The sequence below is a fragment of the Enterococcus pallens ATCC BAA-351 genome, from assembly GCF_000407485.1.
Taxonomy (GTDB): Bacteria; Bacillota; Bacilli; order Lactobacillales; family Enterococcaceae; genus Enterococcus_A; species Enterococcus_A pallens.
Genome location: NZ_ASWD01000001.1, coordinates 690,712 through 748,382, shown reverse-complemented (window position 1 = coordinate 748,382; position 57,671 = coordinate 690,712). Strand labels below are relative to the sequence as shown.

Sequence of the window (57,671 nt, the reverse complement as noted above, 5' to 3'; positions counted from 1 at the left end):
CACAGATTCGATAATGTTTTTCAAGTATTCTTCTTTATAATCTTTTTGCTTGATGGAATGAGGGATCGTTTGAGGAGCCTCAGGAGCTGCCGTCAAACTTTCAATAAAGTCACTATAGCCGTTGAAGCCCAACTTTTTGGCAAAACGAAAAATAGTGGTGGAGGAGACATAGCATCTTAAGGCCAGCTCGCGAATACTGTAAGCTTTTACCTCGTCAAAATTTTTCAGGATATAATCAAAGATCCGCTTTTCTGAATCATTCAGTTGGGGAAAATGCTGATTAGCGGCGGTATAAAAATCTTTAGTTGCTGTCATACGATCACCTGCTTTCTATCTTATTATAGCGTAGTTGTTTTTAAGGCGAAACCGCCTACAACAATAAACTGGAGGGGTAACAAATGAAATTATCACATACTAAAACATATCCGATTAAACATTTTCTAGATAACTATGATTTATCCAAAGAAGAGATTCAAGATATCCTGTCGACGATTATTCAATTGAAAGAGGCTGCGCATCAAAACGCTGTTCCTCAATTATTAAAGGGAGCTACCTTAGCGATGATTTTTGAAGAGCCCTCCACGCGTACCCGGGTTTCTTTTGAAACGGCGATGGCTGAATTAGGCGGCCATGCACTCTATTTAAAACCAGGAGAAATTCATTTCGGTTCTCACGAAGCTATTAAGGATACCGCTAAAGTTTTATCCAGCATGTGCGATGGCATTATGCTGCGGACTGAAGATCATGAGCTGGTATTGACCTTGGCAGAATATGCGTCAGTTCCAGTGTTTAATGCGATGACCTACTACATTCATCCAACTCAAGGATTGGCAGATGTGCTGACGATGATGGAGCATTTGCCAAAGGGAAAATCATTGAAAGAGATTGAAATTGTTTTTGTGGGTGATTCTGGTGAAAATGGCATTATGGCAATGGAGCATGCTCATTTGGCTGCATCGCTGGGCCTACGCTACACAATTGCTTCACCCAAGCAATATTCCATTAGTGATGCTGAAATCAAAAAAGTTGAGGAAAAAATGCAAAAAACTGGCGGCAGCTTAACGGTAACAGAAAATGTAGAAGAGGCGGTAAAAAAGGCCGATTTCATAATTCCTGATGTTTGGTATTATTATGGGTACGAGGATGAAAAAGAGGAGCGGACAGCAGCTTTTTATCCGCGTTATCAGTTAAACATGGAGATGCTGGAGATGGCGCCAGATCATTGCAAAGCCATGCATTGCCTGCCAGCCAACCGTGAAGTGGAAATTACTAGTGAAGTTTTAGACCATCCAACCCGTTCGCTAGTCTTCCAGGAGGCAGAAAATCGGCTGCATGTGCAGCGGGGCTTGCTGGCTTGGTATTTGTATCCACGAATGAAACGGGCAGATGATCAGACTAAGGCTTATTATGAAGGGAAAATGCGAGCCTTTTTAGATCAAAGACTCAACTAAAAGGAGTGAGTGAACGATGGAAGAAGTAAAAAAACTAGGGTTCATTGACATTGTTTCGCTGTCCTTTGCGGCAGTATTTTCACTGGAGCTGATCGCTTCTCAAGCCTCAATGGGACCTTCCTTAATTTTTTGTTTTATTGTCTTAGGTGCCACCTTCTTTTTATCCCATGGGTTAATCTGTGCCGAATTAGGCTCAACTTATCCGGATCAAGGTGGGATTTATGTTTGGATCAAACGAGCCTATGGGGATCGTTGGGCTGCCCGTACTACTTGGTGGTATTGGGTGAATGTGGCGGGCTTTATCCCTTCGACGCTGGTCGTAATGGGCTCAGTCTTACAGATGCTGTTTTTCCCGGATCTCTCGGTTTGGGGGATGGTCATCTTTTGTATTATTTGTACATGGTTCGTAGTGGGCTTTAACTGCATCGACTTGCAGGATGCTAAATGGCTGACTATGCTGAGCACGATTTGTAAGCTGTTGGCTTGCTTGGCTTTGATAGTAGGAGCTGTGATGACACTTACTACTAAAGGCTCGCAAACCGAATTTTCTCTGAGTACAATTATCCCAACGTTTGATTTAAGCTTTTTTGCCTTAGTTCCGGTCTACGTTTATGCCTTAACCGGCTATGATTTGATCAGCTGCTCGGCAGGGGAAATGGAAAACCCTAGCAAAAATGTGCCTAAGGCTGTGTTCTCCAGTGGGATTTGTACGATTGTTTTGTATATCATTGCAGCTGTAGCAATGCTGATTATATTACCATTTGAAAGTATTGATCCTGACTCTGGTTTATTCATTGCCTTTGGCGAAGTTTTTGGACGCGGAGTGGTGACAGTGGTAGGAGTGATTTCCTTTATTGCTTTTCTAGGCTATATTTTCAGCTGGGCCTTAGGCGGTAACAAAGCGGCTTTAGAGGCTGGGCTGGAAGGCGAGCTGCCGAAGATTTTTGCCAAAACCAATAAGGTCCATGCACCGATTGGTTCGGCCATTTTACTAGGCTTGTCTTCAACTGCTTTGCTGGTGTTTTATGGACTAATCTCTTCAAGTAACGCGAATTTGTTTTGGACACTGCTGTCCTTTACGTCGATTATTTTCTTCCTGCCGTATATTATTCTTTCTTTCGCCTTCATTACTTTGCGCAAGAAAGACCCAACTATTGAACGACCATTCCGGATTCCCGGGGGTGACGGTGTTGGTAAGCTAGTGGCAGCTGTTCAATTTATCTTCTTTGCCTTCAGTACGATCTTCTTCTTTCTGCCGCCTGAAGGAGAAAATCCGGTATCCTATGTTTTATTCTTAGTTGCGGGTGTCGGCTTGGCAGTAGGGGTAGGTGAATGGCTGATTGATAAATCTATCAAAGAGCGAACAGCCAGAGAATTAGAAACAGAATAGGCTTGACTGAGACTGCTGACGATGGGTTGGCAGTCTTTTTTTGTCGCTTTTTAGACAACTTCCTATATACTGTTTGAAAAAAGGAGCGATGCAATTATGCTGGATAAAATAGAACAAACGAGGCTCAACCGTTGGGGGTTAATAGCCACACCATTTTTATTGGCATTTGGGTTTATTGGCCGAACCAGTGACTGGCCGCTTAGCTGGATTTGGCTGCTGCTTTTTTCTTCACTGGCACTGCTTACTCAATTTGGTTCGGATGCCTATAAACTATTTCTCAAGCCACTGGGAAAAGGCAAGCTGAGATACATCTTACTATTTGTGGTGCTGAGCTTTGTTGTTTCAACTATTGCTGCAAGGCTAGGTAATGTATTGCTTAATAATCACGCGGTAGAAAATCCCATCGCCCAATCGCTCCATAGTAATACCTTGCTGCAAAATATCTATTTCTTTCTGACTACCTGGATTTCATTAGCTGGTGAGGAATTGACAACTGCCGCAGTAGCCTTTCCTTTGTATCATTATTTAGTTAAGCAGATTGGTGGAAAACAAGCCTTTCTTTTCAGTTCTATTTTAAGTGCATTGTTTTTCGGCTCGCTACATTTAACCACCTATTCCTGGAACTGGTATCAAAGTTTAGTAGTCATCGGACTGACTCGGATTCCATTTAATTATGCATGGAAGAAAACGGATAGTCTTCGTGGCGGAATTATCGCCCATACTGTTTATGATTACTTGATTTTTTTCTTTGTACTACTTGCAGGCGGGCACTAAGCTTGATTGCCGCAGCAGTTATTCTCCTTTATACTTTTAGTAATCAATAAAAGGAGGCCTTTGTTTGACAAACTTATGTTTACTACTGGTAATACGCTCTTCTCATAGATAAAAAATAAGGAGAGTGGCAAAAATGAACATGGACATTCGTAAAACAACTGAAGAGGACCGTAAGATTATTTTTCAAGTAGAAGATTTAGCCTTTGATGATCCAGAGGTGCCAGTGTTAGCTGATGAATTATTAGAAGATCCCACAGCGCATCCGCTAATATCATTATTAGCTTTCGATGGTGAGCAGGCAGTAGGGCATATTTTGTTCACTAATGGATGGCTGGAAGGCTTTGAAGAGTTGTCAGTTTCAATCTTAGCTCCTTTAGCCGTTATTCCCAGTCATCAAAAGCAGGGAATTGGCGGCCAATTGATTCGGGCTGGTTTGGAATTGTTGAAGCAGCAAGAGGTTGATCTGGTTTTTGTCTTAGGGCATATTGACTATTATCCTCGTCATGGATTTGCTCCAGCGTTGCCGCAAGGTTTTATCCCACCGTATCCTACTAAACAAGGGTTAGAGGATGCGTGGATGGTTCAAGCCATCAGCGATATTCGTTTGGCTGACTATGCCGGACAGGTTCACGTTTCAAAGGTAATGGACAAACCAGAGAATTGGTAGAAGAAAGCGGAAGAGGTATCCCCAGATTGATGGGGATACCTTTTTTAACGGAGTTTTTGAAAATCCTGGTGCTTTTGCAGGCATTGAGCAAAAGGAGCCAGCTCGTCAGTGGAAAACGCGGGCAGTGTCTTTGGTAAATAGCTTGCGGCTTTTTCTAAGGCAAGCATCAACGACTGCAACGTGTTTTTTTCTTCATCAGTCAGGATGAACAATGGCTGTTTGTTCTTTTTGCTTTGAAAAAGTGCATTGCCCACGAAACGGAATTCTAGTATGAAAGAAGGTGTGATTTCCAAATTAAGTTCCTTATTTACTTCCAACAGCCAGCGATAAAGGGCATCGTTGGTTTCATACACGTCCACCTGGGGGAAAAGGGTACTCATTTTCGTGAATAGCTTGGTCACACGATCGCGTTTAGTCAGGTCTGATTCTTGAATTTCTTGTTCAGTTGTTTTTGCTAATTCTAATAGATTGGGAATCAGCGGAATTAGACTGGAACTGCTGCTTTTCAGAGCATGTATACAATCATCCAGCAGAGCAAAGGAGTCTAGCGTTAAACAATAAGTAATTACTTTGGTTTTTAAGAAGAAATGCTCCATCACAGCTTTGTAGCTGGTTTGATCGGTTAAAAGTAAAACGCCCTGGCCCCGATTTATTTCATAGGCAAACTGATACAAACGATGATTTTTCTTGGCACTGTTCTCGGTAGGCCGACTTTGGCTGACAGGAAAATAGAAGCAGCGCCGATTGTGTTCGGCTTGATTAAAGGTATTTACATAAAGCTGAGCTAATAAATGATATTGAGAAACAACAACGATTGGGATATCAATCGATGCAACCAGTTGATAAGCATCTGCCAAGGTTTGTCTGAGCAATGCTTGTTGAACCGTTGTTAAGGAATACGGCAATAGGCGAGCCTGCTGTTCCAGTTTATTTTGCAACGGCAGCAAGCGGCTGTCTGGATAATTTTCCGCCGCCTTGTCTGCTGGTTCAGTAATTTCCCTCATAAAAATTTGTAAAATCAGTTCTTGCAGATTGTCCACCAAAATTGGGTCCTGTGAAAACAGGCTGCGGGTTAAAATCGTGTGCACTGAGGAGAGTAATTTCTCTGTTAAAAATTCTTTGGTCAGATAGGCATGCTGATCGGTTCTTTGACTATACTGGAAAAGCAGATAAGCTAGCAAAGCAGAATGAGTTTGCTGATCTTCTTTTTTGGCGACAAAACAATCAGCCAGTGAGTCCATCGTATCCTCAGGTCTAATAGTCATTATTTCAGGAACTTCTTCTAAATGTGGCAACTGACTACTAGTAAAAGCAGGCTGTTCCAGATAAAGAAAGGCACCCTCATGGTTGCGAACGGACATCAGGCTATTGGCGACAGCATGTTGCAGCAGCAATTCTAGCTGATGCAGGTTTTGAGCTTGAGCGAGAATCACTTGCAGCACTGTTTTAGGTATCCGCAGGGTTCGTTTTAAACGCTGAGCCTCATTGAGCAAAATGACTTGTGCAATCTGCAGTACTTCTTTGGTGGAACGATTACGAATATCGGTAAATTGCAGCACAAAAGGAGTAATATCTTTCCAGGCAGCAGTGTCGACTTGTTCATTCGCCAAGATCACCAGTAAGAGCTCCTCCTGCTGATTTAAATAGTGATAATGAAGATTATTGATTAAAGCTAAGCTTTTTTGCGGTGCATCATTGGTAGCTACCACTAAAATTTGGTTTTTTTGCTGGTGAAATTTCTCCAGATAATCAAAAAGATGTTCTTGCAGCAATTGACCATCTACGTAGAATACTTCAGGATTCTCAGGGAAATAGTGCAGCAGCCGTCCTAAATCAATCAACCGCCGTAGAAAAAGCTTTTTACCAGTACCAAAATTTCCTTGCAGAACAATTACCTGAAGGGTTTGTTTTGGCAGATAGAACAAGGGTAGTATTTGATGGACCAAGGGATGCAGGGAGCCGCCTTTTTCACTACCGATTAAATGGAAGTTTTTCAGTAAAGTGTTTTCTCTTGAGGTAGAGGAAAACTGCAGCAAGGTTTGCATTTCCTCCCTGGAAGAAAACGCTTCAGGAAATGTTGCAAAAGGAAATGCGGCCTCTAACACTTTGCGAGAAAAATAATAAGCTGGTTTGCCTTTTAGCTTAATCAATTGTTTCTCGCGATGCAGATCATTTAAGATACGTGAGACATTGGATCGATCGAGAAACAGTTCATTTGCGAGATAGCTGGCATGACAATTGGCGAAGGTAAAAGCAGTTAAATCAATATAACGTTGGCATTCTTTTTCCAGCAACTGTAGAATTTTTTGTTTATTGGTCATCACGATCTCCTAACGTCAAAAATTCAAATTTTTTACGTGCTTCTTTCAAATTTTATTATACACGTATTAAAAATCAGACACCAGTTAATGTTACACATTATAAAATAGATAACACAGAAAGGGTCCTATCACCGAGTTTGTCCTTTGTTTAACCATATTTATTTGTGTGACACATTTAAAGCTAGGTGTAACATTGATGGTTTTGCTAAAATCTTTGACAGCATATATGATGATGTTGGAAGCGCTTATCAAATAATGGAGGTTGGAAAATGATTACACTGGTTGTGACAACACATGGCCAATTAGCAGAGGGTTTTTTAGATGCAGTAGAACTAATCGTTGGACCACAGACAAATCTATACAGTGTCTGCTTGAAAGCTGGTGACAGCTTCGATGAATTTCAACAAAACGTAGCAAAACATTCTATAGAAGGAAATGTACTTTATTTTACTGATTTATTAGGAGCAAGTCCTTACAATGCAGTAGCACAGACAATTAGCGAAAATCGGGATAAGGACATTACCTGCATTACAGGAGTGAACCTGCCGCTGGTAATTGAAGCACTCTTTAAACGAGAAAAACTGACGCTTAAGGAATTAACCGATTACTTAGTAAATATCGGAAAAGATGGAATTACAACTTTGATGTTTCAATAGAAAAGAGGAGAAACGATGCAAACAATTGTATTAGCGAGAATTGATGACCGCCTGATTCATGGTCAGGTGATGACTGCCTGGGTTCAGCACACTGGAGCCAACGAAATTGTGATTGTGGATGATGCGGTAGCCAAGGATGACTTTCTTAAAATGGTGATTACCGGTGCTGTTCCGCCTAAAATGCAGGCAACTGTTTTAACTGTTGCTGATGCGACCACTTATTTAAACAATGGTGATGAAAAGAAAATCATTATTTTAGCTAAAGGACCAGCGGTTTATCAGCAGCTGCTGGAAGCAGGAGTAGCGATTCCAGCCATTAACTTAGGGGGGATGGGCTCTAATCAGGATCGCTCTCAACTCTATAAAAATATTTCCTGTAGCGAGGAAGAACGCGGAATTTTCCGTAAGCTGATCGAACAGGTGGAGGTGTTTATCCAAGTTGTTCCAAATACGGAAAAGGTTAGCCTAGGAAAAATAATTAAAGGAGAGGGATAAAATGGAAATTTCAATTCTACAAGCGGTCTTAATTGGGTTAGTGTATTATCTGGGTGCTAATGGGACGCCATGGTTGACAGTCAATATGAGCTGGGCGTTAAAACGCCCTCTGATTTCGGGGATTATGGTGGGACTTATTTTAGGCGATCCTGTTAAAGGGTGTATTGTCGGAGCAGCGATTAATGCGACTTACTTGGCGCAAATTACTGCTGGCGGTGCACAAACGATGGATGAAGGGTTGGCTGGAACTGTGGGTACTGCGCTGGCTATCCTTTCCAACACAACGCCCGAGGTTGCTGTAACATTGGCTGTACCGATTTCACTTTTAGGGAACTTTTTGTGGATGCTTTATATGACTGGCGATATTTTTATTATTCACCGGATGGATAGCGTGGTGGAAACGGGAGATATTAAGAAAATCATGCTCTACAATATTATTCCATCTCAACTGTTTAAAGGAATTATTTATACCATACCTGTAGCAATTGCTGTCTTCAGTGGTGCCTCAGTCATTACGAACATGTTAAACAGCTTGGAGGGGACACCAATCATCAACATTTTAAGCACAGTAGGAACTATCCTGCCAGCACTAGGGATTGCTATGAACTTTAAAGCTATTTTATCAAATGCAGGATCAATGGCTTATCTTTACTTGTTGCTAGGCTTTATTTTAGTAATGTATTTAGAACTGCCATTATTAGTCATCGGAATGATTGCAGTGATTATTGCCTTTTTACAAAAAAATGATCGCATGGCGATGAATTAGGGGGAGAAAAAATGGAACAAGAAGCAGTACGTTTACTCAATAAAAAAGATATTATTAAATCTTACTTGATCTGGACTTTTTTCAGTCACTCGACCTATAACTATGAACGGATGCAGGCATCTGGGGTCGTCCATGCGCTAGCCCCTAGTTTGGAAAAAATGTATGGCAAGGACTCGGAGCGCCTAAAGGAAGCCTTGAAGCGACACATGGAATTTTTCAATACCGAGCCTAATGTTGGTGGCAGTATTTTAGGGATTGTTTTGGCTTTAGAAGAACAACGGGCTAAAGGTGAAGAAATTGATCCAGAAATGATTTCGAATATTAAAACTGGTTTGATGGGGCCGTTAGCCGGAATCGGCGACACCATTTGGCAGGGCACACTTTCACCGATTGCTCTGGGAATTTTTCTCGGCATGGCTAAGGAAGGAAATTTCCTAGGACCGATTTTTTACCTGCTGACCATTGCAATTGTGCTTTTTGGGCTAGGCTATCTTTCCTATACCAAAGGCTACTATTTAGGTCGAGAAGGAATCGGTAAAATTATCAGCAGCGGTCTTTTGGATAAAGTCACAGAAAAAGCGACAGTTGTTGGAGCGACGGTACTGGGGGGATTAACCGCCTCTTATGTCACGCTGTCATCTAGTTTGGAAGTTGAGATGAGTACTGGAGTTTTGAATGTCCAAACCGATATTTTGGACAGTATTTTTAAAGGTCTGCTGCCGTTGTCGATTACCTTGCTGACGATTTTCTTATTAAAGAAGAAAATGAATGTGAATATCATCTTGCTGGTGTTGATTTTGATTGGAGCAATTGGCACCTTGATCGGTTTCTTTTAAATGAGGGATGAAGATGAGAATAATCGTAAATGCCGATGACTTTGGGTTGAGTCATGAGGCCAACTTAGGGATTCGTTTGGCGATGGAAAAAGGGATTTGTACCCAAACTTCGGTAGTGACCAACTCAAATTATTTTGATGAGGCAGTGGCCATTGCTAAAGAAGACGGTTTTATGGATAAGGTGGGCTTGCACATTAATCTTTTTGAGGGTACCCCTTTATCTGCCAAAATCAAAAAGTTAAAGCATTACTGCTACTACGATTCCTTTCGTTATCAACCTCCTTTGTGGACTGCATGGTTTCGCCTTTTTCAAGAGGAGTTAACAGAGGAGCTGGAGGCCCAGATTAGAAAATATAGAGCGGCTGGCTTCACTTTGTACAATATTGATTCTCATCATTGTGCGTTTTACGATTTTTCAGTATTGCAGGCCTTACTACCCTTGCTGGAAAAGTATGGGTTTAAAACGATGCGGGGATTGGGAGCCAGCTTCAATACTGGCAATTTATTGCGAAATGTTTATATCCGACGTTGGCAGCATCGGTTCAATCAGACGCAGCTTCAGACTGTTCCTTATACTAGCAGTATTGCTACGTACCGTAAGAATGCTGACAGTTTGGAGGAGAAGACTGTCGCTGAAATCTATTGTCATCCTGTACTGATTGGGGATTATTTGATTGATAATTTTACTGGGGGGACTCATTTAGAAGCTGACCTACAAGGACTTTTGCTGGAGCAACAGGAATTAATTACAACAAAAGAGATAGAAATGAGGAGATAAATACGATGGAAAAAGAAAAAATCATTACAGCAATTAAAAAAACAGGCATAATGGCTGTAGTACGGGTAGAAACAATTGAACGGGGAATCGAAATTGCTCAGGGCTGTCTGGAGGGTGGCGTAAACGTATTGGAAATTAGTTATACCAATGCCAATGCTGGAGAGGTCATCCAAGCTTTGAAGAAAAAATATGGTACGCAGCTGCTGATTGGTGCGGGCACCGTTTTAGAAGGTGTAACCGCACGACTAGCTATTTTGAGCGGAGCAGATTTCATTATAGCGCCAACCTTTAATTCTGAAGTACAGCAGATGTGCAATCTTTATCAAATTCCCTACGCACCTGGTTGTACTTCATATACTGAAATGCTGGAAGCCTTAAAACAAGGGGCTGCCTTCATTAAAGCGTTCCCAATCTCTAATTTCTATGGACCAGAGCTGGCAAAGGTCATCAAGGTTCCTTGTCCGCAAGTAGCGATTTTAGCTTCAGGTGGTGTTACCATAGACAACTTGGATCAATGGTATAAAAACGGCGTGGATTGTGTAGGGATAGGTGGTTTATTAACTAAAGGAACTAGTGAAGAAATTACTGAAAATGCTAGGCAGCTTTGTGCAATCGCACAAGCCAGTAGATAGGATGAGCAGCATGAAAAAAATAGTGATTACTCCTCGTGGTTTTGCAGCTTACGGACAAAAGCAAAAAGAATATTTGGAAAAACAAGGGTTTCAGGTAGTACTAAATGACACTGGCAAACCGTTCACACCGGAAGTCTTCGCTAAACACAGCCGAGATGCTGCGGGAATTATTGTGGGTGTTGATCAAATGGATGCTGCTTTTTTAGAAAAATGTTCCCATTTAGAAGCTGTAGTCAAGTTTGGTGTTGGCACTGATAATATTGATCTGAATGTTTGTGAGGAGCGGAAAATCCAGGTGGGACGCTGCATAGGAACCAATACCAATGCTGTGGCTGAGTTCACGATCGGTTTGCTGTTTAGCAGTGCACGCCAGATTGCAACGAACGCTCAAGCTGTAAAAGAAGGCAGTTGGGCGAAGCCAACTGGTGTCGAGCTGTACGGGAAAAAGCTGGGAATCATTGGTTTTGGTGCAATTGGCAAGGCTGTCGCTCAGCGAGCTGTCGGTTTAGGTATGCAGGCAAGTGTTTACGATCTATATCAGATTCCAAAGACTGATCTGGATCAGTACCAAGTTCAGCAAGAGGATTTGAATACCTTGCTGAAAACCAGTGATTTTATTACGATTCATGTACCATATACGGAAACAACCGCTCAATTAATCGATAAGGCCGCTTTCGACAAAATGAAAGACAGCTGTATATTAGTGAATACCTCGCGCGGCGGAATTGTAGATGAACAGGCTCTGTACCAGGCTTTAAAAGTAAATAGCATTACTGCTGCTGCATCCGACGTTTTTTTGGAAGAACCTCCAATACTGGAAGGATGGCGCAAGGACCTTTTCCAATTGCCTAACTTTACACCAACCGCTCATATTGCCTCGCGTTCGCAAGAAGCGGAAATGAATACCGTTCAGCGGGCAACAGAGTTGATAGTTGAGTATTTAGAGTAGTTAAACAGACTTTCTTCCTAGCAGGTTTTTCAGGAAGAAAGTTTTTTGTTGTGTATATTTTTTAGGAAACAAAGAAAATTAGTCGTAGTAATGCTCTTGTTGAAGCAACAAGTTAGCGTTCAGAAAATACACTTTGTGCTTTAAGAAGTACTATTTGTTAAACCGTTTGATCATTTTTAATCCTAAGATGCTCCGTGGACTCTTTATTAGTTAAGTCCATTGCCCTAAAAAGTTTCTTGTTTTTTTCCCGAAAAGATAGACGATCGTATTTGTCTGATTATTTGGATAATAACTCTTAACCGTTTTATGGCACACTGGAGTTAAACCGCAGCCTTCAGACACGCTACCGCCTTTTTTTGGATCTATTCTTTTTTCCAAGCGCTTTATTGACTCTGTTTTGGAAGGCACGTTGTTCTTTAGTGAGCTGAGGTCTATTTTTCTTGGACTTCTCTCGATCCTTGCGTGTTTTCTTATTGCTTTTGTTTGCTTTGCCTATCTGTTTTTGTTCCTTTTGGATCACAGTCACTGGTTTATTTTCAGCTAAAGCCTGGTTCACCAGTGTCAGCAATTCATTTTCATCCGGCACCGAGCTGTAATCAAAACCGCCTAACAAAAAGATTTCCAGTTCTTGAGGAGTCTGTTTACGACTTTCGGCAGCCCTATTGATTACTGCTTCTATTAGTGCAGAAGGGCGGTTTTGCGGCGTTTGTGTGACTTTTGACAACTCAGTCGGTTTGGTGACAATCGATCTTAATGGAGCTGCTTTTAAGGTTTGCTCTTCCTTTGTATTATTAAAACGAGGTTTTTCCGTCAGAGTATCGGCTTTGACTACTTCCGCAAAACGTCGAACACCGTCTTTTTCGAAAATATCCAGTTTAGTGAGAATGGTTAACAAGTCGTAGTATTGTTGATTAGTCAGCTGAGGGTTGACATTGCTAAGATTCCAGCCGTGTCGTTTGCCGTTCTCATCTTTGAAAAAAGAGACTAATTTAGATCTTTGCGGAACTTCGTGGCTGCCAGAAATTAAAAGGTTGCCTAGCTTATCAATATGGATACGTTCATATTCGGTGCAGGTCAAAAAGGCTTTTTCACTGCCGAACATCCGCTTGGTTACAATCGCCCACTCCTCGTCAGAAAAATAGGCACGAAAATAAATACAGGACATGGGAATTTCCTTTAAGCTATCATCGGTCAGAAACCACTCACGAATAATATCTTTACAGAAGTAAGAAAAGTCTTCGACAGAAAGCCCGTTACGGATCATGATAGCAATTGCACACTGAGTTAGAAAAACAGTGTCTTGCGTTTCTTTTGCCGCCTTTATAAATTTTTTCTCAAGGTTCATTCTTCCTGATCTAAATAGTGTTGCTTGACCGAATACAGTTGTCTCCATGTCCACATCTCCTCGTTCCATTTACTCGTTTGATGACATTATTCTAATCTAAGATGTTAACGAATTCAAGAACAAATTAAGAAAAATTCTCATAATTTTTTTGCATTTAATTTGGAAAACAAATTAGATGTTTTTTATTTAACGTAGTTCATATTATTTCCTTTTCCGCAAACAGTTTTTTTGATAGATTTGTTTTTTAAAAAATGAGTAATTCGTTATTTGAAAATTTGGATGGAAAATATTTAACTCTTTTATTTAAAAAAACAGTAATTCTAGTTCGTTTTGCATGAAACAAGTTCATTGTGAACTATTGGAGTTTAATCAAATGAAAACATTGACTTTAGGCAGTAGATTGGGCTCTTATCACTTAATTAATTGAGTCGCTTAAATTATTAAAGATACATTTTAATCAGATTCTTCTTGAAATTCTAGATTTTTCGTTTAGAATGATAGAATATCTTTAATCCTAAATTATTGTTATCTGAAATAGTTGAAAATTGTTAGTGTTCTAGAAGCAAGATCAAGAACAATATCTCGCAACAATTAATAAAAATACTCATCACTCATTTAAGGAGAGCTAAGATTTAGTAGGGGATAAAAAAACATATGAATTTGAAATTAGAACGAACCAGTCATTTGTGAAATTGAAAGTTGAAAAATACTGGATATGAATTTTATGGCAGGTTTTGGACTCATTTGATTTTATGTTAAACTAAAGAAAAGGAATCCTCTTTTGTTGAATCGCTGTTTTTTTAATAGTTACCTCAGTAACGGATAATTGGATAGCTCTTTACCAATTTTAATTCAGCAGATAAATAAGAATGAGCAAAGATTTCAGGTTTTTAGTAGAAAGGTGTTTACAAAATTGTTTCATTTGTTACAATTGTATTACAGAGAAGAAAAGAGGTAAGAACAATGAAAAAGATCATTGGGTTAACTTTATTGGTAGGTTGTTCCGTTGCTTTGGTTGGCTGTAGTTCAGGCAACAACGATACCACCAACTCTAGCACCACACCATCTACTTCCGAGGTGAAAAGCTTAAAGCTTACGGTTGCCAAGGAAGTAACAACAGACGATACTGGAAAAGCGACAATTGAAGGGACTACTGATCCTGAAGCAAAGATTAAAATTGAAGATGATACGGTAACGGCAGATAATAAAGGCAAATTTACTTACGATTACAAATTGGAAGAGGCGAAAGAGAAGACGATTACGTTGACTGCTTCTTTAGATAAACTGAAAAAAGAGCAAAAGGTGAAAATTGTACCATCCGCTGACTTTATTGAAGAAAAAAATAGTGCTGCCACTTCAAGCAGCAGCACACAGCAAACGACACCTTCCAGCGATACCCAACAAGCAAGTCAAGTCGGCCAAGTACTGACGACGCCTTGGGGTGAGCAAGTAACCGTTTTGCGTGTATTGCCAAACGGCGAACGAGTAATCAGTGAACAAACTTCGCAGGCAGATATTAATAACGATGGCGTTTTAACCTATGAAGAATTGGTTCAAACGGAAAATGAAATGGATGCTAAAAATGCCCAGCAGAACGCGCAGGTTGGTCAAGTGTTGACCACGCCATGGGGTGAACAAGTAACTGTGTTACGTGTATTGCCAAACGGCGAACGAGTAATCAGCGAACAAACTTCGCAAGCAGATATTAACAGTGATGGTATCTTGACTTACGAAGAACTAGTTCAAACGGAAAATGAGATGGATGCTCAGCGAGCACAGTAATAAAGCTTAAAAGAAGACAGTGAATGTATTGATTTCAAGAAGTTAGCTTTTTGGTCTAACTTTTTGAAGGAGCTACAGGATTCTGTCTTCTTTTTTTATGAAACCTTGAGGGATGATCTCAGTAAAGGTATGATTGGACAATAATCTATTTTTCTTAATGAAATGAGGTGCAGACATGGAGCTTTTTATTAATCTGTGTGGTTTTGTTGGTGCTTGGTTGCTGTTTACTTTCCCTATGTATCAAGCTTTTTTAGAGTTACTCGATCAGGCGGTCACTTTTTCCAAAATTGCTTCTGATAAATCACAAGCAATTGAGAAGGTTTCTCCCATCTATTGGTTATTTCCTCCCTTGAAAATTCACAAGGAAAAGGAACGCGCATTAATAATTATTCGTGGCATGAATTTAGAAACGAATGATCTCAAAAAGTTGCTGCTGTATTTTGATAAAGCAACTGCTTGGTTCTACGTAGCGTTAGCGGGTCTGTTAAACAGTATTTACGTGACCTATGAATTGTTTGGAAAATTTGGGTTGCCAAAGTCGCCATTGGTTTTTTTCACGACCATTTTCGTGTTGATTATCCTTAGTATTGGTAGTGTTAGACATCGTCTAACTACGAAACGAATTGAGCAGAAAATTTCAGATATTCGTGGAGAATAAAGGAACTCAGAGTTTTGCTATTGAAAAAGAACAATTAAAAAACAGTCTCAAGTAGTAATCAACTGATAAAATGAAGCTGTTGAATTCAATTCTTTTTATAAGGAGAGTTATCAGTTGCTATTAAAAATTGCAGGAACATTAATTGTCGGCTTTTTAGGCGGCGCAATAGCCAAACGGTTGAAAATGCCGGCTGCATTTATGACCGGTAGCATGCTGGCCGTAGCGGTCTTTTCCATTTTATCGAATGCGATGTTTATGCCTGGCAGTTTGAAGGTTATCGCCCAAATTGTCAGCGGTGCCTACATCGGGCAGCAGGTGTCAAAGCGGGATTTGCTGAACTTTCCTAAGCTGGCAAAATCGATTGTTTTGCTGATGACTTTTTTTACGATTAATACGTTTGTTATGGGCTTTTTGTTTGCCCGCTTTTTTTCGATTGACTTAATCACAGCCCTGCTAAGTTGTTTGCCGGGAGGAATTATGGATGTGTCCTTAATCAGTATCGACATGGGAGCTCAGGCTGAAATTGTAGCTACTATGCAGCTGGCTCGCTTGGTGGGAATGCTCCTGATTCTGCCTTATTGGATTGCGTTTATCTTAAAACGTTTAGGCAAGGACGAAAAACCTGAGACAGTTGAGACAGCAGTCAGTAAACCTTTACCTTTCGGAACCAATCGTGAATTGACCAATAATTTGTTAATTCTCCTCGTTGCTGGGGGAGGAGGCTTGCTAGGGACTTATTTGCAAGTACCAGTAGGGGCGCTGATTTTCTCGTTGATTTTTTCCTGCGGGTTAAAGCTGTTGAAGAATACAGCACCTTTAAACAATAAAATTCGTCAGTTGGCTCAAATTTTAGCTGGATCAATTATTGGCAGTACGTTTACGAGAGAGAGTCTTGAACAGATCAGTCAGCTGTTTATCCCTGCTTGTCTATTGCTGCTCAGCTACTTATTAATTAATGTCTTGTTTGGTTTTATTGTTTATAAAAGAGGCATCTTGGACTTACGTTCAGCTCTATTTGCGTCATCACCAGCCGGGGCCACGGATATTTCGTTAATTGCTGGAGAGCTTGGGGGCGACATGCCGAAAATTGCTGGTATTCAAATTTGTCGAACACTTTATACAATTATTGTTTTGCCGATATTGGTTCGCTTAGTTGTTGAACAATCCTTTCTGCGCTGATTCAGCGCTTTTTTTATTGTACCGTAGATTAGCTTGATCAAAACGTAGCCATAATGCTGTGAGGCTGAGTATATTCGCAAAGACTTTGTTTGACTGATTTCGAAATTTGCTGCGGGAACGCTGGCTTGCTATACTTATTTTAGGAGAAAAAGATGGGGTGAATAGAATGAAGAGGTCAAATTGGGTTAGTATTATGGCGATTTCGCTGATAGCCACCGCTGCTTGCGGAATGATTACCGGCATCACAATTGTTTCAACTATAAACGAAGCAAAAAGAAAATAAGGCTCGAAGGAGTCTTTTTTCGTCTAGTTTGGAAAAGGAGAATTTCATGCTTACAGTCAAGCCTGTTACGAAACAGCTGTCCGCTTACAGACGGATTGTAGAAATCTATCAGCGTTCCTTTCCAGTTGAGGAACAAATGCCTTTTTGGCTGATGCGTTTATTTGCCCGCCGAAAACAAATTGATTTTTTAGCCTTTTATGATCAGGAGAATTTTTGTGGTTTTGCTTATTTGGTTTATCATGAGGGATTAACCTTTATTTTCTATTTGGCGACTGACCCTGATAAGCGATCTGAAGGTTATGGTTCCCAGATACTAAGCTGGCTTCAACAAGAGTATGCTCAACGGGGATTGGTTCTTACGATTGAAACTGTCGATCCAGCTTATGAGGATTTTGCACAGCGAAAGCGAAGACAAAAATTTTATTTTAACAATCATCTGCAGGATACCGGGTACCGTGTGAAGGAATTCGGTGTCATCTATGACGTGCTGACGAATGACCCGAGCTTCTCATTTGAAGCGTATCAGAAGGTATTGAAATACTTTTCTTTTGGCTTTTATTCAGTCAAACCAGAGGAAGGACCGAAGCGGAAATGATCAGAGAATTAGCAACAGACGGAGCCGCAATCGAAGAAATTGCCCAAATTTGGTTGGCCAGCAACCTTTCGGCACATGCCTTTATTCCAGCTGAGTATTGGCAAAGAAATTATTCAGCTGTTAAGGAAATGTTGCCGCAAGCTCGCTTGTTTGCTTACTATCAGGAGGATAAAATTGTCGGCTTTTTAGGCTTGATGGAACAAAATATTGCCGGAATCTTTGTCCAAGCGAGCTATCAGCATCAGGGAATCGGCAAAGCCTTGCTGGCTGAGGCCAAAAAACAGCAGGCAAGGTTAACATTATCTGTGTACGTAAAAAATGAAAAATCCCTGTAGTTTTATCAAAAGCAAGGATTTGTGTGCAGCGGGAGTCAAGTTGATCCGGATACGAATGAATTAGAATATCAAATGACTTGGCAAGCTTAATTGTTTCCACGGCAGCATTGTGATAAGCTGAGTTTTTTTCTCAAAAAACCTAAGTTACCCAGTGAGAGAAGGTATGGCTAAATCGAAAGAGAAAAACAACTTTCAAAATTAGCCTGTACACTAAAGTTGGAAGAGTCTATACTAATCAGTAACTATTTTTGAAGGGAACAGTTAATGAATATTTTGATTATTTATGCTCACCCCAATCATACGGGTTTCTCAGCGGGTGTTTTACAAACGGTTCGAGAGAATTTGAGTAGTCAGCATCAGGTGAACGTGCTGGATTTGTATCAAGAAAACTTTGATCCTGCATTAGTATTTAATGAACAGCTGCGACGTCGGGAGTTAGCTGCCAGTGAAGAAACTAAAAAGTATCGGGAACTTTTAGCATGGTCAGAGCAATTGGTGTTTATTTTTCCCATTTGGTGGAGTGGTATGCCAGCGATCCTAAAGGGTTTTATTGACCGTGTGTTTGCCAAGGGCTTTGCTTATGAGTATAAAGGCTTGCTGCCAGTCGGTTTGTTAAAGGGACGTAAAGCTTGGATTATTACTAGTCACGACACTCCAAAACCTTATGCCCGCTTTTTCCAACAAGATTATGGCCGGGTATTGAAGCGTCAAGTGTTGGGCATGTGTGGCATTAAGCCGGTGAAACTGACGGAGATTGCTTATTTGAGGGGCTCAACGGCAGAAAAGCGTGAGAAATATTTACGTAAGCTAGCGAAGATGAGTCAGGCTTTGTAAGCTCACACAATACAAGTAAGCAAAACAAAAATTAAAAAAACATTTGACAAATGAGAATTTAGTGATAGTCTATTCATTAATAAAATATTTTTTTCGATGAGAAAGAAAGTAAGCTCGGAACGGTTTTAGAGAGACTCTGGTTGGTGAAAGGAGTTAGAAGTGAAGAGCTGAAGATGGCTTTTGAGAAACTTTTGGCGATAGGTAGTTGGAAGCGGAATGTCCACCGATACAAGGACCTCCGATTTCACGAGTGTGAAGTCGGGCTGAGGGAAGGGAAACCTTCTGAACTTAAGGTGGTAACACGATTATTCGTCCTTTTGCTAGCAATGCTGGCAGAAGGGCTTTTTTTGTTTCTCACAATACTGATCAAATCGAAAAATTTTATTAAATAAACTAGCAAAGGATGTATAATTATGACCCAAACTATTCCATTTACAGTCGACCATGTTGGAAGTTTTTTACGACCAGAAAGCATTAAACAAGCACGTCAGGAGGCAGCGGCAGGAAATTTGTCGTCGGCTGAACTGCGGCAATTGGAGAATCAGGAAATTACCAAGCTGGTAGCGGAACAAAAAGCTGCCGGTATTAAAGGGATTACCGACGGCGAGTTCCGCCGCGGCTTTTGGCACATTGATTTCTTGGAGCATTTAAATGGGGTGGAAGGTTATGTGCCAGAGCAGGGCTACAACCAACAATTTCATGGCAAAGCGGCACCTTCCTATAATATTCGGGTAACGGATAAAATTTCTTTTAATCCGGCACATCCCTTCTTAGCAGATTTTGTTTTCCTAAAGGAGTTAGTAGAAACCGAGCCAGGGTATTATGCCAAAGCCACGATTCCCAGCCCGACTATGATTTTGCGTCAGGAGCTGTTAGCCAATGATGGTTCGTCAAAAATCGCGGAGCTTTATCCTGAGTTAACAGAGTTCTATTCTGATTTGTCCCAGACGTATCGGGAAGCAATCCAGGCCTTTTATCAAGCAGGATGCCGCTATTTACAGTTTGATGATACCAACTGGGCCTTTTTGGCGGATGTTGACAAGCGGGCGGAATTGACTGAAAAGGGCATTGATCCGACTGAGATTGCTCAAGTATGTGCGGCGATTATTAACGATGCATTAAAGGATAAACCAGCTGATCTGACTATTACTACTCACATTTGTCGAGGGAATCATGCATCTTCTTGGCTGTTTTCCGGCGGCTATGAACCGATTGCCAAGGAATTATTCTCCACCGATTATGACGGCTTCTTCTTAGAATATGATTCCGAGCGGGCAGGGGATTTTGCGCCCTTGCGTTATTGGTCAAAGCCAGACAGTAAGGTGGTTTTAGGTTTAGTAACCTCTAAGTATCCTGAGCTTGAAGATCCAGCTTTGCTAATTGAACGGATTAAAGAAGCGACAGAATATGTACCGTTGGAAAATTTGGCAATAAGTCCGCAATGCGGGTTTGCCTCTACACAGGAAGGAAACAAATTAACTACGAAAGAGCAATGGGAGAAAATTCACTTGCTGCAGGAAGTGGCTAAGCAGGTTTGGCAGTCTTAAAAAAGGGAAAAGTTTTAGCTGTTTTAATATATAAGAGTTCTCAGCTGGAATCGATTTTTGAGAATTGAAAGCTGTGAGAATCTTTTGGTCGGATGAAGGTAACTAGGTGGAGGTTGTTGAGGTGGATGGACTGTCCGCGAAGGAGACTGTTCTCCTGCAGAGAGTACCATCTGATAACAGGAACCAAAAATTCTCACGATGAAAAGGTGTACGTATGATCGTACTAAACGAATTCAACAGAACGTTTAGCCATTTCTTCTTTAGTACGCAGCATTTTGATAACGATCAAGCTCTGTGAAAGACGATCGTTGGCTGACTGCTTCGCCAGGCTCAATTGTGTTGAATGGAAGATTTCCAAATAGGTCAATACTGCTGTGGTGCCTCCGATTACATCGACTGCCTGGTAACCTTTTTCCGTTAAAAAGCGGGCCATAGTTTTCGCGCGTTTTCCTGACTGGCTGAATAGATAGTAAGTTTCTGACTTATCTAATTCCTGGTATCGATTAGGCAGCTGAGTCAACGGAATATGGGTAACGGAAGAAGGAGTCTGAACTTCTTCAGTATCAAAAAAGTCTGGGTCTCTAAGATCCAGTACATGCAAAGGCTGCGCCAAGGCAAGAGCGACAAATTCTTGGGTAGTCATTGAATAATTCATTGTAATAAGTCCTTCTCTTTAGATTTGTTACGACCAAATATTAATATACAATGAGAAAAAACACAAGCGTTATTTAAACATATTCTAATTAGGTTTTAAAAAAGAGCCTGAGAAACGCTTGCTGCGCCTTTATTTTTACAATTGTTTATTTACTAAATGAAAAGTATAAGATTTTCTTCAATTCTCAAAAAAGCCGATTTCTGGTGAAAACAAAACCAGCCGAGTCAACCCTTTGAGTTGATTCGGCTAGTTTTATTTGTGCTTAAGGCAAAGTAATAACTTCTTCACTTTCTTTGTCAAAGAAATGAGCTTTGTTGATATCAAAAGCCAAATCGACCATTTCCCCGGGATTATGAAAGTCGCGGGCATCTACTTTAGAAATAAACTCGGTCTCACCAAGCTTGGTGTAGAGCATCGTTTCTGCGCCTAACAATTCAGAAACTACAACCTCGGCAGTAACAGTGGAATCAAGCGCAGCATCCAAAGCAATCTGCTCACTGTGAATATCTTCTGGCCGCACGCCGAAGATTAACTCTTTACCTTCGTAGCCTTTTTCAACCAACACTTTATTTTTCCCTTCAGGAATACGCAGTTGTAAGCCATAGCCATCAGTGATAATCCCTTGATTTAAAGAAACCTTGAAAAAATTCATCGCTGGTGAGCCGATAAAGCCGGCCACGAAGACATTTTTGGGCTTATTGTAAACCTCTTTAGGTGAGCCAATTTGCTGAACGAACCCATCCTTCATAATTACAATCCGGTCGGCCATGGTCATCGCTTCGGTCTGGTCATGGGTGACATAAATGGTCGTCGTCTCTAATCTTCGGTGCAGTTTGGCAATCTCTGCTCGCATGGCCACCCGCAGCTTAGCATCCAGGTTAGAAAGGGGTTCATCCATCAGGAAGACCTTGGCATCTCGGACGATCGCCCGCCCCAGTGCTACCCGTTGTCGTTGACCGCCAGAAAGAGCGGCAGGCTTGCGGGAAAGGTAATCGGTTAATCCAAGAATTGCTGCTGCGTTTTCCACCCGATCCTTTATTTTTTCTTTACTGTATTTTCGCAGTTTTAAACCAAAGGCCATATTGTCAAAAACGGTCATATGAGGATAGAGAGCATAATTTTGAAAAACCATAGCGATATCTCGATCTTTAGGGGCCACCTCGTTCATAACTTTACCATCAATTGAAAGCTCGCCTTCAGTAATATCCTCTAAACCGGCGATCATGCGCAGGGTAGTTGATTTTCCGCAGCCAGAGGGGCCGACGAACACGATGAATTCTTTATCCGCGATAGCCAAATTAAAATCGGTTACGGAATTATTGGGATTATTCTCATAACGTTTGTATACATTTTGCAGTTTCATTTCTACCATGTGGGTTCCTTCTTTCTGATTAGCTTGCTTGATTAACCACACTATACTGGGAAAGCAAGTTTGCGGACAATGTCAACCTGCACAAGAATTCCCAAAGAAATATGGACAGGTTGTTCAAGTGGCTTAATTAATAATGGTAATTAAGCAAAATCAAATAGCATAAAAACAGCTGATCAATGGTCTTTAGGTCTATTAGCGTGTCCTGTTGGAATTTATCCAGCTTGTACAAAAGAGTATTGCGATGCAAAAACAGCTCCTTGGCTGTCGAGCTGAGATTGCCGTGATTGCTCCATAAAACCGGAATAATTTCCAGCAGTTCCCCGCTGGCAAACCAGTCCTTGTACAAAGAGGCCAGCAGATAGCTGTCTTTGACATTATGAATCGAAAAATAAGGGACACTTAGCTGTGACAAAGTTACGCATTTTTCTTTGCGAAAGGAACTGTTGCTGAAAGTAAATAATTTCTGTTCCTCCTGAAGCAGATTTGTGAAATCATGGGCAGAATGGTGAAAGGGACCGATAAACAACCTAGTGGAGAAAGCAAAATCTGCATCGAGAGCCAAGAAAATGCCCTCTAGCTCGGCTGCTGAAAAAGGCTCACCTTCGAAAGCTTCAACTAAAATAGCCTGCTGTGAATTCAGCACAAGCATGTCTACCACCGTTGGTAAAGTGTGCTTGAGTTCACTTTGCCAAGCTTTCAGCATAGCGGAATCGGCCTGCTGGAAGTTTACTTGAATGAAACGATAGCGTCCGTCTTCTTTAATCATCCTATGCTGGAAAAGGATTTGGTACCATAGCTGATTAGCAGCTGGTAATGGCGGAGAGGTTAATGAAAGTCCCAACAGCTGTTCTTCACGGGCAGTTAAATCAGACTTGGGAATACCGATATAGTGATCGTTATGCTTCAAATAAGCGAAGTCATCTGTTTGGTGAGGAGAATCGCTTAAAATAGCGGTTGGGAAAAGCGCTTTTATTTTAGGATAATCGTTCATGAGGCACCCCCTGCTGTTTACTGATTTAATTACTTAAAGGCGATTCTACTAGAAAACTCACTGTTTTGGAAGAGTGTTTTCTAATTTTTTTTGAGAATCACTTTGATAATAAATGCTGGCATCATAAGATTTAGGATCGTTTCCGTTGATGGAAAGCTATTTTGCAAGAGAATTATTACTAGAAAAAAGTTTGATTTTTTCAAAATTGTTTAGTAAACTTATCGCAACGAGTATGTCAAAATAAAGAGTTTTTGACAGCTAAAAAATTCGAGGTGAAGCAGATGGACACGACTCAAGAGATTAAACGAAAAATGAACGCCGGTGAAATCTATTACGAAAATAGCGAGATTTTTGCAGAGAAGCTGCACTATAATCGACTGCTGCATGAGTTCAACCAGATTCCGCCAGATCAGGTGGAGGAAAAAGCCCAGCAGCTGGAAAAATTATTAGGCGCTAAGGGGGAGGGTGTGTATATCGAGCAGCCCTTGCATGCAAATTGGGGAAAAAATACCTACCTTGGGAAAAATGTCTACGCCAATTTCAATCTGACCTTGGTGGATGATACGCGGATCGAGATTCATGAGGATACCATGATTGGACCAAATGTCACCATTATTACGGGGACTCATCCGCTGGATCCTCAACTAAGAGCAAAAAATGCCCAATACAATTTGCCAGTAGTAATTAAACGAAATGTCTGGATTGGAGCTGGTTCAATCATTTTTCCAGGGGTAACGATTGGTGAAAATACGGTTATTGGTGCAGGAAGCTTAGTCACCAAAGATGTGCCCGCCAATGTGGTGGCTTTTGGTTCACCCTGTCAGGTGATCAAAAAAATTGAATGAAGAGAACAATCGTTAAGTAGTTCAGCAATTGCTGGACTGCTTTTTTTATTGGTTGTATGCTTTGAAAACCACCTGCTATGCAGGTGGTTCCGGAGAGCTTCCAGCGTGGTAGTGAAAAAACCTCCTAGAATGTTAAACTGATGCTGGTTTCCCGACCGCATCGCAAACAAATTAGGAGGTACCCTTATGAAAAAGGACAAAGAAAGTTTATCACATACCAGTTGGAGATGTAAGTACCACGTTGTATTTGCCCCAAAGTATAGAAGGCAGATTATCTATGGAAAATACAAACAAAGCATCGACGAGATTATTCGAGAATTATGCGAACGAAAAGGAGTAGAAATTCTCGAAGCAAATGCCTGTAAAGACCACATTCACCTACTTGTTAGCGTCCCGCCCAAAATAAGTATTTCTCAATTCATGGGTTACTTGAAAGGAAAAAGTAGTTTGATGATATTCGATCGTCATTCCAATCTAAAATATCGTTATGGGAATCGAAAATTTTGGTGTCGTGGCTATTACGTGGATACAGTCGGACGAAACAAGGAGAAGATAGCAGAATATATTCGTAATCAATTACAAGATGATTATGCAGCAGATCAGTTAACATTATTTGAAGAATATGATCCGTTTACAGGAGAAAAAAACAAAAAGAAATAATCCGAGATTCTTTTAGAATCAGTGGGTAATAGTGGTGCGGGAGGAAGCCCCTTCAGAAGGCCTTTTAGGCCAAGGCCGGTAAAAGAGGCTTTCAGCCGAAGAGCAAACCACCCGTTACCACGGGTGGTTTTGATTTTTTGAATAGCATTCAAAGGCCAATAATTGATTAGATTGTAAAAAAGATGCGAAAAAACGAAAAAAATCGTTGACAAAACAGTTAGGTAAACATTAAAGTAAACAAAAGAAGATAAAACTATTTGTTTACTGAACGGAGGAAAATGTATGTCAAAGGCACTAATTACTTTTAATGAAGAGCAGCGGGTTTTCCATTTATCCAATGGTGAAATCTCATACATTATGAAAATTGAAGCCGACAATGTATTGAGTCATATCTATTTTGGCAAAAAAGTCGCAAGCTACGGGGATCATAAAAACTATCCGCATCGTGATCGGGGTTTTTCTGGCAATGTGCCGGGGCATCCTGACCGAGCGTATTCCAAAGACACGCTGCCGCAGGAGTTTTCCAGCCATGGTTCGATGGATTATCGCATCCCAGCGTCAATTATTCGTCGCGAAAATGGATCAAACCTGCATGATTTCCGCTATTTTGATTATCGGATTGATGAGGGCAAACCAGCTTTAACAGGACTGCCCGCAGCTTATGTGAACGATGCAGCTGAAGCAAGTACGTTGACCATTACCTTAAAGGATCGAGATCAAGAAATTTATTTAGATCTGTTGTTTACGATTTATCGTGATCGGGCAGTGATTGCTCGCTCAACCAAGGTTAGAAACGAGTTGACGGCAACGATCAATATCGAAAAGATTGCCTCGATGCAGTTAGATCTGACCAACAGCGGGATTTATCAAGAGGTGATTTCGCTGCCAGGAGCGCATGTGCGAGAACGCCAAATCGCTCGTCAAGAAATTTCGACGGGAATTCAGGCCTTCGAAAGTCGCCGTGGGGCATCAAGCCATCACATGAACAGTTTTGTTGCAATTGTAGGTAAAGATACCAATGAATTTACCGGCGAAGCGATTGGCTTTAACTTGGTGTATTCCGGTAATCATGCCTTTGAATTGGAAAAGGATCAAATTGATCAGCTGCGGATTGTGGCTGGAATCAATGCCTATAATTTTTCCTGGGAATTAAAGCCGGCTGAAGAATTTCAAACGCCTGAGGTTTTACTGGTGTATTCCGATAAAGGCTTGAACAAAATGAGTGATACGTATCATCATTTGTTACGGGAACGAGTAGCTCGGGGGCAACATCAATTTCAGGAACGGCCGATTCTGGTGAACAATTGGGAAGCGACTTATTTTGATTTTACTAGTAAAAAGGTTGAAGAAATTGTTGATGAAGCGGCTGATTTAGGAATTGAAATGTTTGTGTTGGATGATGGCTGGTTCGGCAAGCGCAGCTCAGACAATTCTTCTTTAGGGGATTGGTTTGAGTTTGAGGGCAAGCTGGAAAATGGTCTGAAGGGGGTCGCTGACTATGTCCATCGAAAAGGGCTGAAATTTGGCTTGTGGTTCGAGCCGGAAATGATTTCTATGGACTCCGAGCTTTATCGGGAGCATCCGGATTTCTTGATGACTGAACCCGGAAGAGCTCCGTCGTCTTCCCGCGATCAGCATTTATTGGATATGGGGCGCAAGGAAGTGCGGGAGAACATTCAGGCTCAAATGGAACAACTTTTGGATAAAGTAGCAATTGACTATATTAAGTGGGACATGAATCGCAGTATGTCGGATGCTTACTCTTTAGCCCTGTCAGCAGGAAACCAAGGAGAAACAGCTCATCGCTACATCTTAGGTGTCTATGAACTGCTGGAGAATTTGACTAAAAAATATCCCAGCATTTTGTGGGAAGGCTGCTCTGGCGGCGGTGGACGGTTCGACGCGGGATTCTTATATTACATGCCACAATCATGGGCCAGCGATAACACCGATGCGGTGGAACGATTGAAAATTCAATACGGTACTAGCTTAGCTTATCCCACTTCGGCGATTACGGCGCATGTGTCGGCCGTGCCAAATCATCAAACTGGTCGGATTACTTCATTAAAAACGCGTTCCGATGTGGCGATGTGCGGGGTGTTTGGCTATGAATTGGATTTGACGTTAATGAGTGCAGAGGAAAAGCTGCAGGTGAAACAACAGGTGGCTTATTATCAGGAGATTAGGAAATTAGTACAGTTTGGGGACTTTATTCGACTGCAAAGTCCGTTTGAAGGCAATTTGGCTTCCTGGATGTTTGTATCTGAAGAACAGGATGAGGCGTTGTTGTTCATTGGTCGCGTGTTGGCAAATGCGCAGCCGGTCTTTAATGAAGTTCGTTTGGCTGGTTTAGCTGAAAACAGCTTGTATGAAGATACTGAATCAGGTGCCGTTTATTCAGGATCAGAGCTGATGAATATCGGCTTGTATTATCCAGATTTTTATGGCGATTTCCAAACACAGCTGATTCATTTAAAAAGAAAGTAGGGTAAAAAAATGGATAAGAAGAATTCGGTTATCACACAGCTTTCAATCTTAGCAATTTCTATGCTGTTAACCAGTGCTACAGCAATCAATGGTGCCCTTCCTCAGATGAAAAACAGTCTGGGGATGTCCACGACACAAGGAGAGCTGGTGGCGACGGTCCCAGCGCTGGCCGTAGTAATTTTTGTCGTCCTTTCCAGCTTCATTGCTCAGAAGATTGGAGTAAAAAAGACTGTACAGCTGGGGTTGCTATTAGTAGGAATTGGTGGGGCAGTTCCGATCTTCTTAACCAACTACCCGCTGATTATTGCCAGCCGCTTTGTGCTAGGTGCCGGCTTCGGCTTGTTTAATTCCTTGGCGGTTTCGATCATTAACCTGCTGTACAAAAAGGAACCGAACAAACGGGCTACCTTGTTAGGTTTTCGCGGGTCAGCCGAAAATATCGGCAGTGCTGCCATGACACTTTTGGCAGGCTTGCTGCTGGCCTTTGGCTGGAAGCTGTCCTTTGGTGTGTATCTGTTGGCCTTTCCGATTTTAGTCATGTTTAGTTTGTTTGTACCAGAAATCAGTGACCAGGATACGGAAGAGGAAATTTCACCTTTGGATACCGAGGAGGTTCCTCAGGTCTTGCCGCAGGTGTATTTGCTTTCCTTGTTTGCCCTATTTTTGGTGATGATCTTCGTGGCAATTGGTGTACGCTTTCCAGCGATGGTAGCCTCTATGAAAGGAGACAGCTACAACGCCTCGAATTTCTTGGCGGTTATGCCGATTATTGGTATTTTAACTGGAGCGACCTTTGGGCAGGTCAATCGTTTGTTTGGTGAGAAATGTTTGTATATCGGCTTAGGCTTGCTAGCGTTGTCTACTATATTAATCGGCAATTCTGAGGGGAATTTTCGATTGCTGCTGGTAGGGTACTTTATTAGCGGGATTCCTGGCAGTCTGATTTTTCCTTTCATTTATAACTCGTTAAACAAATATGCTCCTTCCAGCAAAATGAATTATGCCACCTCGATTATATTAATCGGCTGTAATTTAGGAAATTTCGTGGCACCTTTTGGTTTAAGAATTTTGCAAATGATTTCCGGTTCATCCAGCCTGTTTGCGCCTTTTAAAATTTTATTTGGTCTAGTTTTACTAGTGCTGGTGGTGCTATGGCTAAACAACACCGACCATTTTCAAAAACGCATGGTCGGCAGCAAGGCCTTGAACTCAAAATAGAATGCTAAACGTGGCGAAACTTTGACTTATCAGGAATCATGTATTATTGTTAAAGTAAAAATTCATGAGGTATTGATAATATGGTAGGTATTCGCGACGTTGCACGAAGAGCTCAGGTAAGTCCTGGAACCGTATCGAGAGTGCTAAATGCTGATGAAACCCTTTCGGTCACGGATTCTACAAAAGAAAGAATCTATCAGGCAGCCCGAGAGCTGAATTACGACATTAAAAAAAGAAAATACAACCGGGCGAAAACGACGACAATCGGCTTGGTTTCTACAATCACGCGCCAACGAGAAATTGATGACCCGTACTTTAGCGAGCTGCGCTTAAGTATGGAAGAGGAATGTCAAAAGCGGCAGTTCAATTTGGAGCAATATACGTTGACAGACATTTTCAAAAAAACTAAAATGATCAGCAATTTAGATGCTCTAGTGATATTGGGGACAATTGAGCAACGGTCAATTGAGAAGCTGCTTGTTTATAACGACACAATTATTTTATTGGACAATCCAGACATCGATTTGGCTGTGGATTTAGTGTACACTGATTTTTCTAAAGTAACCAAGAAAGTCTTGTCCTTATTTGTGGCAGCCGGACATCAGGAAATTGCTTATATCGGCGGCTATAACATTGATATCGATGAGCAGGGAAATGAGGTAGCCAACGAAAACGAAAAACGCTTGAAGGCCTATAAAGAATTTATGACCGAACAAGGGTTGGCGGATAAAATTTCCTATAAATTAGGTGAATGGGAACCCTTGGAGGGGAAACGGATGGCTGATGAGCTGTTGTCAGAAAGAGCCGCTAATTTCCCGACGGCGCTGTTAGTGGGAAGTGATCCCCTGTCAGTGGGAGTGTATCGTTCTCTGCAATCGGCTGGGAAGGTCATTGGTCAGGATGTGGTTGTCTCCAGTTATGATGATATTGAAATTGCCGAGTTTTTGACGCCGAATTTAACGACGGTTAAAGTTAATGCCAAGGAATTAGGTAAGGCAGCTGTTCGTTTGGCAAATGAAAAAATTCAAAAGGAACGGGAAGTTAATGTCACGCTGTCCTTCCCGGCAAAATTGATTATTCGTGAGAGCTTTGTGCCTGATTAAACAGTAAACACAATCGGCTAGGTTTAGCTACCTAGCCGTTTTTTGACGTGGTGTGAATGTTGAGTTGAGAACGCCTGTTTTGTTGATAAGAATAGGGATGATTAAGAAAACGTTTAAAAAAGAATTGACTTTTTACTTAATAAACGATAACCTTAAAATCAGAAAACATATAGCTAAACATTTGAGTAAAGATTTAAATTGTTTTTTAGTCGGGAAATTTATCATCAGCTCGGGGTTATTTCCGAATTGAAACCGATTACTTGGTTGGAGGCTTTTCTGGTTGGAATTGAAAAAGATAATGGAGTGGATCGAATGTATCAAGCAAATACCAAAAGATATGAACAAATGCAATATAATCGTGTGGGAAAATCGGGTCTTAAATTACCGGCACTGTCGTTAGGACTGTGGCATAATTTCGGCGACACCGATTATTTTCAAAACCAAAAGGAGATTATTTTGGGGGCCTTTGATTTAGGTATTACTCATTTCGACTTGGCTAATAATTATGGACCGCCTGCCGGTTCAGCTGAAAGCAACTTTGGTCGAATGCTCAGGGAGGAACTGGGTGCTTATCGTGATGAATTGATTATTTCGTCTAAAGCGGGCTATTACATGTGGGAAGGTCCCTATGGTGAATGGGGGTCAAAGAAAAGTATAATCGCCAGCTGTGATCAAAGCTTGAAGCGGGTAGGCGTGGAGTATTTTGACATCTTTTATCACCATCGGCCTGATTACGAAACGCCTTTGGAAGAAACGGCGCGGGCGTTGGATCTGCTGGTTCAGCAAGGCAAAGCTCTTTACATTGGGGTATCCAATTATGATGCTCAGCGTACGTTGGAGATTTCGCAGCTTTTCAAACAGTTGGGGACTCCTTTTATTATTCATCAGCCCAACTATAATATGTTCGATCGTTGGATTGAGGAGGAACTGGTGGAGGTGTTAGAGGCTGAAGGGATTGGTGCGATTGTTTACAGTCCCCTTGCTCAAGGGTTGTTGACCAACAAGTACTTACATGGGATTCCAGAACATTCGCGGGCCAGCCGTTCGGACAGTCCATTTCTAAATGAGGAAAAGGTTGAGAAAACCTTGACCTCGGTGTCTAAGCTGAATGAATTGGCTGCAGCTCGGGGCCAAACATTGGCAGAAATGGCCTTAGCTTGGAATCTTCGTTTGAAGTCTGTGGCCAGTGTTATTGTGGGGGCCAGCAGCTTGAAGCAGCTGGAGGACAATGTGAAATGCTTGGAAAACGTCGCCTTTACTGATCAGGAGCTACAAGCGATTGACCAGCTGCTAAAGGAATAGCCGAGAAAACTGGTGGGACACGGAAAAGGGGGAGAGAAATGGTTGGGATTAGAGAGGTTGCCAAAAAGGCCGGGGTATCCCCTGGGACGGTTTCGCGGGTACTAAACCAGGATGCCTCGTTGACAGTTACTAAAGAAACGCGGCAAAAAATCATGGCCGCAGTAGAATTTTTCGGGTATGAGAAAAAGGAACGTTCCAAGCGGACAGTGGCAACGATTGGAATTGTTACCTCGGTGACCAAAATCAATGAGTGGGACGATCCATATTTCCGCAATATTAGGATTGGCATGGAAAAGGAAGCCAAACGTGCCCATCTTCGAATTGAAAATGTCTATCGCTTGCCGCAAAATCCTAAGCTGGAGGGAATCGGGAAATTAGGTGCTGTACTGGTGATTGGTCAAGTAGATGAGCAGCTGCTAGAGGAAATTTACAGTCAAAACCGAAATGTTGTTATCATTGACGATGCCAGGGTTTCCAAGAAGTTTGATACGGTTTATTCCGATCTAAAAGAGGCAACCAATGCCCATCTGGATCGGTTGTATCAAATGGGTCATCGCAGGATTGTTTTTATCGGCGGCTTCAGAAGGATTCGCAGCAATAACGGCAGTGAGATCATCAAGTATGACGATGTCCGTCATATGGCCTACCTGAACTGGATGAAGCGGCAGCAGCTGGAGGAATATTCGTCAGCCTTTATTGGTGATTGGACCACGCTTGAAGGTATGCGCTTAGGGAAAGCATTTCTGGCTGCCTATCAGGACAAGCAGCTGCCCACCGCGATTGTGGTGGGCAGTGATCCGATGGCTGTCGGTGTCTATCGGGCTTTACAGGAAAAGAATATTCGTATTCCTGAGGACATTTCGATTGTCAGTTATGACAATATTGAGGTAGCGGAATTCTTGACGCCGTCTTTAAGTACCGTCAATATTGAAACCGAAGAAATTGGTGCCCTTGGTGTCCGAATGGCGGCAGAAAAAATTCAGGGCATTCGTTGTGTCCCAGTTCGAATTAATGTTCCAGGAACGATTATTGTGCGGGAAAGTGAACGAGCCTGCAAGAAAAAATAAACGATCAGTCTAGAGAAGTTTCTCTAGGCTTTTTTATTGCGTAGTGTTTACCATTGTTTACTCTGCTTTTTATCACACATATCGATAATTCCGCTTTTTCTATTTGTTTACTAAAAGGGATTACAGACCTTTTTGCAGAAGAACATCCAGCTTCGGATGCTGTTTTATCAGTCTTTTGAGATAATTTCCAGAAACATCTTAAAAAAATATTGACATTTTACCAGATAAACGTTAATCTAAAACATAAGAAAACAATTAACAAAACAAAAACAGAATAGAAAGGTTGTTTAGTAATGGATATGAGAAAAGTAGTTGTCAGTGGGTTAGCATTACTTAGTACTGGCATAATGTTAAGCGCTTGCGGAAACGGCGGAGGAACCAGTTCTGAGGGGAAAACAGAGATTGAGTTTTATAATCAAAAAAAAGAAATGCAAAGTACCCTAGATGAAATTATCAAGGATTTTGAAAAAGAGAATCCCGATATCAAGGTTAACTTTACCAATGTACCCGATGGCGCTACTGTTTTGAAGACTCGTATTTCCAGTGATGATGCACCGGATGTTATCAATGTTTATCCCCAAAACAATGACTTCCAAGAATGGGCCAAGGATGGTGTTTTTAAAGATCTAACTGAAAACGATTACTTGGATAATTTAAAAGAAGGGGCTGCTGAAACCTATGCGATCAACGATAAGATTTATTCAGTACCATTAACCAGCAATGCGTGGGGCTTCTTTTACAATAAAGATAAATTCGAGGAGCTAGGCTTAGAAACTCCTAAAACCTGGGCAGAATTTGAACAGCTGGTTACCGAGATTAAGGATAAAAATGAAACACCTTTTGCCCTGTCGCTAACACAATCAGATGCTTGGACCTTAAACGGTTATCATCAATTAGCTTGGGCAACAACGAATGGCGGCTTTGAGGGAGCCAATGATGCTTTAGTCCGGAGCCCTAAAGGAGCAATTAAAACCTCCAACGCTGATTTTAAAAATGTTACCAAGGAGCTGGATCTTTTAAGCGGCAATGGACAAAAAAATGCTTCAGGTGCTACCTATGACGATGCGGTTGCTGCCTTCGCTAAAGGCGATGCATTAATCTTCCCGAATGGTATTTGGGCATTGCCGGCTGTGCAGAACCAAGAACCTGAGTTTGAAATCGGCATGTTTGCTTACCCTGGACAAAAAGAAGGGGAGGAGTTAACCGTTGGTGCAGCAGATTTAGCCTTGTCGATTGCTGAAAGCTCCGAAAATAAGGAAGCCGCAGAAAAATTTGTGGAATACATGACCTCTAAAGAAGCGATGCAAAAATACTATGATGTAAATGGGGCGCCGACTTCGGTAATGTCGGTTGATACGGAAGGTAAATTCCCAGAAATGCAAGGAGTCAATCAGTACGTGTTTACCGATCAGCAGATCGTTTGGCTGCAAAAAGAATGGACCTCAGAGGAAACCTTCCATCACATGACTGTTGAATATGTAAACAGCGGCGACAAGGATAAGCTGGCATCCAATCTAAATAATTTCTTCGACACGATGAAATAATCAGGGAGGAAACGAACATGCAAAGAAAAGGATTTTTCAATAAAAGCTGGGCCTATCTTTTCGTAATTGTTCCAGTGCTGCTGCAAGTAGTCTTCTTTTATGTTCCGATGCTGCAGGGCTTCTTCTACAGCTTCACCGATTGGACCGGCTTAACCTCCAATTACAATCTGGTTGGTTTTGCCAATTTCCAGGCGATCTTGTCTGATGAGAAGTTTATAAAATCCATCAGCTTTACGGCTATCTTCACCATTGGTCTAATTGTGGGAGAAGTAGTTTTAGGGATTGCGATTGCCCGATTTTTGAACCGTAAAATGAAGGGAGTAGGCTTTTTCCGAACCGCCTACTTCTTCCCGGCGGTTCTTAGCACTGTAACCTTGGGCTTGATTTTCAAGCAGGTGTTCAACTATGGGATTCCTCAGCTGGGGGAAGCGTTGGGCATTGAGTTTTTGCAGCAGAATCTAATTGCTAATGAAAAAACGGTTTTCTGGGGTGTGCTGTTTGTAGCTTTGTGGCAGGGAGTGGCGATGCCAATCGTAATTTTCTTAGCTGGTCTGCAAAGTATCCCAGAAGAAATTATCGAAGCTGCTTCGATTGATGGGGCCACCAATTGGCAGATTTTTACGAATATTGAGCTGCCGTATCTGCTGCCTTCCTTGAGTATGGTTTTCATTATGGCACTTAAAGGCGGCTTGACCGCATTCGATTTGATCTACGCACTGACTGGCGGTGGGCCTAGCGATTCAACCACTACCTTGGGCCTGCTGGTTTACAATTATGCCTTTAAAAATAATCAGTACGGCTATGCCAATGCGATTGCGATTGTATTGTTTGTGGCAATTGCGATTATTTCAGTCTTGCAAATTCGTTTGTCTAAACGGTTCGAAATTTAAGGAGGAGATCCCATGAAAAAAAAAGGCTCCATTGGTCATTATGCGGTACTATTGATTGGGTTCATCCTAATCTTTGTTCCGTTGTTCCTGACTCTGTTAAGCTCTTTTAAAGAAACCAATCAAATTACCGGAAACTTTTTCGGGTTTCCCAACCCCTTTACTTTGGATAATTACCAGCGGCTGATTACAGATGGCATTAGCCAATACTTCTTTAATTCTGCGCTGATTTCGGTGGCAGCAATTTGTTTAATCACCTTGTTTGTTCCGATGGCGGCTTTCTCGATTGCTCGAAATATCAGCCGCAAAAAAGCCTTTGCTCTCATGTATTCCTTTTTGATTTTAGGGATTTTTGTTCCCTTTCAGGTTATCATGATTCCGATTACCTCTATGATGACCAAATTGGGATTGTCCAATATTGCTGGCTTGATTATTTTGTATCTAGCCTATGCGGTCCCTCAAACCTTGTTCCTGTATGTAGGGTACATTAAAACGGCAATTCCGGTTGAGCTGGACGAAGCAGCAGAAATTGACGGCTGCGGAAAATTTAGAATGTATTTTCAGATTGCCTTCCCATTAATGAAGCCGATGCATGCCACAACCTTAATCATCAATGCCTTGTGGGTTTGGAATGACTTCCTGCTGCCCTTGCTGATTTTGAACAAGGATTCCTCCAGCTGGACATTGCCGTTGTTCCAGTACAATTATCAAGGACAATACTTTAGCGACTACGGTCCGTCCTTTGCTTCTTATGTGATCGGAATTATTGTAATTTTGATTGTGTACCTGATCTTCCAGAAGAATATTATCTCTGGTATGACCAGCGGATCGGTAAAATAATTATTGAAACAAAGACTTGATTGGTCCAGTACCGATCAAGTCTTTTTGTGGTCACTATCCCTGCTAAACCCTCAATGTTTAGCAGGGATTTTTTTGCACCTTGTTTATTTTAAGAACGAAATAAAAATTAAAAAAATCTTTTCCTGCTTTTTTACGTATCATATGATAAAGGTTGTTTACCATAATAGCGGTGTTTTTTAGGTGGGTTTTATCAAGTTTTTTGATTTTAAAGCTAAGGGTTCATCACAATCTAAAAAAATAGAGCGTTTTCATATTGTGATGAACTTTTAAAAATCGGCTTTTTTTTCCGTTAAGATAATTAGTGTAAGAGGTGTAAAAAATGAAGAATTCACAAATTCAGATTATTCAAGAATGCGTTCAGCAGTCTAAAATTTCAATCAAGGATTTGTTAGGCCGCCAGGCTATTTCACGGCGAACCTTACAGCAGGATGTGGAGGAAATCAATACAGTCCTGCAGGCTAAGCTGAAGCTGGATGAACGGAAAATCTATGTTTCCGATCAGGATCGCAACATCTGCTACAAGTATTTGAAAAAGCATAACATCAAAATTTTGCCGTATTACGATGCTGAGAATCGTCAGCAGCTGTTGTTCTTGCACATGGCTTTAAGCGAGCTGGATCTTAACCTGCAGGAACTGGCGGATCAGCTTTTAGTGAGCAAAAATACTGCCCTGACTGACGTAAAACGGCTGCGAGAGGAGTTGGCTGATCAAGGGATTCAAATTAATTATTCGCGTAAAATCGGCTACACCATTGAAGGCTCAGAGTTTTCGATTCGCAACGAGATCGTCAATGCGCTGCGGGGATTGTTGCGGAAATCCTTTAGCCGTTATCTGCTTCTGGAGACCGGTTATATTCTCAGCAGTGAGCTTTTGCTGCTGAAAAATCGCTTGTTGAAAATTCAGCCGCAGGTAAGGATGACTTTTACCGAAGAAAGTCTGGAAGAGCTGCCGATTTTGTTGAGTGCCTTAATCAAGCGGGCGCAACAGCAGCGGATCAAATGGCATTTTTCTTTTGAAAAGTATGACCTGGTTAATACAAAGGAGTATCCAATTTATCGAGATGTTTTTCGAGGGATACCAAAGCTGAATGAGAATGACAAGCTGTATATGATTCTTCAAATTTTATCCTCTACCTTCTTACAAATCAACGATGAAATTTACGGCAGCGGCGAGGTGGAATCAGCGATCAAGGAGTTCGTTGATTTTCTGGAAAATGACTGCTTGATGCATTTTAAAGATCCCGCCGCCTTGAAGGAAAAGCTGGCGTTGCATTTGAAGCCGGCGATTTTCCGCAGTCTGCTGAGTGTTAACATTCGTAATCCGTTGACTAGGGTGATTATGGAGGAATACAGCGCCTTGTATTTGAAGATTAGTGAAGGGATTTTCCACATTGAGAAGAAGGTCGGCTGTCAATTTTCTAATGAGGAGAAGGCGTTTATTGCCATGATTGTCATCAGCTCAATGAAGGAAATTGCGCAAGATCAATCCTTTAAACCTTTTACAGCATTGGTGCTGTGCCGCAGCGGCATGTCGATTTCCAAACTGCTGCTGGAAAATTTGAAGGAGCTGTTTCCTAATATTGCGTTTGTCGGTTCCTATGCGGTGGATGAAATTTCTAAGGCTGAGGTATCACCGGATTTCATTTTTACTACGATTCCGATTGATACGGAGATTACTACTTTTGTAATTCCATCGGTTTTGGATAAACAGGCTAAGCAGAAAATTCAGCAGCAAGTAGCTATCGCAATTAATCAAGACATTAAAAAGAAAACCAAGGAGCTTTATGGCTTGCTGGATGATCTTTTTCCTGATGGGAACAAGGCCAACGCCATCAAACGGATTGAGCAATTTTATCAAAAGGATACGGGAAACGCTGGAGAGGCGTGTGATCCTTTCCAATTAAGAATCCAGCAGTTTTCCATGATTGAGGCCGATTCCTGGCAGGAGGTTTTTCACTTTGCTTTTGGCAAGCTGCTGGAGCGGGGAAGTGTCAATGAGCGGTATGTTAATCGAACCTTGAAGCTGTTTGAGAAGGATTATCCCTTCATGATGATTGCCAAGGACTGCTATTTGCCGCATACCAAGCCGGAGGATGATGTCACGAAGCCGGATTATCAGGTGGTTTTAGTAAAAAATCGGCTGCAGTTTGCTAATGATCGTGAGTTAAAGATTATGGTGGCACTGGCTCCATCAAAGGAAAATAAACATGTGGAGTGGCTGCTGAAGATCAATCATGCACTGCTTCAGGAGGAGAACATTTGTCAAATTGAAGAGATTTCGACTATTGAGGACTTTTATGAACTCTTGAAATCTTCTTTTGAATTAATCAATCAATAGATGAGGTGAAGGTATGGCGGGAACGGAATTATTTGATGAAAATCTGGTGTTTTTGGAGCCGGAAATATCCTGCAAAGCAGACTTGTTTAAATGGTTTGCGGCGTATATGGAGGAGGCGGGCTATGTAAAGGAAAGCTATTATGACAACATCACGTTGCGGGAAAAGGAATACCCTACCGGATTGCAGACCAGCACAGTGGGAGTCGCAATTCCCCACACCGATCCGGAGAATTTGAAGAAGCCTTTTATCGCAGTGATCCGGCCCAAAAGCGGTATTCCCTTTGAGCCGATGGGGATTGCTGAAGGGGCGATTGAGGCAGAGCTGATTTTTATGCTGGGGGTCTTGAAAGATGGACAGCAGGTAACGGCGCTGCAAAATCTGATGGGACTGCTGTGCAATACGGAAGCGGTTAGTGCGTTGATGAGTGTGGAGGAAAAGAAGGAAATTATCAATATTATTAAGGCCAATTTTGGACCAATTGAATAGAAAGCGGAGGAATGGAAAATGAAACGAGTAATTGTAGCCTGTGGAAGTGGAGTTGCAACATCACAAACGGTAGCCAGCAAGGTGAGTCGTTTATTGAAGGATCGCGGAGTGGATGCCTATGTGGAGGCAGTGGATTTGAAGTCAGTGGATCGTTACATGGATTCAAGTGTGGCTTACATTACTATCACAAAAACAACGAAGGAATATCCGATTCCAGTGATTAACGGCATTGCCTTTTTAACGGGAATGGGACAGGAAGCTGAATTGCAAAAGCTGATTGAGGTTTGCAAATAAAAACGAAAAGGAGCAAGTAAATGGATATCTTAAAAACTGTTATCGATTATTTACTAAGTTTGGGTGCAGCAATTTTCGTTCCAATTATTATTATTATTGCCGGAATCGCGGTAAAAATGAAGGTCAAGGATGCCATTAGTGCCGGCATTACTTTAGGGGTGGCCTTTACCGGAATGACCATGTTAATCAGCTTTATGACTGGAGCGATTACTCCGGCAGCTGAGGCCATGCTGAAATCGACGGGCATTTCGCTGCCGATTCTTGACGGCGGCTGGACGACCATGTCGACGATTTCCTGGTCTTGGCCCTATGCCTTCTTGATGTTTCCCTTGATGATTGGGATCAATGTGCTGATGCTGATAATCAACAAAACCAATACCTTTAATGCCGATATTTGGAATGTTTGGGGCAAAATCTTTACGGCCGTGGCAGTGGTGGGAATCACTGGCAACATTTTCTTAGCGTTTGCTGTAGCGGCAGTCCAAATTGTGTTCGAATTAAAAAGTGCCGATGCTCATCAACACCGCATCGAAAAATTATCAGGCATTCCAGGGGTAACCTGTACCCATAAAATGGTTTTTCTGGCGGCGATCTTCTATCCAATTGATAAAATGCTGCGAAAAATTCCAGCTTTGGATCGTAAGTTTGACGCTGAAACGCTGAAAAGTAAAATTGGAGTCTTTGCGGAAAACCACGTTTTAGGTTTCTTGCTGGGGATCGTTTTTGGGGTGCTGGCTCGCTATAGTGTGGCGGAAACCTTAACCTTAGCGATTCAAGCTGCAACCGCTTTAACCTTGTTCCCGGTAATTACTAAATACTTCATGCAGGCTTTATCCCCAATCTCAGAAGCGGTCAGCGATTTTATGAACAAAAAGTTCGAAGGCCGGACACTGCTGGTGGGCTTGGACTGGCCGTTTATGGGCGGCTCCAACGAAATTTGGTTGGCGATTATCTTTACTGTACCTGTAACGCTGCTGTTCTCCATGTTTTTACCAGGTAATGAAATTTTACCATTTGCTGGAATTATAAATATTTCAATCGCAGTACCAGCTTACTTGGTTACTGGCGGAAATCTGCTGCGAATGATTATTCTTTGTACCATTGGCTCCCCGATTTTCCTATGGGTGGGAACGGCTTTTGCCCCATTCATGACCCAATTGGCTAATCAAACTGGCGCAGTAGAACTGGCAGCAGGTCAAATGATTTCCAATAGCTCGATTGATGCTCCAGTCTTTACCTATGCCTTCTCTCATGTATTTAAGTTCCTGGAAGGTAATTTTATTCCGGCAGTAATTTTACTAGTATGGGTTACCTGCTTCGTATTCTACTATCGTGACTTGATGAAGGAAGCTAAAGCTGACAAAGGTGAAAGTGAAATCACCGGTACCGAAGAAATTGCATAAAAAGAGAGGCGCATTATGATTTATACGATCACATTGAATCCGGCGATCGACCGTTTGATTTTTTTGCAGGAACAACTGGAAAAACGAAAAAACAACCGAGCCCATAAAGTTTTATACGACGTAGGTGGCAAAGGTACTCATGCTTCTTATGCCATGTCTAAATTAGGCGTGGAAAATCTAGCCTTGGGTTTTGCTGGCGTAATGAATTTGGCGAAATTCCAGCAGGTGTTAGAGGATAAAGAAATCAATCATCAATTCATCGCAACGGATGGATCGACTAGAGAATCGGTGATCCTGATTGATCCGGAAAACCAAGGCTCTACTATGATCACTGAACCCAGCTTCACCGTGTCGGCAGCTGATAAAGAAAAATTGTTTGATTATTTGGCGGTCAACTTGACTCCTCAGGATCTTGTTTTAGTAGCAGGCTCCACACCGGCAGGCTTTGATTTGGTTGATTTAACCGAATTGTTATTGCTGATTAAAACAAAAGGTTGTTTTTTGGCCTGTGATTTATCCAGTGAAGCCTTGAAGCTGGCAATTGCCTCTGGCGCAGATTTTATTAAGCCCAATGAGCTGGAGCTGCAGGAATTATTGGTTGGCGAAGAAACAGTTGAAGAAAAACTAACCGAAATTGCAGCTCAGGTTGCCGTGGTGATTGCCTCTCGCGGAGAGCAAGGCAGTATCTGCTATTTTGAAGGGAAACAGTATCAGGTGATTGCTCCTCACGTTGAGGAGGTCAATGATACCGGCGCCGGCGATTGCTTTGTCGGCTCCTTTCTGGCAACTTTTTACCAAACCGGCGAAATTGAACAAGCGCTCATGCTGGCCAGCGGCTGTGCCGCCAGCAAGGTCCGTTATGAGGACAGCTGCTATTTTAATTTAGTTGAAGCCCAAGAATTAAAATCCAAGGTTCGTATCAAACATCAAAATTAGGAGGAAACTTATGCTATACCAACAGGAAAGAGAGCATTTAGCAAAAATTACCCGTAACGTTTATGAACGGTATGGAACCAACGCAGCCGGTGGAAACATCAGCGTGCGGTTGAACGATGACCATGTCATTATGACCCCTACCTTGATGTCGCAGAACCATCTATGCGATTTATCGCCTTATCAAATATTAGTGGTAGATATGGATGAAAATATTGTCGAAGGGGACGGCCGTTTAACCCGGGAAATTAATATGCATATGGCCTGCTACCGGACTAATCGAAAAATCGGCTGTGTGCTGCATGGACATGCCCGCGAGTCAATGGTCTTCGCCAGCATGGGGATAGACATGCCCAACTTAACCGAGGCTACCCAAAAATTTGGTGAAATCCCTTGTCTGCCTTTTGCGCCAGCCTGCTCACCAGAATTGGCAGAAATTGTGACAAAGCATGTGGAAAGCTTGGGAGACGATGTTTTATCGAAGGTAATGCTGTTGAACAAACATGGGGTATTGGTATTGGAGGAATCCTTGAACAAGGCCAATGATATGCTGGAGCGTTTGGAATACAATGCCTATATCGCCTACAAAGCGATGATTTATGACAAGCTGGGAATTCACAACCTGACGGATGAAAAAGAATTGGCGTATAATATTGAGGAATAGAAAATAGTGTGTAACGAGGAGCTGCGGCTTCTCGTTTTTTTGCTTTTTCAGCCTAAATTGCGAATAAGCGGGAAAAATTTTTATCTGTCCGCAGCCACTGGCCATTGCGTATTCCTCCTATAAGGGACAAGGTTTTCAGTGGCCATTGCGGGTACATATTTACAAAACTGTCCGTTGCAACGGTCAATTTTGAGTGAAGCGTTTTCCCGAATGTCCATTATGATAAGGCTATCAAAAGAAAACAGTTACATGCTTCCCAATAAATGAGAAGCCTGAACGATTTTCACTTATAATGAGGAGGAACGCAAGATGAAATTAGTTGGAGTAGCAGCATGTACAGTCGGCATTGCCCACACTTACATCGCTCAAGAAAAATTGGAAAATGCCGCAAAGAAGGCTGGCTTTGAAATGAAGGTGGAAACCCAAGGGACCATCGGAATTGAAAATGAATTAACCCAAGAAGAAATCGATCAAGCAGACATCGTGATTTTAGCGATTGATGTGAAAATTGCCAATCGCGAACGCTTCGATGGCAAACGAGTGATTCAAGTGCCTACCGAGATCGCTGTAAAATCACCTAACAAATTAATCGAAAAAGCCAAAGAAGTGATTGAACAACAAACTGCATAAAAAAGGAGAAATGCACAATGGAAGTAACAGATATCGTTGATTTGAAAACGGTTAAAACCAATATGAACGCAGCAACTAAGGATGAAGCCTTAAAAGACTTAGCCCAAGAATTACTGGCAAACGGCTACATTTCAGACATTGACGGTTTCATCAAAGACATTTATGCTCGTGAAGCGGAAGGGCAAACCGGGATTGGCAATTACATCGCGATTCCTCATGGCAAAAGCGCCTTTGTTAATAAAATCGGGGTAGCCATTGGCATCAATGAACAGGAAATCCCATGGGAGTCGCTGGACGGCAATGGCGTAAAAGGAATCATTCTCTTTGCAGTTGGCAACGACAATGAAGGTGCAACCAGCCATTTGAAGCTGTTGTCCTTATTTGCCAGAAAGCTAGGAAATGATGAAGTGGTGGATAATCTGCTGAAGGCTTCTAAGCCGGAGGATGTTGTAGCTGCATTTGCTTAAAGGAAAGGAAGCTTACACATGAAATTAGTCGGAGTAGCAGCCTGTACCGTGGGGATTGCCCATACTTATATTGCACAGGAAAAGTTAGAAAATGCCGCGAAAAAAGCCGGTTTTGAAATGAAGGTTGAAACCCAAGGAACCATCGGGATTGAAAATGAATTAACGCAAGCGGAAATTGATCAAGCCGACATTGTGATTTTGGCAGTGGATGTGAAAATTGCCAACCGTGAGCGCTTTGACGGTAAACGGGTGATTCAGGTACCAACGGAAGTTGCGGTTAAATCACCTAACAAATTAATTGAAAAAGCTAAAGAAGTTGTTGACCAAGAAAAAGCACAAGTAAAGGGGTAGCAAGATGAAAAAAATTAAAGAGTTGAATCTTAAGGGACACTTATTAACAGCCATTTCTTATTTAATTCCCATTGTCTGCGGCGCCGGGTTTCTGATTGCCATTGGGATGGCATTCGGCGGCTCTAGCCAAGGCCAGCTGGTTCAAGGCGAGTTCTCAATTTGGGATGCCTTGGCAACAATGGGTGGCAGCGCATTAGGCTTACTGCCAGTCGTTATCGCAACAGGTATTTCTTTCTCGATTGGCGGAAAACCAGGGATTGCACCAGGTTTCATTATTGGTTTAACTGCTAATGCGATTGGCGCAGGCTTTATTGGCGGAATTTTAGGTGGTTACTTAGCAGGTTATCTTGTATTAGCAATTTTAAAATATGTAAAATTACCAAACTGGGCAAAGGGTTTAATGCCTACCTTAGTTATTCCGTTCTTAACTTCAATCATCGGCGGGTTGATTATGGTGTACATTATCGGCGCACCGATTGCCGCATTAACTACATTATTGACTAACTTCTTAGATGGACTGGGCAACTCTTCATTATTAATATTCGGTGGTGTGATTGGTTTACTCAGCGGTGTTGATTACGGCGGTCCTATTAATAAAACTGTGTTCGCCTTTGTATTAACTATGCAGGCTGAAGGCTTGAACGGCCCAATTACCGCATTACAGCTGGTAAACACGGCAACACCAATCGGCTTCGGTTTGGCTTACTTTATCGCTAAATTGTTCAGAAAAAATATTTACACACCAGTTGAAGTTGAAACCTTGAAATCAGCAGTTCCAATGGGTGTCATTAACATTGTTGAGGGTGTTATTCCTTTAGTAATGAACGATATTGTTCGCGGTGTCGTAGCAACAGCAATCGGCGGCTTCGTTGGTGGCGCAACAACCATGATTTTAGGCGCTGACGCAACGGTTCCATTTGGCGGTGTGTTGATGATTCCAACGATGAGTAAACCAATGGCAGGTGTAATTGCAATTGTTGTGAATGCTGTTGTGACTGGTTTAGTGCTGGCAGTTATCAAAAAAGACGTATCGCAAAAGGTCGATGAAGGCTTAGTGGAAAAAGAAGAAGAAGATATCAGCTTGGACGATATTCAAATTTTCTAAGCAAATAAATGGAAGAACGGGAGACTGTAATGAATAAAATAGAATTTTCCCCATCTTTAATGACGATGGATTTAGACAAGTTTAAAGAGCAAATTACCTTTTTGAATGATAAGGTGGATTCCTACCACATTGATATTATGGACGGCCATTATGTACCGAACATTACATTATCTCCATGGTTCATTGAGGAGCTGCGCAAGATTACCGATTTGCCGATGTCCGCTCACTTGATGGTTACCAATCCTAGTATGTGGGTGCAGCAATTAGTCGATATGAAATGTGAATGGATCTGTATGCATGCAGAAGTCCTAGATGGCTTGGCCTTTCGTTTAATTGACCAAATTCATGATGCCGGCTTAAAGGCAGGCATCGTCTTGAATCCAGAAACACCGATTGAAGTGATTTTCCCTTATATCGATTTATTGGACAAAATCACGATTATGACGATTGATCCCGGCTTTGCAGGTCAGCGTTTTATCGAAAGTACTTTGGATAAAATTGTGGCTTTACGTGAGCTGCGTGAAGAAAAAGGCTATAGCTATGTCATCGAAATGGACGGCTCCTCCAACCGCAAATCCTTCAAACGGATTGATGCAGCAGGACCAGACATTTACATCGTCGGCCGCAGCGGATTGTTCGGCCTAGACGAAGATATTTCAAAAGCTTGGGAGATCATGTCGAAGGATTATACTGACATGACCGGCAAAGTTATTCAATAAAAAATGAGGAGCGGGGAGCGATCCCCGTTTTTTTCTGGAGGATCAGACATGTTTGATAAAATTGATGAATTGGGTGTAAACACCTTACGAACTTTAAGTATTGAAGCAATTCAGGCGGCTAATTCAGGGCATCCGGGTCTGCCAATGGGGGCGGCACCAATGGCGTATGCCTTATGGACCAAACACTTAAAAGTAAATCCGGCTACCTCAACCAATTGGGTAGACCGAGATCGCTTTGTTTTATCAGCGGGACATGGTTCAGCGTTGCTGTACAGCCTGCTGCATTGTTCAGGTTATGCTGTTACGGTTGAGGATTTGAAAAATTTCCGTCAATGGGGCAGCAAAACGCCAGGGCATCCAGAGATCCATCATACCGATGGTGTCGAAGCAACCACCGGACCATTGGGCCAAGGAATTGCTATGTCTGTAGGGATGGCGATGGCAGAAGCCCATTTAGCTGCAACCTATAATAAAGAAAATTATCCGATTGTAGATCACTATACCTATGCCTTATGTGGGGACGGGGATTTGATGGAAGGTGTTTCTCAGGAAGCTGCCTCAATGGCTGGACACATGAAGCTAGGCAAATTAGTAGTTTTATACGATTCCAATGATATTTCCTTGGATGGCCCAACTGACAAGGCCTTTACTGAAAATGTTGGTCAGCGCTTTGAAGCATACGGCTGGCAGCATATTTTAGTCAAAGATGGCAACGATCTGGCAGCCGTTTCCCAAGCTATTGAAGAGGCCAAGGCAGAAACTGACAAGCCAACCTTGATTGAGATCAAGACAATTATCGGTTATGGTTCACCAAAGCAAGGAACTTCGGCGGTTCATGGAGCTCCATTGGGTGACGAGGGGATTTCAGCGGCTAAAGCAATTTATGGTTGGGAATATCCGGCCTTTACAGTGCCTGATGAAGTGGCCGAACGCTTTACCGAAACAATGATGGAAGAAGGAAAGAAAGCAGAAGCAGCCTGGAATGACCTGTTTGCTGACTACGAAAAGAAATATCCTAAGTTAGCTAAGCAATTTAAGCAAGCCTTTGCAGGAGAGCTACCTGCGGATTGGGATACTGACCTGCCAAAATATGATTTAGGAACTAGTCAGGCTAGCCGGGTCTCCAGCAAGGAGATGATCCAGGAATTATCAAAGGCAGTGCCGCATTTCTGGGGCGGTTCAGCCGATCTTTCCGGCTCCAACAATACGATGGTGGCTGCTGAAAAGGATTTTGAACCTGGTCAATATGAAGGACGAAATATTTGGTTTGGCGTGCGGGAATTTGCCATGGCTGCTGCTATGAATGGCATTCAATTGCACGGGGGAACCAAAGTATATGGCGGCACCTTCTTCGTCTTTGTTGATTACCTGCGTCCGGCGATTCGGATGTCGGCGATTCAACAAGCACCAGTAGTCTATGTGCTGACGCACGACTCAGTGGCAGTCGGGGAAGACGGTCCCACTCATGAGCCTATCGAACAATTAGCCAGCCTGCGTTGCATGCCGAATGTTCAAGTGATTCGCCCAGCCGATGGCAATGAGACTCGGGCTGCTTGGAAACTGGCGATGCAAACGAAGGATAAACCAACGATCTTAGTGCTGAGTCGTCAAAACTTGCTTGTGATTGAAGGAACCAAAGAATCAGCAGATGAAAATGTAGCAAAAGGCGGCTATGTTATTTCACCGCAAAAAGGCCAACGCCCGGATGCAATTCTGATTGCTACCGGCTCTGAGGTTAATTTGGCAATTGAAGCGCAAAAAGAATTAGCGACAGAAGGCAAAGATGTTTCAGTCGTTTCCTTACCAAGCTTCGATTTATTCGAACAACAATCAGAAGACTACAAAAACGCCGTTCTGCCAAAAGAAATAACCGCACGTGTCTCCATTGAAATGGGCGCAAGCTTCGGCTGGGAACGATACGTTGGTGATCAAGGAACGATTTTAGCTATCGACAAATTTGGAGCCAGTGCACCTGGCGATACGATAATCAAAGAGTATGGCTTTACGGTAGAGGCCGTGAAGCAGGCACTGAAGTAAGAGTAAATAAGAATGGCGAGAAGGCAGCTGCTTTCTCGCTATTCTTGTTTTTTTAACAAAAGGTATAATAAAATCAATTTCTTAATTAGCAATGTTCCACAATATTGTGGAACTAAGAAGTCATAGAGACAGAAAAAAACAGATGGTATAGTAATGCCATAGAAAACGTTTTCTCTTCGGAGGTGAGGAAAATAAGTAACAGCCGGCGCACCAACTTATTAAAATACTTGATTAATGAGAGCGATTATAAGCCAGCAAAGTATTATGCCGATCGCTTAAATATCTCAACCAGAACCTTGTTTAAGGAAATCGAAAAAATCAATCAGGAGCTGAAGAACCATCAGCTGGAGATTAAGAAAAAAGCTCATTTCGGGATTAAAATTTCTGGAAACTGGCAAGAAAAGCTTTCTTATTTAAACAATGAAAGAGACATTGCTTCCGATGATTCCGAGGTGGCAGAAAGAAATTTTGCCATAATGAAGCGGCTGATTTTAGAAAGCCAGATAGTCACGTTTGATTCCTTAGCAGAGCGCTTCTTCACCAGCAAGACATCTATTAAGAGTTCTTTGGATTTAATTGAACGGACGTTTATCACGCCATTTTCTTTAGTGCTTTCTAAAACGAACCACGGAACAGTTGTTGTAGGAGATGAAGCGGACATTCAAAAAGCGATCTATGCCTTCGTTTTGGATCGATTTACTGCTCTTAATGAACAAGTAGAAATGTATGAGCATTACGTAGCCTATTTGGCAGCACTTTTTCCCCATAAGCTGATTCAAAGGGTTAATAACCTGATTCAAGAAAAGCTTATCGAACTGGAATATACATTGGACAGCCATTACAAACGAAATTTTTTGACGTATCTGTCGATTCTGCTGTACCGAAAAAGCATTGGTAAACAAATCGATTTGGATAAGCATTTGTTGACCTACAAGAAAATCATGAGCTTGGAAAGCTATTTTGTCGCGAAGGAGCTATTGGAGGAGTTAAGTGACGAATATGGTGCCTTTGACGAACAAGAATTAATTTATGTCAGCCTGCTGCTGGTAGCCAACAAAATTCAAAAAGCAACCACCAGCAAACATATTTCCCAAACATTGGAAACCTTAATTGATAGAAGCATTCAAAAAATGAGTGAATTGGTTCAAGTGGATCTTTGTCAGGATCAGTTGTTGAAAGACGCGTTGGTTGAACACATTCCCTCTGCCATATTTCGGATGAGCAATCAAATCAGTATCCAAAACTCATTGATTGACGACATTCGTGACGAATATGCTGTTACCTTCAGAACAACAGTGATTGCCATGAATGAAATAGAAGAAACGTATCAGATAAATCTGACCGATGACGAAATTGGCTTCATCATGGTTCATTTTCAATGTGCCATCGAACGGAACACCCGGGTTCGAAAAGTTTTTGTCATTTGTCCCAATGGCATTGGTACTGCTGAACTAATTTCACTACGGCTAAAAAAATACCTGCCGCTGCTGGATATCGTGGAGGTTACCTCTATCGATAAACTGCAAAAAAATGAAATAACTGAGAACGATTTGGTGATTTCAACCATTCCGCTGCCAGATGAGACATTGCCATTTATTCAGGTGTCTCCTTTGATGAATGAAACAGACATCAAAAGTGTCACCGGCTATTACCAACATTTACTTTCGGAAACGGCCTCAACCATTACCCTTGAAAAATTTCAGGATTATTTAGATGAGGAACTGATCTTCTTCAATCAGAATTTCACAACCAAAGAAGAAGTCTTGACGTTTATTGCTAATCGCCTCTATGAAAAGGGGCTGGTAAAGCAAGGCTTTTCCGAAAACCTGCTTCAAAGAGAACTGCTGGGGAGAACTGATTTGAATTCAGGAGTAGCCATTCCCCATGCCAACCCTGCGTTTGTCTTGAAAACACAGCTAGTTGTAATTATTAACAATCGTCCCATTCGATGGACCACTCAAAATGTAAAAGCTGTTTTTCTGATTTGTATCAGTGAGCAGGATCTAAAATTGGCTCGGAAATTGTTAAGTGAGTTGTATAACATCGTCAATACAAAAGAGAATGTTCAAAAATATATTTTTGACGAAGCAAGCAGAATTTTTAACTAGAAGGGAGTCGCACATGTTAGAAAGAAAATTGGTGTTTATTGATCAGTCGTTGAAAAGTGAGCAGGCTGTCATCAACTTTTTAAGCGATGCTGCCTATGAAAATGGCTATCTTAATGATCGAGAGGCATTTGTGGCTAGTGTAATGGAAAGAGAAAAGGAATTTCCGACAGCTTTTGGCTATAACGTCGCTATTCCTCATGGAAAATCGGATAGTGTTAAGCGACCCTTTGTAGGAATTTGCCGCACCAAAGACATGATTGGCTGGGGAAAGGATCAAAAAGAAGTGAAGCTCGTTTTTATTATCGGTGTTCCTGAAAAAGAAAAAGGCACCCTGCATCTAAAGACCCTGTCGCAAATCAGCCGCAACTTAATGAATGAAGAGTTCAGAAATTGTTTATTAACTAGTAAGAGTATCGAAAAAATGTTTTGTGTATTGGAATCCGTGGAAAAGGAAATTATTTTAAATTAGGAGGAAGTATCTATGAGTAAAAAAATTATTGGGGTTGCTGCTTGTCCAGCAGGGATTGCCCACACGTATTTGGTTGCTGAAGCAATCGAAAATGCGGCAGAAAAGCTGGGTCATCAAGTAAAGGTTGAGACTCAGGGATCCATTGGAATTGAAAATCGGCTGACCGAGGCTGAAATTGAACAGGCCGACCTAATTGTCTTTTCGGTAGGAGTAGCCATCAGGGACGTTGATCGTTTCCAAGGCTATGAAGAGAAAACCATCAAAGTACCTTTGCATGAAACCATTGAAAAAATTGATCAAATTATGGGTGATTATTTTTTGAAAACAGTGTAAATAAGGGGGATAAAAAATGATTGAGGGGAATACATTTAAGGACAAGCTGTTAACGGCACAGTCTTACATGATGACCGGGATTTCGTATATGCTGCCGGTCACCGTTATTGCCGGGATGACCCTAGGAATTACGTCGTTGATTGGACAGATCATGGGATTTGCGGCAAACGATGAAGCCCTGCTGGAAAGTCCAGATAAAATCATTCAAACCATTGCTTGGGCGAATCAGGTAGTAGGGAAAAATTTCATGGCGTTGATGTTTTCAGTGTTGGCCGGCTACATTGCTTTTGCAATCGTTGATCGTCCGGGACTAGCCCCTGGTTTTTTAGGTGGAATGGTAGCCAACCTAATGGGGGCTGGTTTTATCGGGGCATTACTAGCAGGATTTATCGCTGGATTTGCCGTTAAATTCCTGAATACTTCGATTAAAATGCCGCGTAAATATATGGGAGTAAAAACAATGGTTATTCTGCCAGTCGTAGGCAGCTTGCTCGTACTAATTGCTTCCAAGCTGATTATTGGTCCTATCGGTACTGGTTTTATGAGTCTAAGTACGTGGTTTGTGAATACGATTGGTCAAAGCGGTGGCGCGGTATTATCTGGGGCATTAGCATCAGCAAGAGGCTTTGACTATGGCGGCCCGGTTTCCAAGGCAGCCGGAACGATTGGCAAGCAGTTGTTTTTTGACACGAATTATTCTTATATTGCTTGTATGATGGGGATTGCCTCACCAATCGGACTGGGACTGGCGACTATTTTAGACCGGTTTGTTGTAGGGAAGAAGGTATTTCCACCACAGCTGCAAAGCAACGGAGTGCCTTCGTTGATACTAGGTTTGTTGGGAATTCAAGAGGGAGCGATTCCTTTTGCAGTAGCTGATCCGTTTTTCATTGTGATTACGATGATTGGTTCTGCTGTTTCGGGAGCGATGGGTTTCCTCTTTGGCTGTGAAATTTTTCCAATTTCGACCTTTGGCTTCTTCACCTATCCATTGGTGACCAATTTTGTCGGCTTCATCATTTCGCTGCTATCGGGCGTGTTGATTATTGCCTTTGGCGCTATTTTTAGGGCAAACCATGTTTACTTGAAAAAACAACGGGAGGTTGAGGAAAAAGTAGTCGCTGAAGGAGCCAAACAAAATGCGTAACAAACTAGTTGATCGGAGTGATGGATATGCTATACCAAGCAGCAAGAGAAGATTTATGTCGAATTACTAAAAATATTTATCAACGCTATGGAACCAATGCGGCTGGAGGGAACATCAGTGTACGAATGAACGATGAGCATATTATCATGACCCCCACGTTGATGTCGCAAAATCATTTGTGCGATCTGTCGCCCTATCAAATATTGGTGGTGGATATGAAGGAAAATATCATTGAAGGAGAAGGGAAGCTGACAAGAGAAATCAATATGCACATGGCCTGTTATCGCCAACACCGCAAAATCGGTTGTGTACTGCATGGGCATGCTAAAGAGTCCATGGTCTTTGCTAGTCAGGGAATGGATATGCCTAACTTAACGGAGGCGACTCAAAAATTTGGCGCAATTCCTTGTCTAGATTTTGCTCCAGCCTGTTCACCAGAATTAGCTGAGATCGTGACTCGACATGTAGCCAGCTTAGGTGACGAGGTTCTTTCGAAAGTTGCATTGTTAAACAAGCATGGTGTCTTGGTTTTAGAAGAATCTCTTCATAAAGCCAACGATATGCTGGAGCGTCTAGAGTACAATGCCTATGTGGCCTACAAAGCACTAATTTTCGATCGGCTGGGAATTCACGAGCTGGAATCGAAAAAAGAATTTGCCTACAATTTAGTTGAATAGACGAACTGTAGCAGCATTAAAATAGGGGAGTCAATCATTAAGCGAGAGGACGAAAGTTTTCTCGTTTTTTTGTGGTTTCATCCCTTTTTCAGTCTTTGTCTTTCAACTGTGTATAATAATATAACTAAATTCACTTGGAGGAGTAAAGGTATTCCCTGTATTCATTGATAAGCTTCGCCAGATTCCATAACATCACCAAGTGGGGCACACGGCTGGGGAATTTTTTGAATGAAAACGCTTATACTTTTTCAAAGTGAAAATCTATAATAAGGACATAAGGAAAATGCATGGTTTTACAGCAAGAAGGTACCAAATCAAAAGGGGGTTAGTGTAAAAGATGGAAGCAAAGTATTTAACCATATTGAAGGAATTAATTGCTAACCCCAGCATTACGCGAAAGGGGTTGGAGAGCAAACTACAGCTATCAAAGGATCAAATCAAGTATGCGATGCGTCAAATTAACAGCGAACTAAAAGAAAATGAATTGCCTAGTGTACAACGAACACGCACCGGTGGATTTATCATTGACGAATCAGTTGCTGCCTTCATCCAAAGCGATGAAGAAGCAAGAAAAGACCCTAACCTTTTCTATTCAGAAGACGAAAGAATAACAATACTTGCCCTATTGTTATTCAACGAATCGTTGGATTTATCATTGGAGTATTTTTCTTACGAGCTGAAGGTCAGTAAAAATACGATTTTACGAGACCTGTCTAAGCTGAAAAAGAAATTATTTGTCCACAAAATTAAGGTTGTTTATTCGCGCACACAAGGCTATTCACTTTCTGGTAAAGAGCTATTTATAAGAGATTTCATTAAGGAAACTCTCTTATATATTAACAAAATGTCCAGCGGAACTCAACTTTTGCATAAATTTTCTGGCTTATCACAAGCTGAACGCTCGGCGATGGAGAAAAAATTAAAGATATTGGAACAACAGCTGGAGGTTCGTTTTACGGATGAACAGTTTAGTCAGCTGCCATATTTTTTATTGATTGTATTTAATCGTATTACGTATGGACAGCGGGTGAACGAGAAAACCTCAGAGGAAGAGCTGGATATTTACCAGCTGAGAGAAGTTCGGCTAATTGAACAAACCTTAGGGCTGGAGCAGTACGGTCGTCGAGAAACCATTTATATTTCTTTGCAGATTTTGACTTCAAAAATTATTTCCGCGGAGTTTGTCAATGAAACGATTACTAAACGATTAAGAAAAGCCTTGAATAGATGTGTTGATAATTTTGAGGTGAAAACCTCGATTGAATTAAAGGAACGTGAGCAGCTGTTAAATAGCTTAATGTATCATTTGACACCAGCTTATTACCGCATTCGCTATTTGATTAACGAAAAGAACGATCTGTATGAAAAGGAATTTTTGGAAAACGTCATTGCCCAATACGATTTCCTTAATTCTATTATCAAGGATTGTTTCAAGCCTTTGGAGGATTTATTGGAAGTACCTCTGCCTGATATCGAAATCATGTACATTTCCTTAATATTTGGTTCAAAAATTTTGCCACAGGGGAAAACCGACTATCCCAAAATGAAAACGGCGATTGTTATCTGTCCCAAAGGCGTGACCTATTCGCAATTGATGCTGTCTCAGCTGATGGCGATTTTTCCAGAAGTTTATTTTTACGAACCGGTATCGCATCGAGCCTTTGAGAAAAGTCATTTGAAGGTAGATATTATTTTTTCAATCGGACACTTTCACCCCTATGATAATTGCTTCGTGGTCCAGGCGGCTATGACAGAAGAAGAAAAACAGCAGCTGCGGGCGCAGGTGTTCAAAAAGGTTTTTGGCGAAGCGGATCGTACCACGATTGTCGAACGTATCATGGGAGAAATTCGGGAGTACATCCCTGCTGCCCAAACAACCAGAATTCAAAACAGTATTTTGGAAATTCTGGGGGAACGACTGCCGCTTAGAAAAGAGACCCGTATTCGTACAGCTAATAAGATTATGGGACTGTATGATTTTCTTTCGGAAAATAGAATCACGATTGTTGATGAGGTAGCCGATTATAAAGAGGCACTGCAAAGAGCAGGACAGCCGCTTTTAACGGAGGGAGCTGTTACGGAGGAATACATTCAGGCAGTGATTGACAGCCATGACTTTGAAGATCCTTATACTATTTTGGGACAAGAGGTGGCCATTCCCCATGCCTTGCCAAGTGAAGGGGTTAATAAAATCGGGATCAGCCTGTTGATTGTTCGCCAAGGATTCCGATATTCACAAAGCCATTCGCTGAAAATTGTTTTTATGATTGCGCCGATTGACAAAAAGCAGCACAACCAGGCGATTATTGATATTTTAACGATCGCTGAATCGCCAGAAATGATTGAGAAATTAACGAATACAACAGAAAAGCACGCCATTTTAACTCTATTAAAAGAAATCGTGAATTAGGAAAGGACGTAGTTATGAATAATCAGGAAATCAAAGACAGTATGTTGAATACATTAGCAATTGAAGGGGCAACGATTACTAAGTTAAGTGAAACCGCTGATTTAGACGTGTTAACTACCTTGGTACAAAAAATTGGCGAGAAAAAAGGTAAGGTAGTGGTCAGCGGCTGCGGAACCTCTGGTGTCGGTGCCAAAAAAATTGTGCATTCGTTGTCCTGCGTCAGCATTCCAGCTGTCTATTTGAACCCAGCAGATGCGGTGCATGGATCAATGGGAATTATTACAGAAGACGATATCGTCATACTAATCTCTAAAGGCGGCAATACCAAAGAACTGGCAAATTTACTGGACTCCATTAAGGCCCAGCAGCCATATATTGTTGGCGTAGGTGAAAATGAAGCTTCTGCTATTGGACAAGCGGCAGATTTATTCGTTAAGGTGTCGGTGGATAAGGAGCCAGATATCTTCAACATGCTGGCAACCGCCAGCACGTTAGCCGTTATTTCAGTTTTTGATGCCGTGTGTATTGCATTAATGACTTACACCAATTTTACAAAAGAACAATTCGGCATCAACCATCCAGGTGGTGCAGTGGGAGATCGTTTGTTGGGCAAATAATGAAAAATGGAAGGTAATGGTAAATGAGTGAGTTAGTTAAGATGATTAATCAGAAGAACATTGTTTTTTTTGATGAACCGGTCAACTTGGATAAGGAGCAGCTGCTGGAAAAGCTTGCCTGTCGGCTGTTTCAAAACGGTTATGTGAAGGAAAGCTATATTCAAGCCATTCAGGAAAGGGAAGCGGTTTTTCCTACAGGCTTAAACACCACCACCTATGGTATTGCGATTCCTCACACGGATAGCAAGCATGTATATGAAGCAACGATTGCCTTAGGTATAGTCAAAACACCAGTCAGCTTTCAAGAGATGGGAGCCGAAGAAGTGGAGGTTCCTGTTCGCCTTGTGTTCATGCTGGCGATTAAGGAGCCGGAGAAGCAGCTGGAAACTTTGCAGGCAGTGATTTCATTGATTGAAGACGAAGGAAAAATGCAGGCACTTGTTCAAGTAGCAGATGAGGCAGCTGTCCTTCAACAATTAAACTAACGCAAAGGAGTATAGGAGAATGAAGAGTCTTTTTGAAGAAATCAATGATCGGATGCTAGGAGAAGTGGGACGCGGCATCGTAGCATTTTTAATCCAACACAAGCAATGGTTCCTTTTATTATTCGCTTGTTACGGATCACTGCTTCTGTACTCCAAAATCATTTACCTGTATTACATTCCAGGCCGCATCAAAAAAATAATCGTAACGAATCCAACCCTTCCAGTAAATGAACTATTCAAACGCTGGAAGCAGGAAAAAGAAAAACTGCCCTGGTACATTCTGGTTCCTTCAAAAAATGAACGGTGGGTTAAGCCAGCCAGTCAGTCGGACGGGGAATACCAGCTGCTCTATTTTAATCGCAGGAGCAGCTATGCCAGCGAGCAGGCAATGATTGAACAATTGTACGAGAATCTGAAGGGAGATTTTCATCTTGGTTAAAAATAGCATCATGCCTTCGTTATTTGGGGCTGATATTGGAAATTTACAACGTGATGTGATGACGTTAAAGGATTTAGAGATCGAAATCCTGCATGTAGATATGATGGATGGCAGCTTTGTGCCGAATATTGCTTTTGGTCCTACTCAAGTGGCGGACTTAAAAAAGCTGCTGCCGTTTCAATTTGATGTACACATGATGGTTGAAAATCCGGAGAAATTTATTCCGCAATTGGTGGAGGCTGGTGTCGAATATATCAGTATTCATCAAGAAGCGACGGTGCACTTGCTGCGGGGAATCCAATTGATTAAACAGTTGGGTGCCAAGGCTGGGGTCGTGTTGAATCCTGGTACACCAGTCGAAAGTATCAAGCTGGTTTTGGATGAGATTGATTATGTATTGTTGATGACGGTGAATCCCGGCTTAGGGGGACAGCAGCTGTATCCGCCGATTTATCAAAAGATTCAAGCAATGAAGAAATTGATTGGTGAGCGGCCCATCAATATCCAAGTCGATGGCGGAGTCAATGCAGAAAATATCAAAACCTGCCAACAAGCAGGGGCCAACTGGTTTGTCGTAGGCTCCTACCTGTTTTCAGGCGATTCAACAAAAAAATTCCAACTTTTGGAAAATGCGTTACGTTAAGGAGAGAAAGCAATGAGAGCATTAAAGCTGTATGGAAAGCAAGATTTACGGTATGAAGAAGCGGAAAAACCCCGCTTGGAAAAGCCAACTGATGTCCTGATCAAAGTAAAAGCGGTCGGAATCTGTGGGTCCGATTTATCACGTTACAAAAAATTAGGTCCATATGTTGCAGGCATGGTTTGGGGACATGAATTTTCTGGCGAGGTTGTGGAAATTGGTGAAGAGGTAAAGCATCTAGCGGTAGGCGACCGGGTGGCTGGAGCCCCTTGCTTCACCTGTGCCGATTTGGATGTTGAAGAAGAATGCTACTACTGTAAAAAGTCTGAGTTTGCCCGCTGTGAAAACTTAACGGTGATCGGTGCTCGTCATGGCGGCGCCTACGCTGAATACATTCGTCTGCCAGAAAAAAATTGCGTGCCGATTCCTGATGCAGTGGACTATGAATCAGCGGCGATGATCGAACCTTCTGCCGTGGTCGTTCACGGATATTATCACACAAATTTAACGGCTGGAGATACGGTCGTGGTGGTGGGCTGCGGCAATATCGGTTTGTTGTCGATTAAATTTGCCAAGCTGTTTGGTGCCACTAAAATTATTGCGGTGGATATTGCTGAGGATGCCTTGAAAATGGCACTAGCGGCGGGAGCTTCTCACACGATTAACTCGTTGAAGGAAGATACGTTGGAGACAATTGCGGCTTATACCGATGGACTGCTGGCCGATATTGTCGTCGAGTCAGCAGGCTCGCCGATTACTTCAGCTCAAGTGTTTGCTTATGCCAAAAAAGGCGGCGGGGTTGTCTTTATGGGAATACCATATGCCGATATCAATATTGAACGCTTCTATTTTGAAAAAATTGTTCGCAGCGAGCTGAAGGTCTGGGGGGCTTGGAGCTGTGTGTCGGCGCCTTTTCCAGGTAAAGAATGGCAGACGATTGTGTCGCTGTTAGAAAATGGTCAATTGGAATTAAAATCGATGGTTACTCATCGCTTAAAGCTGTCAGAGGGACCAGAAATTTTTGATACAGTCACTCATAAAAAGCCAGAAGATAACTTTGGCAAAATTATGTTTTTCCCTGAAGAGGTGTAGGAAAGGAAGATAAAAATGAAGCGAAAAAGAATTTATGTCTGCTGCGGTACCGGAATTGCTACATCGACGGTTATCGTGAAAAAGGTGTCGGAGTTTTTAGATGAAAACAATGTTCAGTACGATATCAGTCAATACATTGTCTCAGATATTCCTTCTAAGGTAGCCAACAAAAAGCCTGATGTGGTGATCAGCTCGACGACGATTTCAAGTGATTTAGGCGATGTGCCGGTAGTGTTGGGCCGTTCATTTTTAACCGGAATTGGCAAAGATAAAACGAAGCAGGAAATTCGTGAGATTCTGGGGTTTTAGGATATAGGAGGAGAAAATATGTCAGTTGTTTTTGACTTTTTCAAATACATCATTGATCTAGGTGTGAGTGTGATGATGCCCATTATTATTACTATTTTGGGTGTCATCTTTGGCAGAAAGCTGTCAGTATCGTTTAAAGCGGGGTTGACTGTCGGAATCGGGTTCATCGGAATTAATGTCATGGCGGGTGTCATGATGAATGCCATTACACCAGTAACCAAAGCGTTGGTTGAACGGTATAACTTTAGTTTG

General features: G+C 41.9%; 59 protein-coding genes (2 of these 59 only partly in view). 53 read left to right on the top strand and 6 right to left on the bottom strand.

All coding sequences use genetic code 11. The features are described from left to right. On the bottom strand, window positions 1-315 hold the 5' portion of the coding sequence (locus tag I588_RS03630; RefSeq protein ID WP_010757589.1) for a MurR/RpiR family transcriptional regulator. It extends 462 nt beyond the left edge of the window; 315 of the gene's 777 nt are visible here — the first part of the coding sequence; its start codon is at window positions 313-315; the stop codon falls past the left edge of the window. Between the two features lie 83 nt (window positions 316-398). Between I588_RS03630 and argF the strand changes: the two genes are divergently transcribed. The 4 genes from argF to I588_RS03610 all read left to right on the top strand — a co-directional run bounded on the left by argF (window position 399) and on the right by I588_RS03610 (window position 4,282). Continuing rightward, window positions 399-1,451, top strand: coding sequence for an ornithine carbamoyltransferase (gene argF, locus I588_RS03625; protein WP_010757588.1), 1,053 nt, complete (start codon window positions 399-401; stop codon window positions 1,449-1,451). A gap of 16 nt (window positions 1,452-1,467) precedes the next feature. Beyond that, entirely contained in the window at window positions 1,468-2,841 is a 1,374-nt protein-coding gene (locus I588_RS03620) for an APC family permease (RefSeq protein WP_010757587.1), read from the top strand. A gap of 96 nt (window positions 2,842-2,937) precedes the next feature. Beyond that, entirely contained in the window at window positions 2,938-3,615 is a 678-nt protein-coding gene (locus tag I588_RS03615) for a CPBP family glutamic-type intramembrane protease (RefSeq protein WP_010757586.1), read from the top strand. Between the two features lie 133 nt (window positions 3,616-3,748). Next, window positions 3,749-4,282, top strand: coding sequence for a GNAT family N-acetyltransferase (locus I588_RS03610; protein WP_010757585.1), 534 nt, complete (start codon window positions 3,749-3,751; stop codon window positions 4,280-4,282). Between the two features lie 44 nt (window positions 4,283-4,326). Here the strand turns inward: I588_RS03610 and I588_RS03605 are convergent, their stop codons facing one another. Further along, on the bottom strand, window positions 4,327-6,603 hold the full coding sequence (locus tag I588_RS03605) for a hypothetical protein (RefSeq protein ID WP_010757584.1): 2,277 nt from the start codon (window positions 6,601-6,603) through the stop codon (window positions 4,327-4,329). Between the two features lie 269 nt (window positions 6,604-6,872). Here I588_RS03605 and I588_RS03600 point away from each other — a divergent pair, with 269 nt between their 5' ends. From I588_RS03600 to I588_RS03570, 7 genes are read left to right on the top strand one after another with little or no spacing between them, the layout of a single operon-like run. Then, window positions 6,873-7,259 carry a PTS sugar transporter subunit IIA gene (locus I588_RS03600; protein WP_010757583.1) on the top strand — a complete coding sequence of 129 codons (387 nt, stop codon included), beginning with the start codon at window positions 6,873-6,875 and terminating at the stop codon, window positions 7,257-7,259. A 15-nt stretch (window positions 7,260-7,274) separates the two neighbouring features. Next, on the top strand, window positions 7,275-7,754 hold the full coding sequence (locus tag I588_RS03595) for a PTS sugar transporter subunit IIB (RefSeq protein WP_010757582.1): 480 nt from the start codon (window positions 7,275-7,277) through the stop codon (window positions 7,752-7,754). Window position 7,755: 1 nt separating this feature from the next. Next, window positions 7,756-8,520: a PTS mannose/fructose/sorbose/N-acetylgalactosamine transporter subunit IIC gene (locus tag I588_RS03590; RefSeq protein ID WP_010757581.1), complete on the top strand. Its 765-nt coding sequence runs from the start codon at window positions 7,756-7,758 to the stop codon at window positions 8,518-8,520. Window positions 8,521-8,531: 11 nt separating this feature from the next. Next, window positions 8,532-9,356, top strand: a complete 825-nt coding sequence (locus I588_RS03585) for a PTS system mannose/fructose/sorbose family transporter subunit IID (protein WP_010757580.1) — start codon at window positions 8,532-8,534, stop codon at window positions 9,354-9,356. 13 nt (window positions 9,357-9,369) lie between these two features. Then, on the top strand, window positions 9,370-10,134 hold the full coding sequence (locus I588_RS03580) for a ChbG/HpnK family deacetylase (protein ID WP_010757579.1): 765 nt from the start codon (window positions 9,370-9,372) through the stop codon (window positions 10,132-10,134). 5 nt (window positions 10,135-10,139) lie between these two features. Beyond that, window positions 10,140-10,766, top strand: a complete 627-nt coding sequence (locus I588_RS03575) for a beta/alpha barrel domain-containing protein (protein ID WP_010757578.1) — start codon at window positions 10,140-10,142, stop codon at window positions 10,764-10,766. A 10-nt stretch (window positions 10,767-10,776) separates the two neighbouring features. Next, on the top strand, window positions 10,777-11,715 hold the full coding sequence (locus tag I588_RS03570; protein WP_010757577.1) for a phosphoglycerate dehydrogenase: 939 nt from the start codon (window positions 10,777-10,779) through the stop codon (window positions 11,713-11,715). 343 nt (window positions 11,716-12,058) lie between these two features. On the opposite strand, the gene I588_RS03565 is transcribed toward I588_RS03570, so the two are convergent. Beyond that, complete coding sequence (locus I588_RS03565) at window positions 12,059-13,108, bottom strand: hypothetical protein (RefSeq protein WP_010757576.1); 1,050 nt, start codon at window positions 13,106-13,108, stop codon at window positions 12,059-12,061. A 915-nt stretch (window positions 13,109-14,023) separates the two neighbouring features. On the opposite strand from I588_RS03565, the gene I588_RS27490 reads away from it, so the two are divergent. From I588_RS27490 to I588_RS03525, 7 genes are all read left to right on the top strand, one after another. Next, a complete protein-coding gene (locus I588_RS27490) occupies window positions 14,024-14,842 on the top strand; it encodes a hypothetical protein (RefSeq protein WP_010757575.1) in 819 nt (272 codons plus the stop codon). A 175-nt stretch (window positions 14,843-15,017) separates the two neighbouring features. Next, window positions 15,018-15,500 (top strand): hypothetical protein, encoded by a 483-nt coding sequence (locus I588_RS03555; RefSeq protein ID WP_010757574.1) that lies wholly within the window; start codon window positions 15,018-15,020, stop codon window positions 15,498-15,500. A gap of 114 nt (window positions 15,501-15,614) precedes the next feature. Beyond that, on the top strand, window positions 15,615-16,679 hold the full coding sequence (locus I588_RS03550) for an AbrB family transcriptional regulator (RefSeq protein WP_010757573.1): 1,065 nt from the start codon (window positions 15,615-15,617) through the stop codon (window positions 16,677-16,679). A gap of 329 nt (window positions 16,680-17,008) precedes the next feature. Then, on the top strand, window positions 17,009-17,557 hold the full coding sequence (locus tag I588_RS03545) for a GNAT family N-acetyltransferase (RefSeq protein ID WP_010757572.1): 549 nt from the start codon (window positions 17,009-17,011) through the stop codon (window positions 17,555-17,557). Then, the gene (locus tag I588_RS03540; RefSeq protein ID WP_010757571.1) at window positions 17,554-17,892 is read left to right on the top strand and encodes a GNAT family N-acetyltransferase; all 339 of its coding nucleotides are present in this window, start codon (window positions 17,554-17,556) and stop codon (window positions 17,890-17,892) included. The genes I588_RS03545 and I588_RS03540 overlap by 4 nt, the downstream gene beginning before the upstream one ends. Before the next feature lie 264 nt (window positions 17,893-18,156). Beyond that, entirely contained in the window at window positions 18,157-18,726 is a 570-nt protein-coding gene (locus tag I588_RS03535) for an NAD(P)H-dependent oxidoreductase (RefSeq protein ID WP_010757570.1), read from the top strand. Window positions 18,727-19,139: 413 nt separating this feature from the next. Next, a complete protein-coding gene (locus tag I588_RS03525) occupies window positions 19,140-20,273 on the top strand; it encodes a 5-methyltetrahydropteroyltriglutamate--homocysteine S-methyltransferase (RefSeq protein WP_010757569.1) in 1,134 nt (377 codons plus the stop codon). A gap of 223 nt (window positions 20,274-20,496) precedes the next feature. Here I588_RS03525 and I588_RS03520 read toward each other — a convergent pair whose 3' ends face one another. The 3 genes from I588_RS03520 to I588_RS03510 form a co-directional block, all read right to left on the bottom strand. Beyond that, a complete protein-coding gene (locus I588_RS03520; protein ID WP_010757568.1) occupies window positions 20,497-20,928 on the bottom strand; it encodes a rhodanese-like domain-containing protein in 432 nt (143 codons plus the stop codon). 262 nt (window positions 20,929-21,190) lie between these two features. Beyond that, a complete protein-coding gene (locus tag I588_RS03515; RefSeq protein ID WP_010757567.1) occupies window positions 21,191-22,300 on the bottom strand; it encodes an ABC transporter ATP-binding protein in 1,110 nt (369 codons plus the stop codon). 127 nt (window positions 22,301-22,427) lie between these two features. Continuing rightward, window positions 22,428-23,291 carry a PucR family transcriptional regulator gene (locus tag I588_RS03510; protein WP_010757566.1) on the bottom strand — a complete coding sequence of 288 codons (864 nt, stop codon included), beginning with the start codon at window positions 23,289-23,291 and terminating at the stop codon, window positions 22,428-22,430. Window positions 23,292-23,572: 281 nt separating this feature from the next. On the opposite strand from I588_RS03510, the gene I588_RS03505 reads away from it, so the two are divergent. The 35 genes from I588_RS03505 to I588_RS03335 form a co-directional block, all read left to right on the top strand. Continuing rightward, window positions 23,573-24,136: a sugar O-acetyltransferase gene (locus tag I588_RS03505; RefSeq protein ID WP_010757565.1), complete on the top strand. Its 564-nt coding sequence runs from the start codon at window positions 23,573-23,575 to the stop codon at window positions 24,134-24,136. 186 nt (window positions 24,137-24,322) lie between these two features. Continuing rightward, window positions 24,323-24,796: an IS200/IS605 family transposase gene (gene tnpA, locus I588_RS03500; protein ID WP_010757564.1), complete on the top strand. Its 474-nt coding sequence runs from the start codon at window positions 24,323-24,325 to the stop codon at window positions 24,794-24,796. Window positions 24,797-25,078: 282 nt separating this feature from the next. Further along, window positions 25,079-27,283 carry an alpha-galactosidase gene (locus I588_RS03495; RefSeq protein ID WP_010757563.1) on the top strand — a complete coding sequence of 735 codons (2,205 nt, stop codon included), beginning with the start codon at window positions 25,079-25,081 and terminating at the stop codon, window positions 27,281-27,283. A gap of 9 nt (window positions 27,284-27,292) precedes the next feature. Further along, window positions 27,293-28,501: an MFS transporter gene (locus tag I588_RS03490; RefSeq protein WP_010757562.1), complete on the top strand. Its 1,209-nt coding sequence runs from the start codon at window positions 27,293-27,295 to the stop codon at window positions 28,499-28,501. A gap of 80 nt (window positions 28,502-28,581) precedes the next feature. Further along, entirely contained in the window at window positions 28,582-29,604 is a 1,023-nt protein-coding gene (locus I588_RS03485; RefSeq protein WP_010757561.1) for a LacI family DNA-binding transcriptional regulator, read from the top strand. A gap of 312 nt (window positions 29,605-29,916) precedes the next feature. Continuing rightward, window positions 29,917-30,906, top strand: a complete 990-nt coding sequence (locus I588_RS03480) for an aldo/keto reductase (RefSeq protein ID WP_010757560.1) — start codon at window positions 29,917-29,919, stop codon at window positions 30,904-30,906. 38 nt (window positions 30,907-30,944) lie between these two features. Beyond that, entirely contained in the window at window positions 30,945-31,973 is a 1,029-nt protein-coding gene (locus I588_RS03475) for a LacI family DNA-binding transcriptional regulator (RefSeq protein WP_010757559.1), read from the top strand. A gap of 293 nt (window positions 31,974-32,266) precedes the next feature. Continuing rightward, a complete protein-coding gene (locus I588_RS03470; RefSeq protein ID WP_010757558.1) occupies window positions 32,267-33,517 on the top strand; it encodes an ABC transporter substrate-binding protein in 1,251 nt (416 codons plus the stop codon). 17 nt (window positions 33,518-33,534) lie between these two features. Further along, window positions 33,535-34,407, top strand: a complete 873-nt coding sequence (locus tag I588_RS03465; protein ID WP_010757557.1) for a carbohydrate ABC transporter permease — start codon at window positions 33,535-33,537, stop codon at window positions 34,405-34,407. Window positions 34,408-34,419: 12 nt separating this feature from the next. After that, entirely contained in the window at window positions 34,420-35,244 is an 825-nt protein-coding gene (locus I588_RS03460; protein WP_010757556.1) for a carbohydrate ABC transporter permease, read from the top strand. A 340-nt stretch (window positions 35,245-35,584) separates the two neighbouring features. Then, the gene (locus tag I588_RS03455) at window positions 35,585-37,603 is read left to right on the top strand and encodes a BglG family transcription antiterminator (protein WP_010757555.1); all 2,019 of its coding nucleotides are present in this window, start codon (window positions 35,585-35,587) and stop codon (window positions 37,601-37,603) included. A gap of 13 nt (window positions 37,604-37,616) precedes the next feature. Continuing rightward, a complete protein-coding gene (locus tag I588_RS03450; RefSeq protein ID WP_010757554.1) occupies window positions 37,617-38,090 on the top strand; it encodes a PTS sugar transporter subunit IIA in 474 nt (157 codons plus the stop codon). A gap of 18 nt (window positions 38,091-38,108) precedes the next feature. Further along, window positions 38,109-38,384 (top strand): PTS sugar transporter subunit IIB, encoded by a 276-nt coding sequence (locus I588_RS03445; protein WP_010757553.1) that lies wholly within the window; start codon window positions 38,109-38,111, stop codon window positions 38,382-38,384. A gap of 20 nt (window positions 38,385-38,404) precedes the next feature. Beyond that, window positions 38,405-39,787 carry a PTS galactitol transporter subunit IIC gene (locus tag I588_RS03440; RefSeq protein WP_010757552.1) on the top strand — a complete coding sequence of 461 codons (1,383 nt, stop codon included), beginning with the start codon at window positions 38,405-38,407 and terminating at the stop codon, window positions 39,785-39,787. A gap of 15 nt (window positions 39,788-39,802) precedes the next feature. Continuing rightward, the gene (locus I588_RS03435; RefSeq protein ID WP_010757551.1) at window positions 39,803-40,723 is read left to right on the top strand and encodes a 1-phosphofructokinase family hexose kinase; all 921 of its coding nucleotides are present in this window, start codon (window positions 39,803-39,805) and stop codon (window positions 40,721-40,723) included. A 10-nt stretch (window positions 40,724-40,733) separates the two neighbouring features. After that, a complete protein-coding gene (locus I588_RS03430) occupies window positions 40,734-41,384 on the top strand; it encodes a class II aldolase/adducin family protein (protein ID WP_010757550.1) in 651 nt (216 codons plus the stop codon). 309 nt (window positions 41,385-41,693) lie between these two features. Next, window positions 41,694-42,014, top strand: coding sequence for a PTS fructose transporter subunit IIB (locus I588_RS03425; protein WP_010757549.1), 321 nt, complete (start codon window positions 41,694-41,696; stop codon window positions 42,012-42,014). Between the two features lie 17 nt (window positions 42,015-42,031). Beyond that, window positions 42,032-42,481, top strand: coding sequence for a fructose PTS transporter subunit IIA (locus tag I588_RS03420; RefSeq protein WP_010757548.1), 450 nt, complete (start codon window positions 42,032-42,034; stop codon window positions 42,479-42,481). Window positions 42,482-42,499: 18 nt separating this feature from the next. Next, complete coding sequence (locus I588_RS03415; RefSeq protein WP_010757547.1) at window positions 42,500-42,832, top strand: PTS fructose transporter subunit IIB; 333 nt, start codon at window positions 42,500-42,502, stop codon at window positions 42,830-42,832. A gap of 4 nt (window positions 42,833-42,836) precedes the next feature. Next, window positions 42,837-43,937, top strand: a complete 1,101-nt coding sequence (locus I588_RS03410) for a PTS fructose transporter subunit IIC (RefSeq protein WP_010757546.1) — start codon at window positions 42,837-42,839, stop codon at window positions 43,935-43,937. A gap of 29 nt (window positions 43,938-43,966) precedes the next feature. Further along, window positions 43,967-44,656 (top strand): D-allulose 6-phosphate 3-epimerase, encoded by a 690-nt coding sequence (gene alsE / locus I588_RS03405; protein ID WP_010757545.1) that lies wholly within the window; start codon window positions 43,967-43,969, stop codon window positions 44,654-44,656. 48 nt (window positions 44,657-44,704) lie between these two features. Next, window positions 44,705-46,693, top strand: coding sequence for a transketolase (gene tkt, locus I588_RS03400; protein ID WP_010757544.1), 1,989 nt, complete (start codon window positions 44,705-44,707; stop codon window positions 46,691-46,693). Between the two features lie 182 nt (window positions 46,694-46,875). Beyond that, entirely contained in the window at window positions 46,876-48,801 is a 1,926-nt protein-coding gene (locus I588_RS03395; protein WP_010757543.1) for a BglG family transcription antiterminator, read from the top strand. A 13-nt stretch (window positions 48,802-48,814) separates the two neighbouring features. After that, complete coding sequence (locus I588_RS03390; RefSeq protein ID WP_010757542.1) at window positions 48,815-49,270, top strand: PTS sugar transporter subunit IIA; 456 nt, start codon at window positions 48,815-48,817, stop codon at window positions 49,268-49,270. Between the two features lie 12 nt (window positions 49,271-49,282). After that, on the top strand, window positions 49,283-49,603 hold the full coding sequence (locus tag I588_RS03385; RefSeq protein ID WP_010757541.1) for a PTS fructose transporter subunit IIB: 321 nt from the start codon (window positions 49,283-49,285) through the stop codon (window positions 49,601-49,603). 16 nt (window positions 49,604-49,619) lie between these two features. Continuing rightward, on the top strand, window positions 49,620-50,750 hold the full coding sequence (locus I588_RS03380) for a PTS fructose transporter subunit IIC (protein WP_010757540.1): 1,131 nt from the start codon (window positions 49,620-49,622) through the stop codon (window positions 50,748-50,750). A 26-nt stretch (window positions 50,751-50,776) separates the two neighbouring features. Beyond that, window positions 50,777-51,427 (top strand): class II aldolase/adducin family protein, encoded by a 651-nt coding sequence (locus tag I588_RS03375; RefSeq protein ID WP_010757539.1) that lies wholly within the window; start codon window positions 50,777-50,779, stop codon window positions 51,425-51,427. A 337-nt stretch (window positions 51,428-51,764) separates the two neighbouring features. Further along, window positions 51,765-53,837 carry a BglG family transcription antiterminator gene (locus tag I588_RS03370; RefSeq protein WP_010757538.1) on the top strand — a complete coding sequence of 691 codons (2,073 nt, stop codon included), beginning with the start codon at window positions 51,765-51,767 and terminating at the stop codon, window positions 53,835-53,837. Window positions 53,838-53,851: 14 nt separating this feature from the next. Further along, entirely contained in the window at window positions 53,852-54,454 is a 603-nt protein-coding gene (locus I588_RS03365; RefSeq protein WP_010757537.1) for a KpsF/GutQ family sugar-phosphate isomerase, read from the top strand. Between the two features lie 23 nt (window positions 54,455-54,477). Then, window positions 54,478-54,939 carry a PTS sugar transporter subunit IIA gene (locus I588_RS03360; RefSeq protein ID WP_010757536.1) on the top strand — a complete coding sequence of 154 codons (462 nt, stop codon included), beginning with the start codon at window positions 54,478-54,480 and terminating at the stop codon, window positions 54,937-54,939. Window positions 54,940-54,958: 19 nt separating this feature from the next. Then, a complete protein-coding gene (locus I588_RS03355; protein WP_010757535.1) occupies window positions 54,959-55,378 on the top strand; it encodes a hypothetical protein in 420 nt (139 codons plus the stop codon). Continuing rightward, window positions 55,371-56,021, top strand: coding sequence for a ribulose-phosphate 3-epimerase (rpe, locus tag I588_RS03350; RefSeq protein WP_010757534.1), 651 nt, complete (start codon window positions 55,371-55,373; stop codon window positions 56,019-56,021). The genes I588_RS03355 and rpe overlap by 8 nt, the downstream gene beginning before the upstream one ends. Window positions 56,022-56,033: 12 nt before the next feature. Next, window positions 56,034-57,110: a galactitol-1-phosphate 5-dehydrogenase gene (locus I588_RS03345; RefSeq protein ID WP_010757533.1), complete on the top strand. Its 1,077-nt coding sequence runs from the start codon at window positions 56,034-56,036 to the stop codon at window positions 57,108-57,110. Window positions 57,111-57,125: 15 nt separating this feature from the next. After that, the gene (locus tag I588_RS03340; RefSeq protein WP_010757532.1) at window positions 57,126-57,419 is read left to right on the top strand and encodes a PTS sugar transporter subunit IIB; all 294 of its coding nucleotides are present in this window, start codon (window positions 57,126-57,128) and stop codon (window positions 57,417-57,419) included. Window positions 57,420-57,437: 18 nt separating this feature from the next. Continuing rightward, window positions 57,438-57,671, top strand: the 5' end (the start) of a protein-coding gene (locus I588_RS03335) for a PTS galactitol transporter subunit IIC (protein ID WP_010757531.1). Its footprint extends 1,029 nt past the window's final position; 234 of the gene's 1,263 nt are visible here — the first part of the coding sequence; it begins with the start codon at window positions 57,438-57,440; the stop codon falls past the right edge of the window.

Bases quoted from the DNA above. Each gene is read 5' to 3' on its own strand.
- I588_RS03535 (WP_010757570.1), top strand. From the start codon at position 18,157: ATGAATATTTTGATTATTTATGCTCACCCCAATCATACGGGTTTCTCA.
- I588_RS03585 (WP_010757580.1), top strand. From the start codon at position 8,532: ATGGAACAAGAAGCAGTACGTTTACTCAATAAAAAAGATATTATTAAA.
- I588_RS03410 (WP_010757546.1), top strand. From the start codon at position 42,837: ATGAAAAAAATTAAAGAGTTGAATCTTAAGGGACACTTATTAACAGCC.
- I588_RS03595 (WP_010757582.1), top strand. From the start codon at position 7,275: ATGCAAACAATTGTATTAGCGAGAATTGATGACCGCCTGATTCATGGT.
- argF (WP_010757588.1), top strand. From the start codon at position 399: ATGAAATTATCACATACTAAAACATATCCGATTAAACATTTTCTAGAT.
- I588_RS03445 (WP_010757553.1), top strand. From the start codon at position 38,109: ATGAAACGAGTAATTGTAGCCTGTGGAAGTGGAGTTGCAACATCACAA.
- I588_RS03605 (WP_010757584.1), bottom strand. From the start codon at position 6,603: ATGACCAATAAACAAAAAATTCTACAGTTGCTGGAAAAAGAATGCCAA.
- I588_RS03515 (WP_010757567.1), bottom strand. From the start codon at position 22,300: ATGGTAGAAATGAAACTGCAAAATGTATACAAACGTTATGAGAATAAT.
- I588_RS03465 (WP_010757557.1), top strand. From the start codon at position 33,535: ATGCAAAGAAAAGGATTTTTCAATAAAAGCTGGGCCTATCTTTTCGTA.
- I588_RS03455 (WP_010757555.1), top strand. From the start codon at position 35,585: ATGAAGAATTCACAAATTCAGATTATTCAAGAATGCGTTCAGCAGTCT.
- I588_RS03495 (WP_010757563.1), top strand. From the start codon at position 25,079: ATGTCAAAGGCACTAATTACTTTTAATGAAGAGCAGCGGGTTTTCCAT.
- I588_RS03415 (WP_010757547.1), top strand. From the start codon at position 42,500: ATGAAATTAGTCGGAGTAGCAGCCTGTACCGTGGGGATTGCCCATACT.
- I588_RS03475 (WP_010757559.1), top strand. From the start codon at position 30,945: ATGGTTGGGATTAGAGAGGTTGCCAAAAAGGCCGGGGTATCCCCTGGG.
- I588_RS03485 (WP_010757561.1), top strand. From the start codon at position 28,582: ATGGTAGGTATTCGCGACGTTGCACGAAGAGCTCAGGTAAGTCCTGGA.
- tnpA (WP_010757564.1), top strand. From the start codon at position 24,323: ATGAAAAAGGACAAAGAAAGTTTATCACATACCAGTTGGAGATGTAAG.
- I588_RS03505 (WP_010757565.1), top strand. From the start codon at position 23,573: ATGGACACGACTCAAGAGATTAAACGAAAAATGAACGCCGGTGAAATC.
- I588_RS03615 (WP_010757586.1), top strand. From the start codon at position 2,938: ATGCTGGATAAAATAGAACAAACGAGGCTCAACCGTTGGGGGTTAATA.
- I588_RS27490 (WP_010757575.1), top strand. From the start codon at position 14,024: ATGAAAAAGATCATTGGGTTAACTTTATTGGTAGGTTGTTCCGTTGCT.
- I588_RS03355 (WP_010757535.1), top strand. From the start codon at position 54,959: ATGAAGAGTCTTTTTGAAGAAATCAATGATCGGATGCTAGGAGAAGTG.
- tkt (WP_010757544.1), top strand. From the start codon at position 44,705: ATGTTTGATAAAATTGATGAATTGGGTGTAAACACCTTACGAACTTTA.
- I588_RS03340 (WP_010757532.1), top strand. From the start codon at position 57,126: ATGAAGCGAAAAAGAATTTATGTCTGCTGCGGTACCGGAATTGCTACA.
- I588_RS03510 (WP_010757566.1), bottom strand. From the start codon at position 23,291: ATGAACGATTATCCTAAAATAAAAGCGCTTTTCCCAACCGCTATTTTA.
- I588_RS03440 (WP_010757552.1), top strand. From the start codon at position 38,405: ATGGATATCTTAAAAACTGTTATCGATTATTTACTAAGTTTGGGTGCA.
- I588_RS03590 (WP_010757581.1), top strand. From the start codon at position 7,756: ATGGAAATTTCAATTCTACAAGCGGTCTTAATTGGGTTAGTGTATTAT.
- I588_RS03525 (WP_010757569.1), top strand. From the start codon at position 19,140: ATGACCCAAACTATTCCATTTACAGTCGACCATGTTGGAAGTTTTTTA.
- I588_RS03480 (WP_010757560.1), top strand. From the start codon at position 29,917: ATGTATCAAGCAAATACCAAAAGATATGAACAAATGCAATATAATCGT.
- I588_RS03375 (WP_010757539.1), top strand. From the start codon at position 50,777: ATGCTATACCAAGCAGCAAGAGAAGATTTATGTCGAATTACTAAAAAT.
- I588_RS03420 (WP_010757548.1), top strand. From the start codon at position 42,032: ATGGAAGTAACAGATATCGTTGATTTGAAAACGGTTAAAACCAATATG.
- I588_RS03430 (WP_010757550.1), top strand. From the start codon at position 40,734: ATGCTATACCAACAGGAAAGAGAGCATTTAGCAAAAATTACCCGTAAC.
- I588_RS03425 (WP_010757549.1), top strand. From the start codon at position 41,694: ATGAAATTAGTTGGAGTAGCAGCATGTACAGTCGGCATTGCCCACACT.
- I588_RS03365 (WP_010757537.1), top strand. From the start codon at position 53,852: ATGAATAATCAGGAAATCAAAGACAGTATGTTGAATACATTAGCAATT.
- I588_RS03565 (WP_010757576.1), bottom strand. From the start codon at position 13,108: ATGGAGACAACTGTATTCGGTCAAGCAACACTATTTAGATCAGGAAGA.
- I588_RS03380 (WP_010757540.1), top strand. From the start codon at position 49,620: ATGATTGAGGGGAATACATTTAAGGACAAGCTGTTAACGGCACAGTCT.
- I588_RS03545 (WP_010757572.1), top strand. From the start codon at position 17,009: ATGCTTACAGTCAAGCCTGTTACGAAACAGCTGTCCGCTTACAGACGG.
- I588_RS03620 (WP_010757587.1), top strand. From the start codon at position 1,468: ATGGAAGAAGTAAAAAAACTAGGGTTCATTGACATTGTTTCGCTGTCC.
- I588_RS03600 (WP_010757583.1), top strand. From the start codon at position 6,873: ATGATTACACTGGTTGTGACAACACATGGCCAATTAGCAGAGGGTTTT.
- I588_RS03540 (WP_010757571.1), top strand. From the start codon at position 17,554: ATGATCAGAGAATTAGCAACAGACGGAGCCGCAATCGAAGAAATTGCC.
- I588_RS03390 (WP_010757542.1), top strand. From the start codon at position 48,815: ATGTTAGAAAGAAAATTGGTGTTTATTGATCAGTCGTTGAAAAGTGAG.
- I588_RS03435 (WP_010757551.1), top strand. From the start codon at position 39,803: ATGATTTATACGATCACATTGAATCCGGCGATCGACCGTTTGATTTTT.
- I588_RS03610 (WP_010757585.1), top strand. From the start codon at position 3,749: ATGAACATGGACATTCGTAAAACAACTGAAGAGGACCGTAAGATTATT.
- I588_RS03575 (WP_010757578.1), top strand. From the start codon at position 10,140: ATGGAAAAAGAAAAAATCATTACAGCAATTAAAAAAACAGGCATAATG.
- I588_RS03370 (WP_010757538.1), top strand. From the start codon at position 51,765: ATGGAAGCAAAGTATTTAACCATATTGAAGGAATTAATTGCTAACCCC.
- I588_RS03345 (WP_010757533.1), top strand. From the start codon at position 56,034: ATGAGAGCATTAAAGCTGTATGGAAAGCAAGATTTACGGTATGAAGAA.
- I588_RS03490 (WP_010757562.1), top strand. From the start codon at position 27,293: ATGGATAAGAAGAATTCGGTTATCACACAGCTTTCAATCTTAGCAATT.
- I588_RS03470 (WP_010757558.1), top strand. From the start codon at position 32,267: ATGGATATGAGAAAAGTAGTTGTCAGTGGGTTAGCATTACTTAGTACT.
- I588_RS03570 (WP_010757577.1), top strand. From the start codon at position 10,777: ATGAAAAAAATAGTGATTACTCCTCGTGGTTTTGCAGCTTACGGACAA.
- I588_RS03450 (WP_010757554.1), top strand. From the start codon at position 37,617: ATGGCGGGAACGGAATTATTTGATGAAAATCTGGTGTTTTTGGAGCCG.
- I588_RS03580 (WP_010757579.1), top strand. From the start codon at position 9,370: ATGAGAATAATCGTAAATGCCGATGACTTTGGGTTGAGTCATGAGGCC.
- I588_RS03385 (WP_010757541.1), top strand. From the start codon at position 49,283: ATGAGTAAAAAAATTATTGGGGTTGCTGCTTGTCCAGCAGGGATTGCC.
- I588_RS03555 (WP_010757574.1), top strand. From the start codon at position 15,018: ATGGAGCTTTTTATTAATCTGTGTGGTTTTGTTGGTGCTTGGTTGCTG.
- I588_RS03360 (WP_010757536.1), top strand. From the start codon at position 54,478: ATGAGTGAGTTAGTTAAGATGATTAATCAGAAGAACATTGTTTTTTTT.
- I588_RS03460 (WP_010757556.1), top strand. From the start codon at position 34,420: ATGAAAAAAAAAGGCTCCATTGGTCATTATGCGGTACTATTGATTGGG.
- alsE (WP_010757545.1), top strand. From the start codon at position 43,967: ATGAATAAAATAGAATTTTCCCCATCTTTAATGACGATGGATTTAGAC.
- I588_RS03520 (WP_010757568.1), bottom strand. From the start codon at position 20,928: ATGAATTATTCAATGACTACCCAAGAATTTGTCGCTCTTGCCTTGGCG.